Annotated in this window: 34 protein-coding genes and 1 other annotated feature; of the genes, 5 read left to right on the plus strand and 29 right to left on the minus strand. The window is 27.5% G+C overall.

The window, feature by feature from the left end:
• Positions 1–91 precede the first annotated feature (91 nt).
• From uvrC to KQI30_RS09770, 7 genes are all read right to left on the minus strand, one after another.
• On the minus strand, positions 92–1,981 hold the full coding sequence (uvrC, locus tag KQI30_RS09740) for an excinuclease ABC subunit UvrC (RefSeq protein WP_216463112.1): 1,890 nt from the start codon (positions 1,979–1,981) through the stop codon (positions 92–94).
• Between the two features lie 8 nt (positions 1,982–1,989).
• The gene (locus KQI30_RS09745) at positions 1,990–3,480 is read right to left on the minus strand and encodes a peptidoglycan D,D-transpeptidase FtsI family protein (RefSeq protein WP_216463113.1); all 1,491 of its coding nucleotides are present in this window, start codon (positions 3,478–3,480) and stop codon (positions 1,990–1,992) included.
• A 1-nt stretch (position 3,481) separates the two neighbouring features.
• The gene (locus tag KQI30_RS09750) at positions 3,482–4,783 is read right to left on the minus strand and encodes an FtsW/RodA/SpoVE family cell cycle protein (protein WP_216463114.1); all 1,302 of its coding nucleotides are present in this window, start codon (positions 4,781–4,783) and stop codon (positions 3,482–3,484) included.
• 1 nt (position 4,784) lies between these two features.
• Positions 4,785–5,219 (minus strand): FHA domain-containing protein, encoded by a 435-nt coding sequence (locus KQI30_RS17110; RefSeq protein ID WP_253287460.1) that lies wholly within the window; start codon positions 5,217–5,219, stop codon positions 4,785–4,787.
• A 39-nt stretch (positions 5,220–5,258) separates the two neighbouring features.
• Positions 5,259–8,081 carry an excinuclease ABC subunit UvrA gene (uvrA, locus tag KQI30_RS09760; RefSeq protein ID WP_216463115.1) on the minus strand — a complete coding sequence of 941 codons (2,823 nt, stop codon included), beginning with the start codon at positions 8,079–8,081 and terminating at the stop codon, positions 5,259–5,261.
• Between the two features lie 247 nt (positions 8,082–8,328).
• On the minus strand, positions 8,329–10,302 hold the full coding sequence (uvrB, locus tag KQI30_RS09765; protein ID WP_216463116.1) for an excinuclease ABC subunit UvrB: 1,974 nt from the start codon (positions 10,300–10,302) through the stop codon (positions 8,329–8,331).
• 367 nt (positions 10,303–10,669) lie between these two features.
• On the minus strand, positions 10,670–12,976 hold the full coding sequence (locus KQI30_RS09770) for a YfhO family protein (protein WP_216463117.1): 2,307 nt from the start codon (positions 12,974–12,976) through the stop codon (positions 10,670–10,672).
• Between the two features lie 198 nt (positions 12,977–13,174).
• Between KQI30_RS09770 and KQI30_RS09775 the strand changes: the two genes are divergently transcribed.
• The gene (locus tag KQI30_RS09775; RefSeq protein ID WP_216463118.1) at positions 13,175–14,521 is read left to right on the plus strand and encodes a DUF3329 domain-containing protein; all 1,347 of its coding nucleotides are present in this window, start codon (positions 13,175–13,177) and stop codon (positions 14,519–14,521) included.
• Between the two features lie 230 nt (positions 14,522–14,751).
• On the opposite strand, the gene KQI30_RS09780 is transcribed toward KQI30_RS09775, so the two are convergent.
• From KQI30_RS09780 to KQI30_RS09815, 8 genes are all read right to left on the minus strand, one after another.
• Positions 14,752–15,720 (minus strand): glycosyltransferase family 2 protein, encoded by a 969-nt coding sequence (locus tag KQI30_RS09780; RefSeq protein ID WP_216463119.1) that lies wholly within the window; start codon positions 15,718–15,720, stop codon positions 14,752–14,754.
• A gap of 141 nt (positions 15,721–15,861) precedes the next feature.
• A complete protein-coding gene (locus KQI30_RS09785) occupies positions 15,862–16,788 on the minus strand; it encodes a glycosyltransferase family 2 protein (protein WP_216463120.1) in 927 nt (308 codons plus the stop codon).
• Between the two features lie 33 nt (positions 16,789–16,821).
• Positions 16,822–18,780, minus strand: coding sequence for a DUF7657 domain-containing protein (locus tag KQI30_RS09790; RefSeq protein WP_216463121.1), 1,959 nt, complete (start codon positions 18,778–18,780; stop codon positions 16,822–16,824).
• Between the two features lie 182 nt (positions 18,781–18,962).
• The gene (locus KQI30_RS09795; RefSeq protein WP_216463122.1) at positions 18,963–22,211 is read right to left on the minus strand and encodes an AAA domain-containing protein; all 3,249 of its coding nucleotides are present in this window, start codon (positions 22,209–22,211) and stop codon (positions 18,963–18,965) included.
• Positions 22,212–22,382: 171 nt separating this feature from the next.
• The gene (locus KQI30_RS09800; protein WP_216463123.1) at positions 22,383–23,384 is read right to left on the minus strand and encodes a LacI family DNA-binding transcriptional regulator; all 1,002 of its coding nucleotides are present in this window, start codon (positions 23,382–23,384) and stop codon (positions 22,383–22,385) included.
• Between the two features lie 440 nt (positions 23,385–23,824).
• Positions 23,825–26,932 carry an isoleucine--tRNA ligase gene (ileS, locus tag KQI30_RS09805; RefSeq protein WP_216463124.1) on the minus strand — a complete coding sequence of 1,036 codons (3,108 nt, stop codon included), beginning with the start codon at positions 26,930–26,932 and terminating at the stop codon, positions 23,825–23,827.
• 45 nt (positions 26,933–26,977) lie between these two features.
• Positions 26,978–27,195: a binding site (T-box leader), on the minus strand.
• A gap of 103 nt (positions 27,196–27,298) precedes the next feature.
• Entirely contained in the window at positions 27,299–27,454 is a 156-nt protein-coding gene (locus KQI30_RS09810; RefSeq protein WP_044036168.1) for a zinc-ribbon domain-containing protein, read from the minus strand.
• 173 nt (positions 27,455–27,627) lie between these two features.
• Positions 27,628–28,644 carry a CPBP family intramembrane glutamic endopeptidase gene (locus KQI30_RS09815; RefSeq protein WP_216463125.1) on the minus strand — a complete coding sequence of 339 codons (1,017 nt, stop codon included), beginning with the start codon at positions 28,642–28,644 and terminating at the stop codon, positions 27,628–27,630.
• A 101-nt stretch (positions 28,645–28,745) separates the two neighbouring features.
• Here KQI30_RS09815 and KQI30_RS09820 point away from each other — a divergent pair, with 101 nt between their 5' ends.
• Complete coding sequence (locus KQI30_RS09820) at positions 28,746–29,381, plus strand: MBL fold metallo-hydrolase (RefSeq protein WP_216463126.1); 636 nt, start codon at positions 28,746–28,748, stop codon at positions 29,379–29,381.
• A gap of 4 nt (positions 29,382–29,385) precedes the next feature.
• On the opposite strand, the gene KQI30_RS09825 is transcribed toward KQI30_RS09820, so the two are convergent.
• The 3 genes from KQI30_RS09825 to KQI30_RS09835 all read right to left on the minus strand — a co-directional run bounded on the left by KQI30_RS09825 (position 29,386) and on the right by KQI30_RS09835 (position 33,003).
• Positions 29,386–29,751 (minus strand): ArsR/SmtB family transcription factor, encoded by a 366-nt coding sequence (locus KQI30_RS09825; protein WP_216463127.1) that lies wholly within the window; start codon positions 29,749–29,751, stop codon positions 29,386–29,388.
• Positions 29,752–30,372: 621 nt separating this feature from the next.
• A complete protein-coding gene (nrdG, locus tag KQI30_RS09830) occupies positions 30,373–30,870 on the minus strand; it encodes an anaerobic ribonucleoside-triphosphate reductase activating protein (protein ID WP_216463128.1) in 498 nt (165 codons plus the stop codon).
• Between the two features lie 15 nt (positions 30,871–30,885).
• Positions 30,886–33,003, minus strand: a complete 2,118-nt coding sequence (locus tag KQI30_RS09835) for an anaerobic ribonucleoside triphosphate reductase (RefSeq protein WP_216463129.1) — start codon at positions 33,001–33,003, stop codon at positions 30,886–30,888.
• A gap of 426 nt (positions 33,004–33,429) precedes the next feature.
• On the opposite strand from KQI30_RS09835, the gene KQI30_RS09840 reads away from it, so the two are divergent.
• On the plus strand, positions 33,430–34,680 hold the full coding sequence (locus KQI30_RS09840; protein WP_216463130.1) for a tetratricopeptide repeat protein: 1,251 nt from the start codon (positions 33,430–33,432) through the stop codon (positions 34,678–34,680).
• Positions 34,681–34,909: 229 nt separating this feature from the next.
• Here KQI30_RS09840 and KQI30_RS09845 read toward each other — a convergent pair whose 3' ends face one another.
• Entirely contained in the window at positions 34,910–35,410 is a 501-nt protein-coding gene (locus KQI30_RS09845) for a hypothetical protein (protein ID WP_216463131.1), read from the minus strand.
• Between the two features lie 190 nt (positions 35,411–35,600).
• Between KQI30_RS09845 and KQI30_RS09850 the strand changes: the two genes are divergently transcribed.
• Positions 35,601–36,959 (plus strand): YjiH family protein, encoded by a 1,359-nt coding sequence (locus tag KQI30_RS09850; RefSeq protein ID WP_216463132.1) that lies wholly within the window; start codon positions 35,601–35,603, stop codon positions 36,957–36,959.
• 87 nt (positions 36,960–37,046) lie between these two features.
• Here the strand turns inward: KQI30_RS09850 and KQI30_RS09855 are convergent, their stop codons facing one another.
• From KQI30_RS09855 to KQI30_RS09870, 4 genes are all read right to left on the minus strand, one after another.
• Positions 37,047–37,856, minus strand: a complete 810-nt coding sequence (locus KQI30_RS09855; RefSeq protein ID WP_216463144.1) for a VanZ family protein — start codon at positions 37,854–37,856, stop codon at positions 37,047–37,049.
• Between the two features lie 98 nt (positions 37,857–37,954).
• A complete protein-coding gene (locus KQI30_RS17575; RefSeq protein ID WP_216463133.1) occupies positions 37,955–40,144 on the minus strand; it encodes a YhgE/Pip family protein in 2,190 nt (729 codons plus the stop codon).
• Positions 40,145–40,158: 14 nt separating this feature from the next.
• Positions 40,159–42,315 (minus strand): YhgE/Pip domain-containing protein, encoded by a 2,157-nt coding sequence (locus KQI30_RS09865; RefSeq protein ID WP_216463134.1) that lies wholly within the window; start codon positions 42,313–42,315, stop codon positions 40,159–40,161.
• A 257-nt stretch (positions 42,316–42,572) separates the two neighbouring features.
• Complete coding sequence (locus tag KQI30_RS09870; RefSeq protein WP_216463135.1) at positions 42,573–44,351, minus strand: MutS family DNA mismatch repair protein; 1,779 nt, start codon at positions 44,349–44,351, stop codon at positions 42,573–42,575.
• Positions 44,352–44,495: 144 nt separating this feature from the next.
• Between KQI30_RS09870 and KQI30_RS09875 the strand changes: the two genes are divergently transcribed.
• Entirely contained in the window at positions 44,496–45,296 is an 801-nt protein-coding gene (locus KQI30_RS09875; protein WP_216463136.1) for a hypothetical protein, read from the plus strand.
• A gap of 162 nt (positions 45,297–45,458) precedes the next feature.
• On the opposite strand, the gene KQI30_RS09880 is transcribed toward KQI30_RS09875, so the two are convergent.
• The 6 genes from KQI30_RS09880 to KQI30_RS09905 form a co-directional block, all read right to left on the minus strand.
• Positions 45,459–46,157 carry a response regulator transcription factor gene (locus tag KQI30_RS09880; protein WP_216463137.1) on the minus strand — a complete coding sequence of 233 codons (699 nt, stop codon included), beginning with the start codon at positions 46,155–46,157 and terminating at the stop codon, positions 45,459–45,461.
• The gene (locus tag KQI30_RS09885; protein WP_216463138.1) at positions 46,154–47,707 is read right to left on the minus strand and encodes a sensor histidine kinase; all 1,554 of its coding nucleotides are present in this window, start codon (positions 47,705–47,707) and stop codon (positions 46,154–46,156) included. The genes KQI30_RS09880 and KQI30_RS09885 overlap by 4 nt, the downstream gene beginning before the upstream one ends.
• On the minus strand, positions 47,697–49,778 hold the full coding sequence (locus KQI30_RS09890) for a hypothetical protein (protein ID WP_216463139.1): 2,082 nt from the start codon (positions 49,776–49,778) through the stop codon (positions 47,697–47,699). The genes KQI30_RS09885 and KQI30_RS09890 overlap by 11 nt, the downstream gene beginning before the upstream one ends.
• A 383-nt stretch (positions 49,779–50,161) precedes the next feature.
• Positions 50,162–51,169 (minus strand): SurA N-terminal domain-containing protein, encoded by a 1,008-nt coding sequence (locus KQI30_RS09895; RefSeq protein WP_216463140.1) that lies wholly within the window; start codon positions 51,167–51,169, stop codon positions 50,162–50,164.
• Positions 51,170–51,486: 317 nt separating this feature from the next.
• Positions 51,487–53,052, minus strand: a complete 1,566-nt coding sequence (locus KQI30_RS09900) for a DEAD/DEAH box helicase (RefSeq protein WP_216463141.1) — start codon at positions 53,050–53,052, stop codon at positions 51,487–51,489.
• A 98-nt stretch (positions 53,053–53,150) separates the two neighbouring features.
• Entirely contained in the window at positions 53,151–55,505 is a 2,355-nt protein-coding gene (locus KQI30_RS09905) for an HAD-IC family P-type ATPase (protein ID WP_216463142.1), read from the minus strand.
• Positions 55,506–55,979: the final 474 nt, after the last annotated feature.

A 55,979-nucleotide genomic window follows, 5' to 3' on the forward strand; every position in this document is an offset into this window, starting at 1 on the left:
CCCTGTAAAATTTTGGAATCAGAATGAGCTTTATTAAAGTTACCCTTTTTTTAATAAGACAAACTAGAAAATTTCCAATTTTAAAGTTTTTTTATCTTGACATATTACCAGTCGTCTTTTTACCTATACCTAAATACTCCATTAGGCTTTCTGTACTTTTTTTATCCATCGATGGTGTGGATATAATTTCATCATAATTAGATTTTTTTATATTTTCTACTGATCCAAATTTAATAAGTAGATTTTTTCTTCTTTTTTCCCCTATATTAGGTACATTATCTAATACAGATCTTAAACTTCTTTTATCTCTTAAACTCCTATGATAAGTTATAGCAAATCTATGAACTTCATCACTTATTTTTCTTATTAACCCCATAACTGGAGATGTAGCCTTGAAAGAAATTTCTTCATTTTCATAAATCAAACCTCTTGCAGTATGTTTATTATCTTTAACCATCCCTGCCACTGGTATATCTAAATTAAATTCTTTTAAAACATCTTTTGCTACAGATACATGACCTTTTCCGCCATCCATCAGTATTAAATCCGGAAATACCGTAAACTTAGTTTTATCCAATTCTAACTCTAAAGAAGATAGTTTTTCTAACTCTTCTAATCCTCTCTTGAATCTTCTTCTAAGTACTTCTCTCATAGATTCATAATCATTAGCCCCAACAACTGTCTTTATTTTAAATCTTCTATAATCAGAATTTTTAGCTTTTCCTTTTTCAAAAACAACCATGGCACCAACAGAATCTACCCCTTGAATATTTGAAATATCATAAGCTTCTATTCTTTTCGGTATTTCTTCTAAATCTAAAACTTCTTCTAAAGTTCTAAGTGCCTCTTCGCCTCTCTCTTTATCTTTTATTATTTTATCTTTAAAATCCCTAAGAGTTACTACTGCATTATTCTCTACTAAATCTAAAGTTTTCTTTTTATCTCCTTTTTGAGGTATCTTTATCCAGACCTTAGATTCCCTTCTTGCTGTTAATAACTCTTCTAACAACTCTTGATCTTCAACACTATCTACATAAATAGTCTTAGGTATAAAAGCAGTATTACCATAAAACTCTTTTATAAATTCCGCAATTAAAACAGAGTTTTCTTCAGTAGCACCATCTTCAATTATAAAATGCTCTCTTCCATTAATTTTTCCTTGTCGCATAAAAAAGATTTGAATAAGAGCATCTTTTTCATCTTTTGCTAAAGAAATAAAATCTTCATCTTCAAATCTTCCTGTTATCATTTTTTGTTTAGATATAATTTTTTCAAAACTCATTATCTTATCTCTATACATAGCCGCTTTTTCAAACTCTAAATTTTCTGATGCTTTAATCATATCTTCCTTTAGTTCTTTTATAAGAGCTATATCTTTTCCAGATAATATATCTATTACATCGTCAATCATTGCTTTATATTCTTTTTTTGTAACTTTCCCTGCACAAGGTGCATTACACTTCTTTATATAATAATCGAGGCAAGGTCTTATCCCTACCTCGTTTTCTTTTATTCTAAGTCTACATTCCCTAATAGGAAATAGATTTTTTATAGTATCTACTGTTTCATAAACAGCACCAGAATCAGTATATGGTCCAAAATACTTAGATCCGTCTTTTATTATATTTCTAGTTACAAAAACTCTAGGATAATCTTCCTGCATAGTTACTTTTATCATAGGATAATGTTTGTCATCTTTAAGTCTTATATTATATCTAGGTCTATATTTTTTTATTAAATTACATTCTAAAATTAATGCTTCAAATTCTGAATCTGTAACAATATACTCAAATTCTTCTATATTAGAAACCATCTTTTTTACTTTTTCAGAATGATTTTTTGAATTTTGAAAGTATTGTCTAACTCTATTTTTTAGTATCTTAGCTTTACCTACATAAATAACTTCTCCTAAAGAATTCTTCATTAAATAAACGCCTGGTTTATTAGGCAGTATCTTTAATTGATGAGCTAAATCAAACATATTTCCTCCTACTTTTTAGTAGCAACCTTTAGTATATCTCCTGCTACTTTTGCTGCATTTATATTCTTACTTTGATTTTCCTCTAAAATTACAGATACAGCATACTTAGGTTTATCATAAGGTGCAAAGCCTATAAACCATGAATGAGCAATTCCTGCTTTTCCATTTTTCTCATGATCCGCTGTACCAGTTTTACCTGCTACTTTTATCCCTGAAACCTTAGCATTTTTACCTGTTCCTCTAGTACCTTCTACAACATTAAGCATATATTCTTGTAATGTTTTTATGTTAGAAAGTTCACCTACTTGACCTAATGATTCTATTGGCTCTTCTTTTACAACATTTCCTGATGCATCTTCTATTTTTGATAATGTATGAGGCTTCATCATTTCTCCATCATTTGCAATAGCTTGTGCTACAGCAGCCATGTGCAATGGTGTTGCCAAATCTTGTGCTTGCCCAATACCACCTTGAGCTAATTCTCCATCGCTAGTATAATCTGGAACCTTAGATACCGCCTTATTAGTATATAACCCTTGAACAGGTAAACCCTTGTTAAAATAGAATTTTTCTGCAGTTTCTTTTAGATTATCACTACCTACTTCCATAGCAACTTGACCAAACACAACATTTGATGAAACAGTAAGTGCTCCCTTTAAGTCTAATGTTCCATGAGCTATATGATTATAATTTGATAATGTATAATCATCAGCTTCTATTTCATTTCCATTACTATCTTTTTTATTAAAAGTTAATGTTCCATTATCCTTAAATGTTTTACTTTCTATTCCTGGTACATTTTCTAAAGCAGATAACGCTGTAATAACTTTAAATGTTGATCCCGGTGGATATAATTCACCAAAAGCTCTATTATATAATGGCTTATTATCATTATCTGTATTTAATTCTACCCAATTTTCTTCAAGATTATTAGCATTAAATGTTGGTCTTGAAACTGCTGCAAGAACAGCTCCTGTTTCAACATCTAAAACTACTGCAGCACCTTTAAAACCATTCATAGCATCATAAGCTGCTGTTTGTATGTCATAATCTAAAGTTAGAGTAACATCATCTCCTACTTTAGGTGTCTCTTTAAATCCATTTTTAATCAATTCCTTAAGAGTAGATGAATTACCTTTAGTCAAATATTCATTATAAATATTTTCTGCTGCTTCTGTTCCATACTTTGAATTATAATAGCCCAATACATGACAAAATAAATCTCCATCTACATAAGTTCTTTCTTGAGTATTATCATCAACTCTTTCCATAGTAGTTAATTGTCTACCATTTCTATCATAGAAATTTCCTCTTAATATTTCGTTTTCTCTTATATACTTTCTTCCATTATCAGCATTATCAATTATTTTAGGTGCTACAAAAACTTCAAAATATCCAATATATGTACATAACGCTGAAAATAATAGTAATACAACTACTAATATATGTTTTATATTGTTATTCAAATTTCTATTTTTTTTCTTTTTTCTAACCTTCATATTATTTTTCTCCTTCTGAAATCTTTTGAAGAATACCTAAAATTATAAATGCTGATAAAATTGAAGTACCTCCATAAGATACAAATGGTAATGTTATTCCGGTAAGTGGTATAGCTCCTGTTACCCCACCAACAATAACTAATGATTGAATAGCTATCATTGTACTTAAACCTACATCTAAAAGTTTAGCACCATTGTCTCTTATATTTATTGCTCCTCTCATAGAACGATAGAACATTAATAAATATATAAGTATAATTGCAAATCCAACTAATATTCCCATTTCTTCAGAAATAGCTGAAAAAATAAAATCTGATTCACACATTGGCACCTTATTAGGATATCCAAGCCCTAATCCTTTTCCTATAACTCCACCTTCTGCCATACCATAAAACCCTTGAACAAGTTGATAACTTTCTCCTGATACATAAGGCCATGGATTTCTCCATATTAATACCCTTCTTTTTACGTGAGCAAACATAAAGTAGGCAGCTACAGCACCTACAGATGCTAATGCAAAAGTAGCCAACATATATTTAAAATTACCTGTAGCCATATATAACATAGTAATAGATACACCAAAAATCATTAGTGCTGTTCCTAAATCTGTTTGTAATACCATAAATCCTAATGAAAACATAATTGTAAAGATAGGTTCTATACCAACTCTATAATACTTACCAAATGGGCCCAGTATCTTTTCCATAGCATCGCTTATAAAACCTAAATATTCATCTTTACTACTACTTTCTTTATTTAATGCTATAGCTAAATATATTACCAAAAATATTTTACCAAACTCTGACGGCTGAAATGAAAAACCGGCAATATACACCCAGTTCAATGCTCCATTAACAGCTGCTTTTCCTGTAATAGTATTATAAATTTTAGCCATTGACATAAATATAATAGTTAATATAAGAAATATATATCGATATTTCTTAAGTCTATCAAGTTCTGGCATCAATACAATGACAAAAACATATACTGTAACTCCGATTATAAACCATACAATTTGCTTAATTGCAAGACTTGTTCCCTTAGCAACATCTAATCTGTAAAGCATAGTTATCCCTATTGTAGCAAGAATACATGCTAATATATAGAGATATTTATCACCTTTAGGAAAATATCTTCTAAGCATAAAATGTATTGTTCCGATAAGAACCATAAGTATAGCTCCCATAACTAATGCTGCTGTATTAATCGGTGTTGTTATGAAAGATAGATTAATAAAGCATATAGCTATAAGTATGTATGTAAATCTAACTAACCTTTTTTCTTCCTTGTAAACTTTCCCCAAATTACTCTACCACCTTTACGGTAAAATCTCCTAATTTTATTATATCTCCAACGTCTAAAAATGCTCTGTTAACAATTGGATTGCCATTTAAATATGTTCCATTTGTACTACCTAAATCTTCTATTATGTACTCTGATTCATCTTTGTATATTCTTGCATGATGAGATGATATATAAGGGTCTTTTAAAACTATTGTATTTCCTTCTTTTCTTCCTATAGTTATTAAACCAGTTATCATTATAACCTGATTATTTTTTAATCTTTCATATGGACCTATATTTATAACTCTAAGTCCTAATCTTCTATTTCTCTTATCTGCAACCTTATCTGCTATTTTTATATCTTTATTTATTGCTTTTATTGCATAAAAAATTATAAAGTATATAACTACAATTATTACTATCCTAAAAATTAACGATAACTTTACTAATTCCAAGTTGTTCACCGTCCTACCTAATTTCTGAACTTTAATTCATTATAACATCTTTTTTAGGTATTGTCCTGTATAGGAATTTTTCACCTCAGCTATCTCTTCTGGAGTTCCTTTGCATAATATTTCTCCACCCTTGTCTCCGCCTTCTGGTCCTAGGTCGATTATATAATCCACTGACTTTATAACATCTAAATTATGTTCGATTACTACAACACTATTTCCTCCATCTACTAGACGTTGAAGAATTTTAATTAATCTATTTACATCATCAGTATGAAGTCCTGTTGTTGGTTCATCTAGAATATATAGTGTTCTTCCTGTTGCACGTCTAGATAATTCATAAGCTAACTTAACCCTTTGAGCCTCTCCACCAGAAAGTTGTGTTGATGGTTGACCTAATCTAACATATCCTAGACCGACATCTAATAATGTTTGCAACTTATTCTTTATTCTTGGAATATTTTCAAAGAACTCTACCCCTTCTTCTACTGTCATATTTAATACTTCATCAATATTTTTACCCTTATATTTTACTTCTAAAGTTTCTCTGTTATATCTTTTTCCCTTACAAACTTCGCATGGAACATATACATCTGATAAAAATTGCATTTCAATTTTTATTATTCCATCTCCACGACAAGCTTCACATCTTCCACCTTTAACATTAAATGAAAATCTTCCTGGTTTATATCCTTTCATCTTAGCTTCTGTAGTTTGTGCATAAAGTTCTCTTATATAATCAAAGACACCAGTATAAGTAGCCGGATTTGATCTTGGTGTACGTCCAATAGGACTTTGATCAATATTAATTATTTTATCAATGTTTTCAATACCTAAAATTTCTTTATGCTTTCCTGGGTTTTCCTTAGCTCTTGTAAGCTTTTTATGTATTCCCTTATATAAAATCTCATTAACTAATGTTGATTTTCCTGAGCCAGATACCCCAGTAACAGCAGTAAATACTCCCAATGGAATCTTTATGCTAATATTCTTTAAATTATTCTCCTTGGCATTCTTTACTTCAATAAAGTTACCATTTCCTTTTCTTCTTTCTTTCGGTACTTCTATCTTTTTTTCTCCTGTTAAATATTGACCTGTTATTGATTCTTTGCAGTTCTTCACCGCTTCTAAATCTCCAGCCACTATAATTTCACCGCCATGCTCTCCTGCTCTTGGCCCTATATCTACTATATAATCAGCTTCCCTTATAGTATCCTCATCATGCTCTACTACTACCAATGTATTGCCTATATCTCTAAGGTTTTTCATTGTAGCAATTAATTTGTCATTATCTCTTTGATGTAACCCAATACTAGGTTCATCTAATATGTATAAAACACCTACTAATGCAGATCCAATTTGCGTAGCAAGACGTATTCTTTGAGATTCTCCTCCTGATAAAGTTCTTGCTTCTCTACTTAATGTAAGATAATCTAATCCTACATCTATTAAGAACTTTAACCTAGCAGAAATCTCTTTTACTATTTGATCACTTATAATTTTATTTTTTTCTGATAAGTGTAATGTTTCTATAAATTCTAATTCCTCTTTTACAGATAAGGAACATAATTCATTTATATTTTTTCCATCAACCTTCACACTTAATGCTTCTGGTTTTAATCTTGCACCTTTACATTTAGGACATGGATTATCACTCATATAATTTTCAATTTCTTCTTTTATGAAATCTGATCCTGTTTCCATATATCTTCGTCTTAATTCATTTATAATTCCTTCAAAGATATAATTATACTTAACTTCTCTTCCATCTTTCTTGTAATTTACTACTAGTCTTTCACCTTTAGTTCCATACAATAATACATCTATTACTTCTCTAGGTAACTGATTTATAGGAGTATCTAGCGAAAAGTTGTACTTTTTGCATAAAGATTTAAGAATAGCAAAATTCCAAGAATCTTCTTTTAATCTTCCTTCTCCCCAAGGGGCTATAGCTCCTTGTAAAATAGATTTATCTTTCTCTGGTAAAATTAAATCTTCATCTATCTCCATAAGAGTACCAAGACCATCACATGTTTCGCATTTTCCAAAAGGAGAATTAAAGGAAAATAATCTTGGTGCTATTTCCTCAATACTTATATTACAATCTGGACAAGCAAATTTTTCAGAAAATAAAATTTCTTCTCCTCCTATAATATCTATTATTACTAATCCATCACCCATCTTTAAAGATGTTTCTATTGATTCAGCTAACCTTCCTTCTATTCCCTCCTTTACTACTAATCTATCTACTACTGCTTCTATACTATGCTTTTTAGTCTTTTCTAATTTTATCTCTTCATCTTCAAGATCATATACTTCTCCATCAACTCTAGCTCTTACAAAACCATTTTTCTTTATATTTTCTAATACTTTAACATGTTCGCCTTTTCTTCCTCTAATAAGTGGTGACAACACTTGAATCTTTGTTCTCTCTGGCAATGCCATAACTTTATCCACCATCATATCCACTGTTTGTTGGCTTATTTCTTTTCCACACTTAGGACAATGAGGAACTCCTATCCTAGCATATAATAATCTTAAATAGTCATATATCTCTGTGACAGTACCTACTGTAGAGCGCGGATTTCTCGATGTTGTTTTTTGATCTATTGATATAGCCGGTGATAATCCTTCTATATACTCTACATCTGGTTTATCCATTTGTCCTAAGAATTGACGTGCATAAGAAGATAGTGATTCTACATATCTTCTTTGACCTTCAGCATATAACGTATCAAAAGCAAGGGACGACTTTCCTGATCCAGACAAGCCTGTAAAGACAACTAACTTATCTCTAGGTATCTCTAAAGATACATTCTTTAAATTATGTACCTTCGCTCCTTTTATAACAATCTTATCTTTCATAATAACTTTCTCCTTTTTATATACTTAATAACTATTTTTTACGTATTAACTTATTTTTAACCTCGAACATTCGTTCTATTAAAATTTTAAGTTTATTTATTTTCCTTGTCAATAAAAAGAAGTTGCTTTATTACTCTCTATTTTAGACTTGCCTTTATTAAATTTTATATTTTTTAGCATTTCTTGTCAAACTTTTGTTTATATTAGGATTTTTATGTAAAAAATAATCTTAATTTATTTATATTTTTTAAATTTTCTCTTTAAGTAAGTTTATTTCATCTCTTAATTCTGCTGCTCTTTCAAACTGTAAATCCTTAGCAGCTAACTTCATTTCTTCTTCAAGTTCTTTTATTTTGCTTATAATTTCTTCTACTGATAATTCTTCTTTTTCAACTGCTTCATAAGTAGCTTCTTCCTCTGCCACCGTAGATATTTCTAAAACATCTCTAATATCTTTCTTTATAGTTGTAGGTATTATATTATTTTTATCATTATATTCTATTTGAATTTTTCTTCTTCTTTCTGTTTCTTTTAATGCATATTCCATAGATTTAGTAATTCTGTCAGCATACATTATTACTTTACTTTCAGAATTTCTTGCCGCTCTACCTATTGTTTGAATTAATGAAGTGTTAGATCTTAAGAATCCTTCTTTATCAGCATCTAAGATAGCAACAAGAGCAACTTCTGGAATATCTAATCCTTCTCTTAAAAGATTTATTCCTACTAATACATCTTGTTCACCACTTCTTAATTCTTTTATGATTTTCATTCTATCTATGGTTGATACGTCTGAATGCATATATGTTGTTTTTACACCCATACCCTTTAAATAATCTGTTAAATCTTCAGCCATTTTCTTAGTAAGGGTAGTTATCAATGTTCTGAATCCTTTATTTGTTGTCTTAATTATCTCACTATATAAATGATCAATTTGACCTTCTACCGGCACTACTTCTATTACGGGATCTAGTAATCCTGTAGGTCTTATTATTTGCTCTGCAACATTTTCGCTATGTTGAAGCTCATATTCTCCCGGTGTTGCTGATACAAATACTACTTCATTCATCTTATTTTCAAATTCATCAAACTTTAATGGTCTATTATCATAAGCTGAAGGTAATCTAAATCCATATTCAACTAATGAATCTTTTCTAGATCTATCTCCTCCATACATCGCTTTTACTTGCGGTAATGTTACATGACTTTCATCAATAAACATTAGAAAATCCTCTGGGAAATAGTCAATTAATGTTTTAGGCGGTTCTCCTGGATTCCTTCCATCTAATATTCTTGAATAATTTTCTATTCCAGAACAATATCCCATCTCTTTTATCATTTCAATATCAAAATTAGTTCTTTGCTTTATCCTTTGTGCCTCTAACAATTTTTCTTCACTATTAAATTCTTTTACTCTTTCATCTAATTCTATTTCAATTTGCTTTATTGCTTTCTCTGTTGTCTCTTGAGAAGCAGCAAAGTGAGATGCTGGGAAAATAGATATATGCTTTCTTGTTGATAATATTTTACCTGTTAAAACATCAAACTCTCTTATTCTATCTATCTCATCTCCAAAAAACTCAACTCTTATCCCTTTTGAATTTTCACTAGCAGGAAATATGTCTAATACATCTCCTCTGACTCTAAAAGTACCTCTCACAAAATCAATATCATTTCTTTCATATTGAATAGATACTAATTCTTTTATTACATCATTTCTCTCCTTTGTCATTCCTTCTCTTAATCTTACTGTTAACTTTTTATATTCTTCCGGATTACCTAACCCATAAATACAAGAAACTGATGCTACTACTATTACATCTTTTCTTTCTAATAATGCAGATGTTGCTGAGTGACGTAATTTATCTATTTCATCATTAATAGAAGCATCTTTCTCTATAAAAGTATCTGTTTGTGCTACATAAGCTTCTGGTTGATAATAATCATAATATGAAACAAAATACTCAACAGCATTATCAGGAAAGAACTCTTTAAATTCTGAACAAAGCTGTGCTGCCAAAGTTTTATTATGGGCTAAAACTAATGTAGGCTTTTGTACTTTTTCTATTATATTAGCCATAGTAAATGTTTTTCCTGACCCAGTTACCCCTAGTAATGTTTGAAATTTCTCACCGTTTTCTATACCTTTTGTTATAGAATCTATAGCCTCTGGCTGATCTCCTGTTGGAGAAAACTTGCTAACAATTTTAAATTTTTCCATATTTAATCACCTCTTATTCATTTAGATTAAATCATTCACTTACCATTATACTTTAAAATGAAAAAATTTATTACTTTTCCTTATCTTATTATTGAAAATGTATGCACCTAATCTAAATATTTTTTCTATAATATATTGTAGCTACTAAATGTTTAACCTTTGAATAACAGTTGAGAAACCTTACGATGTACAGAAATTCACAAGAGATAAATTTTAAAATATACTAATAAGAACAAATGAGTAATTTTTCTTAACTTTGAATTAAAGATACAAAAAGCTGCCGCATTAAATATTTTATATGCGACAGCTTGATTTTATATATTTAGTTATATTACATAAATATAATTTAACTTATACTTTCTATTTACTATGAATTATTTTTAACTTTTTTCTTGCCAAAAATCATATATATAACTAAAATCATTAGACTACAACTAGTAATTAATCCTCCAACTTTAAGCCCTTCTGGAGTATATTCAAATCTTATTACATTATCTCCAGCTTCAGCCTTTACTGCCATAAGTCCATTATTTACATTTTCAACATCCACTTTTTTACCATTAACAGTAGCTCTCCATCCTTTATCATATGGAACGCTAAAAAATACTAAATTCTCTTTTTGTAGTTTTATCTTTGAAGTAAATCCTTTATTATCTCTTTCAAAATGATAAGCTGATCCTTCTCTTCTATTCTTCACATCTACATTATATTTTTCAATACTGGTATCATTTAATTCACTTGATGATATCTCACTGAAACAATCTCTATACTTTTCTATTTGATCATCATCTAAAACAATTGCCTTTAATAATGCTAAATGTCTATTATTTATATCTACCTCATAAAACTTAGTCTTACTTGCATATGAATCATAAGTAAAACCTATAGGAATAAAATCTTCACTTTCATATATTTCATATTGCCCCTGCTCTCCTACCTTTTTCAAATTAGGAAGCGTAATATCTCCATAATTTATAAGTTTCGCTACATTAGGATAATCTTTTAACTTAAAAACATATTTTACTGATAACAGTGGTCTTAATCCGTATTTATCATAATTATATAATGTCTCTGAATCTCTATGCATTCCTATTGAATTATAAAATTCAAAAGCACTTCCATTTACAGTTGTAATAAAAGATTGGATAGACATCTTATTCCATAACACACTAGAATTTCTATAACATGCTAAGTTATCTATTCTATAATCATCTCCACTTGGAAGTTCCATGTAATCAGCTGAAGTAGTATATAACTTATTAAATTCTTTACTCTCTGGGTATGCTTGTTGACTTTTATAAATATAAAATTGACCCATAACTGCCGAAAATATAATTACTAATACCATAGTCGTATTAAAAAACATCTTTTTATTTCTTATTTGAATTATCATAATGGTAGCAATCATTGATACTATTGAAATTATTAAATTAAACTTGAAAGTTTGATTATCAAAAATAACTTGCCCATCTTTACGATTCAAAATAAATACCATAGAAATAAATGCTATCCATATAGCACCTGTTAAAATAATTCCTCGCGTATATTTGGTATCTTTATTATCTAATACCTTTACTGTTGCTAAAGCCATAATCAATATAGGCATGTAAAACCATCTTGAGTAGTAACCAGAATTAAATGCAGAAAATGAACTATTTAATATTGGTACAAACATGAATAAACCACTAATAGCTAATACAACCTTTATCCATCTCGTTTGCTTATTAGTTAAAAATGTGAATAACAACACACTACCAAATAAAGGCATAAACAATTCTGTTGATGTAAACCTTAAACCATAAATCATACCTCTTGAATGTGGTATCTCTGCTGGCATTAAAAATGCTCTTATTATATCTAAAAAGTCCCTCTTATTATATATAAATGCATTCTTTAATGTAAGAGAATTCTCTAATCTAGGGTTATCCAATGTAAATAGAACTGAAGGTAATATTAATACACAACTTATTCCAACACCTATACATCCCTCAAAAAAAACTTCTATTACCTTTTTTACATTTATCTTTTTTCTAAATTTTTCATCAACTAATCTACTCAAACCATATATAGCTAAAAATATGAATTCACCTAAGAAGAACACATAGTTAGTCAATAAACTTACAGTAACCATTATTGCAAAAAAGCCTTTCCTATTGTTTAAGACTAATTCTTCAAAGGATATCAACAATAACGGAAATAAAGCTACAATATCATGAAAATGAAAAATCATGTTTGCAATTTGAAATCCAGAAAAAGCATATAATATACCACCTATTATGGCATACTTTTCATCCTTGATAAATCTTTTCATAAATGCAAAAGCTGCTACAGATGCAACTACATACTTTATAATCATTAATGGTCCCACTAAATAAGGAAAAAAGCTACTTGGAAATAGTAATGTCAATATATAAAATGGACTTCCCACAGAATAAAAACTATATGCTCCAATAAAACTACTACCTATATCAACATTCCAATCCCAAAATATGTTTCCTTCCTTAATCATTCTATTAGCATCTACACCAAATGGAATTTGTTGTAGATTAAAATCATCACTAACATTTATTATACCGTGTCCCTTAATAATAAAAGGAATTATTATTAAAGATGCTATTATTATAGAAATATAAATAGATTTCTTGTATCCATTTTCTAATTTCTTTTCTTTCATTTTTCACCCTCATCTCTTATATAAATATAAACTATTTATTTTTTTCCTTGTTCATTATAAGTTATTTACAATTGTAATTCAACAAAACAAAATTTAACCTTTATAATCATCTATCTATAATGTCTAATTATTTTATAGACATTGTTGAGAAAAAACTGTAAACTATTTAAAGATATCAATAAAGAAAGGAATATTTTTATGTCTACAAAAAAGATTATTAATAATTTATCACTAATATTGATTGTTATTTTAACAATATTATGTATAACAATTTCGTATTGTTCCCCATATTTCCCTGATGACTATAATTATGCTTTTGTATTTAATTCAAATACGCGTATTGATAGCTTTTCAGATTTATTTAGATCAGTAGGTATATTCTATTTACATTGGGGCGGACGTTTTTTACCACAATTAATAGGTCAATTACTAATATGGTTCGGAAAGCCATGGTTTGCAGTATTAAATGGCCTTATATTATTTATTTTAAGCTATTTTATATATAAAAGTTGTTTTACTTTAAAAAACGAAAAAATTAACTTCAGTAAAATTCTTTTCATTTTTATAGTAATTATAGTTACAGTACCTATTCCTAATGAAACGTTATTTTGGCAAATGGGATCTATAAATTATATGTGGATGATGACACTTTCAGTTATATATATGTGTCCTTTTCTTCTTGAATTCTTATCTATTAGAAAAATAGAGGATAACTATAAAACTCATTCATATATAATAATCTTTGGCTTCCTTGCAGGATTAACTAACGAAAATATTGCACCTTTTATAGTTTTTGCAAACATAGTTTATATTGCTTATAAGTTTATAATAAAAGAACATATTTATAAGTGGAATATTCTTGGATTAATATCTTCTATAGTCGGATGTTGTTTACTAATGCTTTCTCCTGGTAACTCAGAAAGACAGGCTATAGAAACTCAAGCTTATGGAATACCAGATAGTTTATCTGTTAAATACAATAATTTCTTTCTACCTACATTAGAAGATGTTTTTTCAAATCACTATAAATTATTGTTAAAACTTTTAATAATAACTTTTATTGCTTATATAATCTTTAAAGGTGTAAAAAACAAACATTTTGTATTATCAGTACTTCTAACTTTAGCGGCTATATTTTCTAATTTAATTATGCTATTTCCTAGTACCTATAGCCAACGTTCTGCTTTTGGTGGATCAATTTTTATGATAATGGCAATGGCACTACTATTATCACAACTGAAATTTAATGTTAAACTTAATAATATAATTTATATAGTATCATTTTTAATTTTTACAATTATATCTGTAAAAATATTTGTTCCTACAACCAAGATTGCATTAGATTATAATTCACTTTATCAAAGTAGAGTAGATTACGTATTAGAAAAGAAATCTGAAAATATTTTAGATTTACATGTTAAATCAATAACTATGCCTGCAAACAAGTATTTATCTCTTTATGATATTACTAATGATAGTAATTCTATTTATAATCGCATGTTTTGTAGATATTACGAAATAAATTCAATTACAACATTTGATTAAAAATATGCTTTATCATAAGTAAATGCTAATGTTATAAAAAAGAGAGGGTTCAAAAATAATTGAATCCTCTCTTTTTGCACATAATAAGTCATATTTATCAATTAGCATTACCAATTTTATTTGAAAATATTATACCTAAAGAAAATAGGCTATTACAAATGGCTAACTAAAAAGTTAGTTTTGTAACAGCCCTTTATTATTATTTAATATAAAATTTGAGTTTTTAATAACTATCTTTGATACATGTTATTATTAAATTCATTAACAACCCTCTCATTGTTATATTCTTCCACGAAGTATAATGGTCTATTTTTAGTTTCATTGAATATTCTTCCTAAGTATTCACCAATTACCCCTAAGAATAATAATTGTATTCCTCCTAAGAATAAAATTACTGCCATTAATGAAGGATATCCAGCTACATCTCCTCCACAAATTAATGTCTTTGCAATAATAAATATCATATATATTAATGCTCCAAATGAAATAAATGAACCTACATATGTTGATACTTTTAATGGAAATGTAGTAAATGAAGTTATTCCTTCTATTGCAAGATCCATTAACTTAAAATAACTCCACTTTGTATTACCAGCCGCTCTTGGATCCCTGTCAAAAAGTATTTCCTTTTTCTTATATCCAATCCAACTAAACATTCCTTTAGTATATCTTTGAGTTTCTCTTAATTGTTTTAATGCTTGTACACATCTTCTATCTAAAAGTCTAAAGTCTCCTGTATCTTCTTGAATTGGAACCTTAGATACACTCTTTAATACTCTATAAAATGCATGTGACGTAAATTTTTTCAACCAAGTTTCACCGCTTCTTGAACGACGTTTAGCATATACGTCATCATAGCCTTCTTCCCAATATTTTATCATATCTGGGATAAGTTCAGGTGGATCTTGTAAATCAGCATCTAATATAATAACGGCATCACCTTTTGCATAATCTAATCCCGCAATCATTGCTATTTCTTTACCAAAATTTCTTGAAAGATTAACATACGAAATTCTCTTATCTATTTCTCTTATTGATTTAATAATAGATAAAGTATTATCTTTACTTCCATCATTAACAAATAATATTTCAAATTCATAATTTTCAATACTATTCATAATATTTTTTAATCTATCATATAACATATTTAAAACATCTTCTTCATTATATGCAGGAATTAACAACGTAATTTTTTTCATCTTTATCCTTCCTCTCAATACATTTATTCTATAGAAATTTAATGTATAACCCTTTCTAAACAGTCACATAAATATTATATACCTTAATACTTTTAAATCAATAAATAGTTAAGAATTATTTATTATAATATCATATTAATTTTATTTGTGTATATCTTTATATCTTGTTAAATATAATTCATAATTCATTCTATTATTTTTAACAATTGTGTCTAATATAAAACCACATACTAAAGCAAGCATAGACACTACTACTAAGCCTACTGCTAATATTGCTGATGGTACTTTTGTTACAAAATCAGTTTTCATAAACTCAACAACTACAGGTATCCCTACCATCATTCCCAAAACAAAACAAATAATAGAAACAACTCCAAAAAACGCCATAGGCTTATAATTTTTAAATAATGATCCTAATGCACTTAGAACTCTATATCCATCTTTAAATGTATTTAATTTAGATTCACTACCTTCTGGTCTATCTCTATAATCTATAGGAATCTCTTTTAATAAAAACTTTTTATCTAATGCATGAATACTCATTTCTGTCTCTATTTGAAACCCATCACTTAATACTGGCATTGTCTTTACAAAATATCTATTGAATGCTCTATATCCTGTCATTATATCTTTAATTTCATTCTTAAATAATAATCCAATTAATCCTTTAACTAAATTATTTCCAAAGTCATGAAAAGGTCTCTTATTTTCTTGAAAATATGTACCATTTGATAATCTATCCCCTATTACCATATCTGCTTTACCATCTATAATCGGTTGTATCATATCTCTAGCAGACTCTGCTGGATATGTATCATCTCCATCAACCATTATGTATATATCAGCATCTACATCTCTAAACATAGATCTAACAACATTTCCTTTTCCTTGTCTATACTCCTTAACTACAATTGCACCTTTTTCTTTAGCTATTTTTGAAGTATTATCTTTTGAGTTATTATCAAAAACATAAATATCTGCCTCTGGTAATTCTCTTTTAAAGTCATCTACAACTTTACCAATTGTAAGTTCTTCATTATAACAAGGTACTAATACAGCTATCTTCATACATACGCCTCCTCTAACAACTTCATTATTCCCCTAATATAGCACTTTATAGATTTTTATACCATCTACATCGCTATTATAAATTTTTTCAAATTCAATACTAGATCCTAAAAACTCTCTTTGCAAATTTCTTGTAGTAATTACATATTTGATATTAGCCTTAGGTAAATCATCTAAATTCATATTCACAGTAATAGAATCTAGCCCGTTCAAATTATAATTAGTCTCGCTATCAATCAAATCTACTCTAACATGAGCATATCTATTATAATAAAAAGCATCTTTATATTCATTATCTATTTTTTTCCACTTATCCATATCAGGGTAAAACTGAATTCCATTAAAAACCTTTGCCCCATTAGCATAGACATAACTTCCATTAATTTCTCCACCTTCTGTAACCCAAACTCCATTTGGATCTTCTTTTGAAATATCAATAATAGCTTTTGATAATGTTTTATTGTATATAGCCCCTACTCCATGTGCTAAAGGATTTACTGTCATACCTGACAACATAATTAACATCATCATCGAAATATAAAAAACTCTTTTTAGTTTACAAAATAAACTTACATTTATAACAAGATATATCAGAAATAAAATACCATACCATTTCATCGAAATATATTCAACAAAATATGATGAAAGTATTAATACCACATAAAATGTCAAATTAATTATAGCTATAACTAATCCTGATTTTTTAGAAAATAACTTTTCTCTAAATAATAACCCAATAGCCCATATTGAAAAAAGCATTGCTGTAAAATTAAACATCAAACTCATTCTCGCACTAGGAACATAACTTAAAAATGTTATTTTCGCAAACCATTTTGGAAATTTGAAAAAGCACCATACTAATTGACATGTTGAAAGTACAAATAATGTAACTCCTACTGTATCGACTTTTTTCTTTCTCATAGATACAAAAAGTATTATACTACTTCCAATAAAAAAATTAATAAATGAACTGATCTCACAGTTATTTAACCCACCTATAGTAAAATCTCTAAATGGTATATATGTATTCAACATAAAACTTGATAATTGAAATAACTCTATTTCTCCACCTAATGATACTCTTTTTCCTGGATATATAGTATTTAATGACAAAACAATAGCATCATATGACGTATAAATAAAATATACTAATACTGAAAATATAATTGCAACAATACATGTCATTAATACATAGTCTGCTTTATTAAGCTTACTATTTTTTCTAAACTTCAAATATATGAGTATCATAAAAACAATTATCAAATATGCAAATGGGACTTGAAGCGCAGGATATATTACTAATGCAAATCCAATTGCACTAGATATAAAAATTATAGAATTTATAATTCTATACTTAATACTACTATGATTTTGAAAATACTTATAAAACGATACTATTATTGCTATAGTAAAAAACACCAAATCTCCAACATGCTGCATAAACCACCATTGTACAGCTGGTGAATATGTTATCCAAAATGCGCTAACTAAAGATAAAACTTTATTCTTTCTCGTTAATATCATTGCTAACTCATAAGATAATAAAATTAATCCAATCATTTTAAATGCCCAATACCATGATAAACCATATTCTTTTCCTAAAATCAGAAACCCCCAATTAAAAGGTTTCCCTATAACTGTAATATCTGATACTGGAGCATTATATGACATAATCATATTTTGACCACTTGTAGTTACATTTTTATTTATTAACGGATAATATTCTTCACTCATTGATTGAGCAAAATAATATGTAGATTCTACTAACCACTCATCACTTCTTATAGGTCTATTCTTACCCATAATTACCGTTTCTTCTTTGGGGTTAATTTTCTCCTTTACTATATCATCCCACATCCCTATGGAACTTCCATGTATTTTTAACGCTACGCATAATCCAAATACTATAATAGCTATAATAAATCTCCATTTTATTATAATATTAACTATATTGGCTGCCAAGTTTAGTTTTTTAATTTTCTTTTGTTTCATATCTTCTCCTATTAATATTATTTATTAAAGTATACCTCAATATTCAAAAAACCACAATTTCCATTTGATATTTCTACCATAAACAATTGCCTTTATATTATACAACTTTTATCTTAATATAAAAATAAAAAAACTGAGACACAACTTAATTTTAGTGTTTCTCAGTTCCATATACAATACTTTTATTTTCTATAACTATAACATTTAAATAAATTGGCAATATCATCTTCTTGAAAACTATTTAACAACATTCTCCTAGCACAAACTACATTTAACTTATCTTCAGGTACAGAGTAAAAAAGCCTTATCTCCTTCTTTGCTCTAGTTAATATATATGAAAATCTAAAGAAGTCCTTATTCTTATTTAATGGTAGAAATCTTCTATTTTCTCCTATTACCATAGATAAATATATTACATCCTTTTCAATTAAATAGAAATCATCTATATCTCCAACAAAAATATCTAACCCTTCATCAATTTCCTTATTAAAGCACTGATTAATTCTAGAATTAATATAGTTTTTTTGTTCTTCTCCTCCTAAGGATACAATTCCTATGCTGTATCTTTTCTTTTTATATTTCTTCATTTGAACTCTAATATGTTTAATAATTTCATCGGCTTCCTTTATATTTATATTCTTCTTTTCTTCTCTTACACCGCCTACAAATATCTTCTTCATAAATAAATTTCTTCTATAATTTTCAGCAAACTTATATTTTATAGGCAATGATTGCTTTGAAAATTCTAAAAGACTTGAATTTATCATAACCTTATCTTCTTCATCTAAATAAACTTGTTTCAAAAGACTATCCCCTTCATATTGTTCTTTATAACCATCTCCACCTACAATAACTATTTCCCTACCTAAATTCAGTAGTCCTAATTCTTTCAATGTTAATGCTTCTCCACCTTCTGCTATAACAAGATCAAAATAAGTCTTACTTATATCCATTCCTTCTCTTACTTTTTTTAAGTTAACTAACCAAAGATAATTCTCTTCTATTGCCTTTCCCATCAAAGATTGTGCTTCTTCTATATACTTATAATATTTTTTACTTCTTCCTTTTCCAATCTTAATTAAGGCATCTATCCATTGTAGAGTATTTTCTTTTTTACCATTACAAAATGTCATTAAATACTTACTCTTATTATCTATATACATATCTATTAAGTTTTTGCCTTTAATTTTTTCCAACCGATTCACTAAATCTATGTATTTACCTTTTTCTTTTTTTACATAAAAAGCTTCCTCTATATCTAAATAATTTTCTTTATTTGATGACATAAGAATTTTACATAATGTTAATGGCATTACACTTTTCAATCTATTAATATAGTAACTATACTTCATAGCTACATTTTTTATACTAAATATATCTTTCAAGTCATCAAATCCAGATTCTACAAGTTTTTCATCTAAATTTTTCAACCCATCATACAACTTTGAAAACTTCTCGTTTCCATGTATCTTTAGCATTATTCCTTTAAAAATAGCACTTAATTCAATCTCATTTCTTTTATTATCAACAGCAATCTTCAGTTTTGTTAACTCTCTTGATAAATCTCCATTTAAAACATCAAGTTTACCAATAAACTTAACACTCTTCATTGAATTTAATATTTTATCTCCTTTACTTTGATAACTAGCTATCTCTTTACAACTATTAAATACTTCAATTATGTCATTAATAGTTTTCATTGTATATTTTTCATTTTTTTCGTATCCATACTTGTAAAAATACTGCTCCATATATTTATCTAGAACAAGAATATCTTTTTCTACCTCTATCAAATCATCTATTATTGTTTTAACAACCTTTAGTGATTTAGTTTTTCTATATAATTCATCTACAATATAATCTTCATTTTTTCTTAATATATACTTATCCTTTAAAAAGCTAATGTACTCCTTAGATTTTTTTAATTGAAGATAATAATTATCACTTGAACTTATAAATTTTTCCCTTACTAATTTCAACTTTTCATTGGTAGACAATATTAAATCTATTGAGGATTCTATATTATTTATTAAATTACTTTGAAATTCTATATCGCTAATATATTTATTCCAAAACTCTCTAGGAAAATTTTCTTTAAACTGATCCAATTCTTTTTCATATTCTACAGCTAATATTTCCGTATTTCTTATTTCATTAGAATTAAATTCTTTAATATTCCACTTATTAAGAATATCTATATACTGCTTTTGCTTATCCTTTAACTTCTTCATTGATTTAACTTTTAAAACTAATTCATACTTAGTACCTATCTCTTCAAAAATCGTAATATTTCCTAGATATAGCTCTATGTCATCAACATTATTATTTTTAAGTATATCTAAAAACTCCTTCATTTCTTCATTGGTAATAGGACACACTTTCTTATATGTTAAATCATCTTCTATCCAACCATTAGACTTATTCTTTATTCTATCTATAAATGATAATGGCACCTTCACATTCATTAATTCTTTAGCTTCCTTAGCATTTCTATAAAATTCATATTGATTACCATCAATACTACTATATTTAGAAATACTATCTCTTATTTCAGATAAATTATCATCACCGATAAATATTGATAAAGGCTTCATATTTTTAGGAATCTTCTTTTCTATATCCATTAACGCTAAAGAACTTTTTGACGTAACCAAAATTCGTTTTCCTTGTAACATATTATCTATTATCAATGATATTATTGCATAAGTCTTACCACTACCACTTATGCCTTCTAATACTCCTGAGCCATACTTATTTATATCTAATATAAACTTATTTTCTTCATTATTTAAACTATATGGAGTTATACATGAACCCTCTTTATCATTTTCATACTTATTCCACTTAAATGTATATCTTAAAGCCGAAGTAATTTTTCTTTCCTTTTTAATGCTATTATCAATAAACTTTAGCATTTTTTTACCTTCATCTAAAAGTAACTTGTTTTTACTTTTTCTTAATACAATCAATTCTTCATTTAAATTCATATATTTTTTATCTATACAGCTTTTATCTTTATACCCTAACTTCAAGAATAAATCATTAATCTCTATTGTTACTAATGAGCTTATTTTTACATCTATAGATTTACATTCCTTATTGTAATTTAACTCTACTTCATATGAAGTAATAGGATACTTTTTTTTATCATCTATTTTGAATGTACCTTGTACTAATACAACTTGATATAATGTCCCCTCCTTTTCCATAAAAGATAGAAACCTTTTCACCTTACTAAATTCTTTATCATCTTCATAAATAGATATATATTTACTCCCAATAGACTTATCACTATTCTTCATTTCATCAGGTATATAAAAAATATATTTATCTTCACAAATAAGATTTTTCTCATATCCATCTTCTATATTTTCCTTATGAATTAAATAACTTATTAACCTTTGCAATCTTAACATATTCCCTTTATCCATATCCATCACCTATTATTATATTGTTTAGATTCATTAATATGTTTATAATTTTACCATTTTTTGTAAATTTGTTCAAAGGTTTTATTACGTCATTTTATAACTAATAAAAAAGAAGTCTCACAGAAAATCTGTATATTTTACAAATTTCCTATGAGACTTCTATAAATATATCTATCTTTTACAAGAATCTCTTTCTATTAAATTATGTGGTAATACATATTGTGTTACATCTAATGGCTTTTTATTAATTATCTTTATTAACATTCTCATACCTACAGATCCCATATCATAAGATGGTTGATCTATTGTTGTTAATTTAGGATAATAAATTGAAGCTACATATGTATTATTGAAACTTACTACATCTACATCTTCAGGAACCTTAATTCCTTTTTCTCTCATCTTATTTATAGCACCCATAGCTAGTTCATCACTACCACAAACTATAGCATCAAATTTTACATTTCTTCTTGTTAATTCTTCTATAGCTTCTTCTCCATGTTTTGCCTTTAATCCAGTAAATACAACTTTAGAAGAATCAACTTTAATACCAGCATCCTCTAGTGCCTTCTTATATCCTAAATATCTCTTAGCTGATGCATTTTTAACTTCATAATGTGTTCCTATGTATGCTATTGACTTATTTCCTTTTTGTAAAAGATATGATGTAGCATCAACTGCTGCTCCTTCATTATCAATTGTTACACTTGGAAATATTTTTTCATCATCATTAGTCTCTACTAAAACTGTTGGTAAATCTAACTCTTTTGTTAATTGTAAGATTTCAGGAGCTAATGAATTAGACATGTATATAATTCCATCTACCATCTTTTCTTTTAAAACTCTTAAATAATCTCTTTCTCTTCCTGTATCTAAGTCTGTATTACATAAAATTATATTATAGTTATATATATTAGCTACATCTTCAGCACCTCTAACTATTTCTGGATAAAATGCTGATGACATATCTGGCATAACTATACCTACTGTCTTTGTTCTTTGTGTTTTTAAACTTCTAGCCACTATATTAGGTCTGTACCCTAGTTTCTTTATTGCTTCCATTACTCTTTTTTTAGTTTCTTCATTAACAACATCAACTTCATTTAAAACTCTCGAAACCGTAGCAATAGATACACCTGCTTCTCTTGCCACATCTTTTATTGATGCAACCATTTATAACCACTTCCATTCTTTATTATTAATAATTATATTCAATGAATTATTAATTTCATTCTTTATTAATTATATTTCATTTTCAAATCATAATCTTTACAATTCATTTTCATAAGTTTTCATAAAATATTTAGCATATAGCTACTATTAAAGGTTTTCATAAAATATTTTACATAAACTTTTCAATTTTGTCTATACATATTTTCGATATTGTTAATGTATCACATTTTTTCATACAATATTATGTGTATTATCATAAAAAACATTTCAATAATTCACAATTTCCATTTCACAATTCATAGTTTTCAATAACAAACTAATGACGCCGCACTTACAACCTAAGAAATTTTTATCTTAATTTCAAATTGTGAATTAACAAAAGGGCCTCACTCTGACAAAATCTAGTTATCATCGTGATAGCCCTTTTCTATATTGTTATATTACTTTATTACTTCTACAGCCATAGATAATTCTTCACCATTTATCTTGCTTACTGCATATTCTCTATTTTCATTATATACTACAACTTCTGATAAAGTTTCTCTCTTTATAACATCTTCAAATTTCTTAATTATAGTTTCTAACATTTCATTATTAGCTACATATAATTTTATTTTATCTGCTACTTCAAAGCCACTTTCTTTTCTCATATTTTGAACTTTTGAAAGAATTTCTCTTAAGTAACCCTCTTCCTTTAATTCTTCAGTTATATGAGTATCAAGAACTACACCAACTTCTCCTTCTCCAGCAAAGGCAAAGCCTTCTAGTCCTTTCATTGTAACAAGTAAACTTTCTTTTGTAAGATCTATAGAAGTTCCATTAGCATCTATAGTAACAGTTTTTCCACTATTAATATCTTGAGCTAACTTCATTTGATCCATCTCAGCTAAAGCTTTTCTTATAGCAGGTATAAGTTTTCCATATGCTTTTCCAAGTACAGGAAGGTTTGGTTTTATTTCAAAATTAACATGTTCTGAAAGATCTGCACCAAATACTATATTCTTTATATTTAATTCTTCCTTTATTATGTCTCCATAGTATTCAGGTAGTGAAGTAATTGAAACTAACATTTCACCAAGTGGTTGTCTGTTCTTGATATTAGCTCCGTTTCTAGCACTTCTACCAAGTTTAACTATTTTGTATGCTAAATCCATTTCTCTTTCTAAATCAGCATTAACAACAGATTCATCATATTCTGGCCATTTACATAAGTGAACACTTTCTATAGCATTACTATCTAAAGATACCACTAAGCTTTGATATATATTTTCTGTCATAAATGGTACAAATGGCGCTGCTACCTTTGATAATGTAACTAAAACTCTATATAAAGTTGTGTAAGCACCAATCTTATCATCATTAAGTTCTGTAGTCCAGAATCTTGCTCTATTTCTTCTTACATACCAGTTAGATAACTCATCTACAAAATCTTCTATAGCAAGAGCTGCATTTGTTATATTGTAGTTTTCTAATCCGTTTTCTACTATTTTTATTAATGTGTTAAGTTTTGATAATATCCATTTATCCATTACATGTTCTGACTTAAAGTCTGCATATTTAGTTGCATCAAAGTTATCTAAGTCAGCATATAACACATAGAATGAATATACATTCCATAAAGTACTTAAGAATTTTCTTTGAGTTTCTTCAACATCTTCTTTAGAGAATCTTGTTGGAAGCCATGGAGCACTTGCTGTGTAGAAATGCCATCTTGTAGCATCTGCACCTACTGTATCAAGAACATCTTGAGGAGCTACAACATTTCCTTTTGACTTACTCATTTTTAAGCCCTTCTTATCAAGAACGTGACCTAAAACTATACAATTTTCAAATGGATTTCTATCAAATATTGCTGTTGATATAGCAAGTAATGTATAGAACCATCCTCTAGTTTGGTCTACAGCTTCTGAAATAAATTGAGCTGGATAATTCTTTTCAAAAAGTTCTTTATTTTCAAATGGATAATGTAATTGAGCAAATGGCATTGAACCTGAGTCAAACCAGCAATCAATAACTTCTGCTGTTCTTGTCATTTCCTTACCACATTTTTCACATCTTAAATGAACATTATCTATAAATGGCTTATGAAGTTCTATATCGTCTGGAACATCGATTCCTTTTTCCTTAAGTTCTGCTATACTACCAATACATTCTCTGTGACCACATTCACATTGCCATATTGGTAGTGGTGTTCCCCAATATCTATCTCTTGAAATACCCCAGTCAATAACATTTTCTAAGAACTTTCCAAATCTACCTGTTCTAATATTGTCTGGATACCAATTTATTTTATTATTATTCTCTATAAGTTTATCTCTAAGAGAAGTCATTCTTACAAACCAACTTTCTCTTGGATAATATAAAAGTGGAGTATCACATCTCCAACAATGTGGATATGAGTGAGTATGTTTTTCAGCTTTAAATAACTTGTTATTTTCTTCTAAGTATTTAACAATACTTTCATCACACTTTTTAACAAACTTTCCTGCCCAAGGTGTAACTTCTTTAACAAATTTTCCTTCAGCATCAACAAGATTTAAGAATCCCATGTTATTAGCTTTTGCAACAATATTATCATCTTCACCATAAGCTGGAGCTATATGTACTATACCAGTACCATCTGTTAATGTTACATAATCTCCGTGGATAACTTCAAAAACTTTTCCTTCTGGTTTTACAAATGGCATTAATTGTTCGTACTTAGTTCCAAGTAATTCTGACCCCTTAAATTCCTTAACAACTTCGTAGTCTTCACCTAAAACCTTTGGTGCTAATTCTTTAGCTAAGATTAAGATTTCATCACCAACTTTAGCTTCGATGTAATCATAACTCTTATTTAAACATAATGCTATGTTAGAAGGTAAAGTCCATGGAGTAGTTGTCCAAGCAAGTATATATTTATTTTCTTCTCCAACTACCTTAAATTTAGCTACAGCTGTTAAATCTTTAACATCTTTATAACCTTGTGCCACTTCATGAGAAGATAATCCAGTTCCACATCTAGGACAATATGGCATTACCTTATGACCTTTATATAAAAGATCCTTATCCCACATTTGCTTTAATGCCCACCATACTGATTCTATATATGAATTATGATAAGTTACATATGGATTTTCCATATCAACCCAATAACCAATTTTATTAGTCATCTCTTCCCACATAGAAACATATGTGAAAACGCTATCTTTACATTCTTTTGTAAACTTTTCTACACCATAATCTTCAATTTGTTCTTTTCCTGATATCCCAAGTTTCTTTTCTATTTCAAGTTCAACTGGTAACCCATGAGTATCCCATCCAGCTTTTCTGATAACCTTATATCCTTTCATTACTTTATATCTAGGAATAAGATCCTTCATTACTCTTGTTAATACATGACCTACGTGTGGTTTTCCATTTGCAGTTGGAGGTCCATCATAAAAAGTAAAATATTCTCCTTTTGGATTTGCATCAAAACTTTTCTTAATAACGTCTTCTTCTTTCCAAAGCTTTATAACATCTTGTTCCATCTCTACAAAAGACTTATTATCCATCTTTTTGTACATAATTTTGTCTCCCTTCAATAAAATAATAATAAAAAAACTCCGCCCTAAAAGGACGAAGCTATTACACTCGTAACCACCTAATATGTGTCTAATTCATGCACAATCATGCACTATTCTGTAACGTAGAATTACGTGGTCACTTACTAAAATTTCAGTGCCATGCTCCAAGGTGATTTTCCTTTACTCTTCCCTATAAGGCTCACACCATCCCTTAATCGCTTTAGTAACCTAAGTAAAGTACTTATCCTTTTCAACGCTTTTTTCACTATTTGGTTAAAATTATACTTCAATATACTTTTCATGTCAATTATTTAAAATAGAAAAAGACCGTAAAGTTTCCTTACGGTCTAATCAAAGAAGATAAAATTATCTTCTGTTGTTTTGTTGCTTTCTAGCTTTTCTGCAAGCTGGGCATCTTACTGGATCGTTTTCGAATCCTTTTTCTTTGTAAAATGCTTGTTCTCCTTCAGTAAATACGAAATCAGCTCCGCAATCTTTGCATACTAAATTCTTATCAGCCATTTAAAATTCCTCCATCATTAAAGATTTAGACACGATTAACAAATTCTCTAAATAATGGAGAAAATTATTATCTATTTAAATCTTTACATCTTTTATTTTCACCGTGTTATCTAACACTGTTACCTAATTGTAGCATAGTATTTAAAATTTTTCAACTATTTTTAATATTTTTATTAAAACCTTATTTGATCTTTAACATTATAAAAATAAATTATTAAAGTGATAATAAACGGTATATAATCTACTATTTTTCTTGAAAAAGGTACCTTTTCTCCATCTAACTTTTTGTAGTCATTACTCTCCATCCATCTTTCTTCATTTCTTTCTTTGATAAGATTTACAAGAAGATATGTTAACCACCCAAATAACACTACAACACCAATTGCCAAGATACCTAATAATATATAATAAGCAACATTTTGGTTTTGTGATGATATCATCGCAGATGTATCTACATCTGCATTTGTTACATCTCCTGGTAGCAATGTTAATAAATATGTTAAAATAACTGATGTTCCATTATTAAAAAAGTGTAATAACATCGGTGCAATAATAGATTGTGTATAATACATAAGATATATTGCTATAAATCCTAAAAGTATAGGAAAGAATCCTTGTTCAAAATTCATATGGAATATACCAAAAAGTATCCCATTAAATAATGCTGCAGCAAATAAACTATATCTTTGCTTAAAGTTATTTGCTATTATCCCTCTCATTAAAAATTCTTCAAAAAATGCTGGTAATATTGCTACAACAAAGAACATAGCTAAAAATGGCATTTTACTTAATATATTCATTACTTCACCCATTGGTCCATCAACAGTAAAATGTGATGTTACCATACTTATAACTCCTATAAGCGGTCTTGTAACTACTGTTATTAGAAAAATATAGAATATATCAGCACCTTTTATTTTTCTAAAAGTTATGACATCTTTAAATTTTTCTCTAGTTATTAAGAAATATAATAATACAACACCACCTAGAATAACTACTTGATTTGTTCCTAATTGAATTGCATATATATAAGATTCATTTCTAGTAAAGTTTTGTATATGTATGATATCGATTAATAAAAATTTTAGTATATTTCCTGCAAACATTCCTACAATCATAAATATCATAAAAGCTATATTACCCTTAAAAACATTAGGTTTTCTTAAATTATCTATTATTGACTTCAACACATTCACTTCCATTCATTATATATTAGTTTATTATTTTTGTATAATTTATTATATATTGCTTAAACTAATGTTATATTCTAATATAAGGAGATTAGTTCTATATGATTATTGAGTATATTGATAAATCAACCTTTGTTATCAAAACATCCCTAGGTACAAAAATATTAACAAGCCCTACTAAAGAAATTTACAATGATATATTTAAAAACTCTTCAATTGATATAGTAACATTTAATAATACTTATTCAGAATATGATGACTATAAGTTTATAAATAGCACTTTTCCTCCTATATATCACTGTGGTGAATATTCTTTCCGCGATGTTAAAATTAAAGGATTTTCTTCTTTTCAAGATACCTATAAGGGACACTTAAGAGGTGACAATATAATTTTCTCTTACTATTTTGATAATATAAATATAACTCATCTTGGTCATTTAGGACATATACCTTCAAAAGAACAGTTATCTGCATTAGGAAATATCGATATACTATTGATTCCTATCGGTGACAACTTCACTATAAGTGGCAAAACAGCTTTTGAAATATTAAAATTAATAAATCCAAAAGTTTCCATTCCAATGTTATATAAATCTCCTTCATCACCTTACCTTGATAGTATAGACAAGTTTCTTATTTATATAGATTCTTGTAATAAAATTAATAATACTACTATAGAAATCAATGAATCATCTTTTCCTAATGAGAACGTAATTCTTTTAAAAAGCTTATTGTAAAAATTTATAGATTTAACTTATGTTTTATATGTGATAACCCTACACTAAATATACTATTAACATGTTCATCATCTAATGAGTAATAAACAGTTTTTCCTTCTTTTCTATATTTCACCAGACCTGTTGTTTTTAACAATCTCAATTGATGAGATACTGATGATTGACTCATTTCTACTATTTCACATATATCACAAACACATAATTCTTTTTGAAGTAACGCATAAATTATTTTTAATCGTGTTCCATCTCCAAAAACCTTAAATAGTTCCGCTAGTTTTTGAACAACAGCTTTATCTGGAATAGATTCTTTTATCTCTTCTACCGCTTGTTCATGCACCTCTTTACATTGACATAAATCCACATTATTCATTAATATACCTCCTCCTTACTTAGACTTTATCTTTTGTTATACTATTAATAAGTATACTATATTATCCATGTATTTCTCCATTATTTTTTGTGAAAAAATTGGAAAACTTCAATAATATTAAATTATAATTATTATTTTATCCATAATACCTCTATCTTAATTTACAATTCAAACAGTCGCATTTCAGACAATTCATAGTTTACATTTCACAATTAGCATTTCTCAATTTATAGTTTACAATTCATAGTTTAGCTAATTCTATTTTCATATATAAAATATTATAATACTGTAATGTCAATTACAATTTAAAATTTGTATTTAACATCTCATATTTATTATGTATTTAAATTCTATTTTATAACACAAACTTCAGTATTTAAATAAAAAAAATCTCTAAAAAAGGGGCTGTCACACAAAGTAGTTAGAGATTAGAGTGCGGCAGTTTTTTCATCAAAATAGAATATCAGGTAACAGGTATGAGGGCACAAGGCACAGGTGTATATCAGTGCACTGTGAACTGCCTTAACTGTACACTAAATTGTGCCTTGACCGGTGCCATAATAAAAGGAGGTGTCGCATTAACAGCTTTTCATTTGTTAATGCAACACCTCCTTATATATATTAAAAAATAATTTCAACTATTTCATTTGTTTTTAATGATTCTTTAACATCAATTATTCTTTGATTTGATGATCCTCTATACTTTACCTTTTCTGATTTAAGTTTTAAATCAAATCTTCCATCTACTAATACATCAACTTCTTTAAGTAAAGCTAATTTTTCCTCTGATTTTAAAACTTCTTCAAAAGAGTATCCAGTATAACACCATATATCCAAATCTAAAGCTCTAATTTTTCTGCACAAATTTATTAACTTAGCTGGTTGTTCCATAGGATCTCCACCACTTAAAGTTATTCCCTTTATAACACCTGCATTCTTTTCAATTCGTGCAAAAATTTCTTCTTCAGTCATATCTACACCAAAATCAAAGTCCTGTAACTCCTTATTATGACATCCCTCACATTTATGAAGACATCCTGATAAGAAAAGTACCGTTCTTAGACCTTTTCCATTGGCTAATGAGTTATCTATTATACCACCAACTCTTATCTTCTCCATATACCCTCCTAAATTTTAGAGTACATCACAATAAGTTCTTTCTCCATTAGTATGTGATATTCTATCGCTTCTCTCAGCAACTTTACCACTACCAAATCTTTCATCTAAACTTAAGTATCCTGTTACTCTAGAAATTCCTTGAATATCTTCACTACCACAATTAGTACATTTATGATCTTCAGATTCTAGATATGTTCCACATGATTTACAATATTTAATGTGGAAATTAATTCCTAAATAACTTATATTAGTATTTCCATATGCATAAGTTATTATATTTTCTATTGTTTCTTCATCTGGATATCCATCTAATTCTATATAACTTATATGACCACCATTACATAACTTGTGATATGGTGCTTCAATATTTATTTTATCAACTATAGATATTTTATATCCTACTGGAACATGATAACTATTTGTATAATAATCTTTATCTGTTACCCCTTTGATTTTTCCAAATACTTGTTGATCTTTTAAAATAAACTTTCCAGATAACCCTTCCGCTGGTGTTGCATAACAACTCCAATTAAGTCTATCTATTTCTTTGTTCTTATCACAAAATTCTCTTATATATGTTACAATCTTTATTCCTAATTCTCTTGCTTCTTCAGTTTCACCATGATGAGATCCTATAAGAGCTGTTAAAGTCTCTGCTAATCCAATGAATCCAATTGCCCATGATCCTTGTTTTAATATAGGCTCTATTGAATCATCAGGTGATAATCCTTCTGAACCTTTCATTAAACCTTGACCAGCTACAAATGGCAAATCTTTTATTCTTAGCATTTTTAATACATTATATCTGTGTAATAAACTTTCTCTTGCTAATTCTAATCTATCTTGTAATAATTCAAAGAATTTATTAATATCACCATCAGCTAATATTCCTAATCTAGGAAGATTTATAGTAGTTGGTGCTATATTTCCTCTTCCTTTTGTACCTGGCTCACCATTTATATTACTCATTAAATAAGTTCTACATCCCATAGTTGCTGGCATATATCCATTGTCATAGTATTCCTTGTTGAAATCAGCATCTATGTTCATAAATGTAGGATTCATTCTCTTTGATGCTACCCTACAAGCTATTTTAAATAAATAGTAATATGGGTCCCCTTCTTTCTTATTTACACCATCTTTAACTCTAAAAATTATATTTGGAAATATAGGTTGCTCACCATTTCCTAATCCTTTATCATATTCTTCTAAGAATACTTCACAAACTAAAGCTGCTTCTTCTGTATAAGGTATTCCTAAGTTAATAGATGAAAACGGTACTTGTGATCCTGCTCTAGAATGCATTGTATTTAAGTTATATACAATCCCTTGCATAGCTTGTTCAACAGATCTTCTTAATTTCTTTTCAACAATTTGATCTATTCTTGATTCAGGAACTTCCATTTCCTCTAATTCTTTTCTGATTTGTTCTCTAGTATATCCAACAAATTCAGCCATATCATTATCAAAATCAGGATGTGATTGTCCCCCAAACATATCATTTTGAGTTGATTGAAGAAGAATACAAGATAACTCTGCTGCTGATTCTATTCTCTTCGGTGGTCTTATATATCCATATCCTGTATTAAATCCATTTTCCAATACCTCTTTTGTAGGTATATGTAAACAGTTTACAGTTAAATTGTAACTATCTAAATCATGGTAATATAAATCTCCATTTTCATGAGCTTTTGCTAATTTCTTTGGCATTATCGCTAAATTATGCCACTTATTTGATTCTGATGCTATTCTAAGTAACTTTGATGAAAAATTATTACCTACATTAGCATTATCTCTATCAGTCTCTACTCCAATAGCACTAATAGCTCTCATCAAATCAGATTTAATTTCTCTTACTTTTGTTCTCTCTTGTCTATAGCTATTATATAAACTTGCAATATCTTTATACCCTATTTCTTTTAGAGAGGCCTCTACAAGATTTTGTATTTCTTCTACTGTTACTGACTCTACTCTCATTTCTTCTATTTTTTCAATAACTTTATGAGTAATATCTAATAAAGCTGTTTCTTTTAATTTTATATTCCCTTCAATAGCTGAACCTTTAATAGCTTTTGAAATTTTATCAGCATCAAATTGTACTTTTCTCCCATCCCTTTTCACAACATATAGCATATACGATCCTCCCCAAACACAATATATAGTTTTAAGCCGTATATTATTATATCTCTTTATCTTTACTTTTGCAAAATGAAAAGCCATATAAAAAAATTTTTACATGGCTTTATAATAGATTACCTTTGTCTTATTTAATATTTTATTCATTTTCTCTTTATTTTCTTACACTATATGTGTTGAATTCTTCTCTATATCCTTAATTAGAAATCTTATTACATCTTTCTTTCTACAAAAGACTTTTTTCTATTCTTTATTAAATTTGTTTATATTTCGACTTTATTTTTTTCTTTATTTTTCTTTATTTGAATTTTTATTCTACTTTTTTATTACATTTAGTGGTACGGTTTCCTCTATTAAATGTAATATTAAGATATCTATTTATCATATTCTATTATTAAGACATTTATTTATGAGGAGGTTACTATGGGCAACACATTAGCATTATGTATGATAAATACTGTAGAGTCTTCTAATATTAAAATAACACTAAGGCGTCTCTCAACTTATGTTAAAGAAATATACTTAATTTGTTCAAATACCTTTCCATTACTATATGATTTAATAGATACATATAAAAATATAAATATAATTACTTGTACTAATAACTGTGATGTAAAGACTAGCAAAAACTATATTTTAAATCAAAGTAAATGTGACTACATACTATTTATGAATTCCAATGAAACTATAAGTGAAGAGCAATGTAGTAAATTATATTCTCTTACTGACACTTTATATGATGGATTTGCCGTTAAAATTGAGGAATACATAGATAATATATGTAATAATTACTATGAAATTAGACTATTTAAAATAGATAAGAATATATTTTTTCAAGGCTGTATAAATGATACTATTTCTTTTTCATTAAATAATAATAATTTTAACACTATACAAAGTACATTAGTATTAGAACGAAAACTTTCACCAGAAGATTTTATACTAAGTAATAAAAATAAATTTTCTCTTATAAATTCAACTAAAAAGAATAAGAAAGATGGCTATTATTACTTTTGTGTTGGTGAAATATTTATGGATCTTAAAGATTATAAAAGTGCTGAAACATATTTCAAAAAATCTATTTTCTATTCTAGACATGAATTTAATGTAGAATTTGTTTATAGTGTTTATTTAGCTGTAAGTATGTCTATATGCTTACTAGAACAAAATAAATTTAAAGATTGTCTAGAAAACATCCAATATTGGCTTAATATTTTCCCAAATCATAAAGATTTATTTTTTATAGAAGGAATGTGTTTCCTTAAATTATTTCATTATAGCGAGGCATTAAATTCTTTTAAAAAATATAAATCTAGCAACTGCTCTTTCTATGGCACAAAATATTTTTATACAGAAAAAAATATTGATTCTATAATAGATGAATTAAATTCACTATCTTTAGATTCTAATATAAAATTTACTACTATAATAATTACCGATAACTCTATCGATACTAATACAATTTTATCAATAAACGAAATTTCTTCTAATATATTGATTATTTGTGATGATACAACTAACAACTTTAATATAGAAAACTTATCAATCAATAATATTGCTATTTATAATAAAAAAGAAAAGACTTCCATTAATCTCAATTTTATATTAGATAGTGATTACATATTTATTTTGAATAACGGAGAAATCTTCCCTATAGATACTCAAAAAATTTAATATCTACCTTGTAATAAATATAATGATACTATTGAGGTATCGCATTAACAAATGAAAAGTTGTTAGAGCGACACCTCCTTTAATAGTTATATATCAAATATAAATGTCTTTAGGAAACTAAAGCTTCCTATATACCTGTGACCTGCACTTCTATTTTGCTAAAAAACTGCCGCACAATGATCTAACTACTTGACAAGAGTCAGATCATTGTGCGACATACCATTAATGATTATGAAGGTAATAACCCTTCATTTATTATAGATTTTAAATTTTCCACTGCTGTTTCATAAGGTAATCCATCTTTATAAAGTTCTCTAAATAATACCTTAGGCATTTCTCCTGATTTTATTGATAAGTTAAATGCCATATTATCTAATGTAGCATAAAAATCAGAATTTCCTTTAACATTTATTTTTCCTGCATAGTTTACCATATCCATAGCTTCTTTATATTCACCTAACTTGAATAATGTTATAACATTATTTATAAGATAGTAGCTATATGTTTCTAAATAATTATTAAAATATTCCGTAGGTATATCTGCCATAACTTTAAAATTACTTTTTGCAAATCTACCTAGTATAGTTATCATATTATTTAATTGATTTTTACTTTCATCATACTTTTCTTGATTCATATATTGATCAACTATTAACTTTAATTCTTCTTGAACATCTTGAAGTTTTAATAAATTATATTCATCTAATAATTCTTCATATTGAAATTTCATATTATAATCACCTCTCTAAATACAAAATTATAGTATACCATATAAATATTTTCAAAGTTTTTATCCAAAATAATAGTATGTAATTTTTTTTCTGTACTTTTTGCAATAATTTCGTATAATTATTAATGATTGTGAATATATATTTATATTTTATGACGAAATTACTTACTTATGATAAAGGAGCCGTACTATGATTAACACAAAAGACAAAAATTTTTCCTTTATGGGAATACTAAAATTCTTAATTCCTTCATTAATAGGAATTTTTATATTTATGATTCCACTACCTCTCAATGGTAGCATCACTGTTGTTGTAGCATTTTTATCTAAGAGTTTGCAATCACTTCTTAATAATTATCTTACAGCTATTATGACTACTATGATAGTTATTTCTGCAGTTGGTTCTATATATACTAAAATATTTAAGCCAAAATTTATACTTAATAATAACTTTTTAAATAACTTATTTAATATATCTCCTATATGGTTTATTTCAAGAATAATTGGAGCTATATTAGCAATACTAACTTACTTCCAAATTGGTACAAAAGTTATTTATAGTGCAGATACTGGTGGAACATTATTATTCGATTTATTACCTACATTATTTAGTGTATTTTTATTTGCAGGGTTATTATTACCACTTATATTAGATTTTGGACTACTAGAATTCTTTGGTACATTACTTTCTAAGATAATGCGTCCACTATTTAAACTACCTGGTCGTTCTTCAGTAGATTGTATAGCTTCATGGGTAGGCGATGGTACTGTAGGAATACTTCTTACTAATAAACAATACGAGCAAGGCTATTATACTAAAAAAGAAGCTTCTATAATAGGAACAAACTTTTCTGTTGTTTCTATAACTTTTTCATTAGTAGTTCTGGCACAAGTAGGTCTTAGCGATACGTTTCTACCTTTTTACTTAACTATAACTATAGCGGGAGTAGTAGCAGCAATAATTATGCCTAGAATACCGCCTCTTTCTATGAAAAAAGATGAATATATATCTGATAATATGAAAAAGGAAGAGTCTCCAGTACCTCCTGGAACTTCAACTTTCAAATGGTCACTTTTACAAGCAATAAATAAAGCTAACAATTCTTCAGATATATCTTCTATTATAATCAGTGGATTTAAAAATGTATTTGATTTATGGATAGGTGTTACTCCTATAATAATGGCCTTTGGAACTATAGCGCTTATTATAGCTAACTATACTCCTTTATTTCAGTGGCTAAGTATACCATTCATTCCATTGTTAAATATACTTAATGTGCCTGAAGCTACTGCAGCGGCACCAACTCTTATTGTTGGATTTGCAGATATGTTTTTACCTTCAATATTAGCTGCTAATATAACAAGTGATATGACTCGCTTTATTATAGCAAGTGTATCAGTAACTCAACTTGTATATATGTCTGAAGTTGGTGGACTTTTATTAGGTTCTAAAATTCCTATTAAATTATTAGATTTAATTTTTATATTTATACTAAGAACATTGATAACACTACCTATAATTGTGTTAGCTGCAAACTTAATATTTTAAATAAAGGGTTGTTACAAAAACGATTAATCTTCGTGAGTAACAACCCTTTTAATATAAATTAAATATTAAGAGTAAGTAGTATACAACTTACTTAATGAATATATCTTTCTCTAAATTTTTAGGAGTATATACTAAATGTAGATACTCATCTCTGTATTCATTATCAATCCCTTTATATTCTATATGATCTAACTGAATTCTAAATTTTTTTAAATATTCTTCTGCAATAATTTTACCTTCTTCTTCATTTGGAATTCTAGATACATCAATATCAGTATTTTCTTCTAAATAACTTATATACCAAGTATTATCTTCGTATATAAAAATACTCATATCCTCTACATCTCCCTCATATATACCATAATCATCCTCTAAAAATTTAATATCTAATCCCATAATTTCATTTAATCTTGTAGCTACCTCTTCCTTTGTCTCTAATTTAACATTTTTATATACTATACCTTTTGTTTCTTGTGAAGGTATCTCGCTAATAAGCTGCACTGATTCTGGAATCTGATGTCCATAATACACTTGTCCAAATTCCCTATTACTATCAATAACTTTAATTAGTTGAAATGGAGCCAATGTAACTATTATTAATAATATTGACATAATACATTTTAATCTATAATTATTTAAAGTTATTTTTCTATTCTTTTTCTTAAAATTATATATTCCCACACAAAAAACATATAATGCAAATCCTATAACTCCTCCTAAAGTATTACTTATAACATCATCTATATCTGTTCCTCTAAGTGTAAACATTTGAATAAATTCAGTCAAAACTGTAGTTATAAACGAAACAATTAACACTGAAGTAAAGGTTTTAAACTTATTTTCAAAAACTATTGGTAGTAAAAATCCTAATGGTACAAATATGATCTTTTTATTAATTTATAAAAAAAACTCAAACAATAATAAAAACACCTCAGTAAATAAGCAAAATACTTACTCACTGAGGTGCAAATTTTATTTAATTATTTATTTTAATCTTATAATCCTGTTTCTTCGAACTTTTCGCTCATACCTTCACTTATTACCATCATTGGTTTTTTAAGTACAGATAAACATAAGAATATTGCAATAAATATACCCATTACCTTTAAATTATTCATTACTCCATCCCAATATGGACCTGCTATAGCTTCTCTATACATATTTATTGCATAAGTGAAAGGCCAAAACGGCTTCAATACTGCAAAAATATGCGGATTTGTTTCTACAGGATATATTCCACCTGTTCCAGCAATAGCAAATACCATAATTACTACCGCTGCAGCTTTTCCTATATTTCCGAAAACTGAAACAAGTCCATATATAACCATAGTAAATGTAATAGCTACTAATAAAGCAGTGCCTATAAATAACATAAAGTTTTCTGGTTTTATTCCTAAAATTATTACGTCACCTAAAGAAACTATCAATGCTTGAATTATTCCTATTGTTAATATTAATAACATTTTACCAAAGTGTTCTTGCATTGGAGTAACATTATGTTCTTCTGCAAAATGTTCTTCTGTTTTTATATTTAGGATTGCACAAGCAAGTAATATTCCTACCCAAATTGCTATAGAGGTATAGAATGGTGCTAACCCAACACCAAATATACTTGCATTATATACTTCCTCTTCATCCACTTCTATAGGTGATGATAATATACTTGATATAACATCAGGATTTTTATTCATAACATCTAATAAACTATTTATATTATCTTCTGTAAGAACTGAAGACTTATCAACAAGCTTATTTAATTCTTCTTGGAAACTACCAATTTTATCACTTAACTCACTAGTCTTTGACTTAGTAGCTGATGATGTATCTATAGCAAATGTTGATAATGCATCTAACTTAGGTACTATCCCTTCAATATTTGATAAAAGTGCATTAACTTTATCTAAAGTTCCTGATAAGTTATTTGCTGTAGAATTAATTGCAGGTATAACAGTATTATATAAATTATTTGAACTATCTAAAATACTGTTACTAACAGCATTATTTATTTGTACTAACCTATCTATATTGTTTAAAATTGTCTCTTTATTTCCACTATCTGAATTAATAATATCTTTTAAGTTTTCTAATTCGCTATTAGAAATTAAACTGTTTTTTACACCATTAAGCTTTTCTATAAGTGCAGTAGTACTTCCTGGTTTAATATTATTAATAGCTTCTAAAAACTTTATATTTGCATCTATCTTAGAAATTATAGAGTTATTTAATTTTTCTATTTCATCAATAACAGATATTAATGCATCTCTATCAATTTCAGTAGAACTAACTAAAGCTTTTAATTTATTTAGCTTATCTGTAATACTACCATCAAGAGTCTTAATGTTACTCATATCATTATTTAAAGTTGTTACTATTGAATTTAAAGTGTTTTGGGTAGAAAATGTTATAATCCTACTACTTTCTGCTACCTCTTTTAAACTATAAACACTACTACTTATTAATGGTAAGTTATTTTGTAAGTCTTTTAAATATGCTTCAAAGCTAGTTGAATTTACATTAGCTTGATCTATATTTCCTTTTATTCTTTCTATATCGCCTTTAGCTTCATCTAAAGTATTCTTGATTTGTAATATTTCAGATTTATTTTCTTCTATATTATATCCTAAATCATTTAATATCTCTAAACTTGTTTTATTAACTGTACCTACAAATGTTGATTTTATCTTTGCTATCAATGTAGTTTCTGCAGCACTTGTAATTTTGTTTGCTATTGCATTTAACTTTTCATTAGACTTATATATTATTGTAGGCTTTTCAGGATCAGTACTAATTAATGTAATTAATCCTTCAGTAAAATCCTTTGGTATTTCTATCATTGCATAATACTTACCAGATTCTAATCCATCTTCAGCGTCTTCCTTTTCTAAGAACTTCCAGTCAATATTGTCGTTATGCTTTAGTTCTTTCACTACATTCTTACCAGCATTAATTTGTTTACCATTTAGAACTGTTCCATCATCTTCATTTACTATTGCCACAGGAACATTTCCCGTATTAGCATACGGATCCCATGCTGCATATATATTAACCCATGCATATAATGATGGCACTACACATAAACCAATAATTACAGCTAAGGCAACTTTATTTCTTATAATGCTACTTATATCTCTTTTATATATTCCAAATATATTTTTAAATGTATTTCTATTTTTAACCTTCTTCACTGAAAAGTCACCTCCTACTCTGCAAGACCTGATTCTTTGAATCTAGCTTTTAATCTATTCATTGTATCATTAGTTTTCAACTTTAAGAAATATCCAAGTACAATAAATATCAATGATACTATAAATAAAAATGCAAAGTCTTTTATAACATTCGAAGTAACTACTCCAGCTATAGCTTCTCTAAATCCCCCTACAGCATATGTAAACGGTAAAAAAGGTTGTACTATTCTAAAGAATACTGGATTAACTTGTATTGGATATGATGCTCCACTACCAGCTAATTGAATTACTAAAAATACTATAGATATTCCTTTACCTAAATTGTCAAATAAAGCTACTAAAGTATATATTATTATTGAAAAAGTTAACGCAGTTACAACTGAAAATGCTATAAGAAGCAGCGGCTCTACAGCATGTACCTTTAATAGATATAAATCACCTAGTACTGCTATAAGACCTTGTACTCCTCCAATAAAGCAGAATGTCAACATTTTTCCAAAATATTTTTCTTTTATAGTTAAATTTTCACTACCTTCAAATTCTGGTGGTTCTGTCTTAAACATTGCTGATACAATAACTCCACCTACCCATAATGCTAATACTGTATATAATGGTGCCATAGCTGATCCATAGTTTGGTACTTGGAAGATTGCTTCTTCTTTCACTTTAAACGGATCTGATATAAAATCACCCATCACTTCAGGATTATTTTGTAAAATAGCAATAATTTGAGATATATCATTATCTTTTACTGATTTTAACTTATCACTTACTTCTTTTATAACTCCAGAAAACTCTTCTAACTTATTTTTTAATTTTCCTGCCATTTCATTAGTTAAATCTGTAGATTCTGTTGCTGTAGTTAGCATACTTTGTAATTCTGTAGTTATTCCTTCAGTTTTAGAAATTAACTTAACAGCATCATCAGTACTGTTTTTCAAACTGCTTGCCATATTATTTAATTGACCTTTTACTGTATTAGTATACTGATTTGAAATAGACTCTAAATTCGATTTAATCTTACTAATATTTTTCTTAATATCCTCTATAGCAGCGGTATCCATTTTACCATTGTTAATAGCACTTTGAATTGCTGATATATCAGTTTGCATTCCTTTAATTACTTCATTTACTCTATTTAACGTAGAAATCATGTTAGTTATAACTTCACTATTTTTATCCACATTTATTTTCTCTAAGAAATCTTTTATATCTTTAATATTATTTGATATAGATTGAAGATCACTTTGTATTGATGTAACAATAGCTAATCCTTCATTACGTATACCTGAAGTATCTAACTTTTCCAAATCGCCAATTAAAGATATAATGTGCTCTGTTGATCCTTGTGATGCTTTAATTCTAAATTGTATGTTATCTATAGATGTATTTATTGATTCTATAGAAGTTTGTAATGTTTCTCCAGTATTTGCTGTATTATTCTTTAAATTTTCTATACTCTTCGCTAACTTTGGTATAGATGTTTGTAATGTTGATAAATATCCAGTTAAGTCTCCAGAACTGCTTGATACTTTATCTAATACTCCTGTTATTAAATCCATATTATTATCTATATTAATAATATTATTCTTTAAATCTATAATTGCTTTTTCATCCGCTTTTAAAGATTGTCCATTTTCCTCTAAATATGAAAATATTATTTCATTTACTGAAGCTACAAAATTTGTTGTTATTTCATTTACTAATGTTTTTTTAGCTGTATCTGTTATTTTTACTGCTACTGCATTAGTCTTCGTGTCTACTTTATATATTATAGTAGCTTTCTTAGGATTATCAGTTGTAAGACTTGCTAAATTTTCAGAAAAATCTTCTGGAATTTCAATATATGAATAATAAGTTCCGTCTAATACCCCATTTTCTGCTTTCTTACTATTTACAAATTTCCAACCTATTTTTTTATTTTCTTTCAAACTTTCTATTACTGAATCACCAAAATTAAAATCTTTATCATTGAATTTAGTCCCTTTATCATTATTTACTACCGCTACTGCGATATCACTAGTATTTTCATAAGGATCCCAACAAGCTTTAATATTTACCCAAGCATATAGAGATGGAATTATACATACTGCCACCACTATTAAAATTGCTACTGGACTTTTTATTATACTAATAAGATCCCTCTTAAATACTTTCAAAGCATTTTTCATATTTATCCTCCCATTGTCCACTGCTCTATATTATACTGACTGGTTAGTATAATAACTTATTATATTATAATACTAAAATAATCTAATTAAAATACTATTTTCTGTTTATTTATATTTTGTTAAAATGTAATCGTTACCCGTTCCTTAAATAGATTTTATTGTAAATATATTTGTTAAATTTATTTTCTATTTTTATTGATACAATAAAAAAGGAACTAAGACACAATAGATAGACATTATGTCTTAATCCCTATATTTTATATTTCTAATCCAACCATCTTCATAAGAAATTGTGCATTTGTTGTTGTAGCCTTACCTTTTTTTATTTTATAATCAAAAACTATATTATCATTTTCATATCCTTCACTAAAATGATAGTTTTCAATTCTACTATTTTCATCTAAATGACATAATTCAAAATCATGAGTAGCTATTCCTCCAATAATCCAAGGTCTATCTAAAGTCTTAACCACCGTTTCTGCTCCCACTATTCTATCTAAAGAATTTGTTCCTCTAAATATTTCATCCATGAGGAAAATCATCGGCTTCTCTTCTTTACTAAAAGCTATAATTTCCTTTATTTTTAACAATTCAGCATAAAATGTAGAAATTCCTTCTCCTAAATTATCTCCAATCCTCATTGATGTGAAAATATCCATCATAGAACAATTCATTGATTCTCCACAAATTGGAGCACCGGCATATGCTAAAACCATATTTATACCTATAGTTCTAAGTATAGTGGTTTTTCCTGCCATATTTGAACCTGTTATAATGAAAATTTTATTACTTATATTAATATCATTACATACACGTTTTTCTCTATTGATTAGTGGGTGTCCTAAACTTTTACCTTCTACAATACCTTGTTCTTCTTTAAATATAGGAAACTTATTACACTCATCTGTATGAATTAATACACTTAAGCTTGCAAGCATTTCAATCTCACCTATATATTCAAGAATCTTATCTATACCCACGCCATAATTTCTTCTCCATTTTTCTAGATTATATATAAATCTATAATCTAAAAGTAATATTAAATTTAATGGAAAATAAATTAATGTATTATTTCTTATCGCAATCTTTCTTGATACTTTTTCTAAAGCTTCTATAGACTTCTTCCCACCATTTTCATCTATAGCTATCTTTTTTGATAATTCCTTTAAGTATGGTGCATGAAAATCTTCTTTTTCTATAACCTGTATAATATTTTTATATGTAGTTAAATCATCACTATAAATACCTACTTCATCTAAGTCCTTTGAAAACTTCATAGCCCCATAAATATTAAATAATATTTGCACCACAAATAATCCTACTGCAATATAAGATACTAATTGCATTTTAAGGAATAAATTGGTTATAAGAATTGCTATAAGGACAACTGGGATATATCTTACTATAGAAATGAACCCAACCTTCTCCGCAAAATTTTTTCTAGAAGAAAAATCTATTAATTCATCTGGTTTTTTTGTTATACCTGATGATTTTATTCCAGATGCCTCTAACTTTTGAACAAAATCTAATTTTTCACCTAAATCTTTTACCGCTTGTTGTCTTTTTACTATCTCTCCTATAGAATCATGAGGTCCTAATAAAACATTCGCTAACTTTTCTCTTCCTTTGAACGTATTTGTAGTATTTATAAGTTGAAAAAGTGAATTCCTTCCTACTATATCTAGATCCATACCATAGAAATGGTCTTCTTTACAATACTCTTCACCTTTATCAGTAAATGACTTCCAACTCCCAGAAGCCCTATCTTCATATTTTTTATTAACTTCTATTAATCTTTCTATCCACTTTAACTCTTTTATAGCTATACTATGTTTATAAACAAAATATACAAATGTTAATACTAATATAACTAGTATTACTCCTCTTAAAAGAGTATATCTATCAAAAAATATTGTGCATAATATAATAGCTATAGCAACCATAGTTAATCCTCTAAAGTTGGATAATGAATTACTTTTTTTCTTTGCATTATTTCTTTCTAGTTCTAACTTATCAGCTTTTTCCTTAAATCTCAATTTTTTATTACCCCCAAATATATTTCTATATATAATTATACCCTAAAAACTATAAATATCCTCCTATTTTATTATAAAAGTAATAATATAATAAATATTTAACATAATTCTAGGGGATACTGGTAATAGTAAGGAGGGTTATTTTTGAAAATTAAATTCACTTTAATATTTTTAGTAAGTATACTTTTTTCTTTTGCTTTTATAAATAATTATTCACTTGCATCAGAAAATACTACTATTGAAACTATAGAAGATTTAAAAAAATATAATATTATTTCAGAATATAATGAAGATGTTACCGGTGATAATATCAATGACAAAATTTTATTATTAGCTATAAATATTGAAAATACTGATGACATCAAATCTTCTGTTAAAATTTGCGTTATAGATGGTGCAACATCAAAATACGTAATAAAATGTCCAGGGTATTTTGACAGTGGATATAACCCTAAAATATCTTTTGGAGATATAAATAAGGATGGTATAAAAGAAATATTAATTTCCATAAACAGTGGAGGTAGTTGTAGTTTCTCTTTTCAAAACATACTATCATTTAAAAATTTAGTACCTTCTGAAGTTATTGATAGTAAAAAATTTAATCGTGGTCTTAATTATATAGTTACTCTTAAAGATAACTATTATTATGAAGTTAAAAATTTAGAATTAAATAAGCTCTATGGTCTTAAACTTAAAAATCCTTCAAAATATCCTAATGCCTACGATGCTAAAGGTACTATAACCTCATCAGTGATAGGTTCATATATACCTGGATATTATAAAGCAGAATTAGTAGATGTAGATAAAGATGGTATTGTAGAATTAGTAACATATCAAAAAATAATAGGTTTTTCTAATGATAACACCATAGCAATAGCAGAAGGAATTTTTAAATACGAAAATGGATCTTTACAACTAAAAGACTTAAAAATAATAAGCGTTTAACAGGGCACAGGAATATTTTACTTTGTATATCTTTTAAATACAATTTATTCTTATGATGTATTTTAACTATAAATTAATTGTTTATTTCAATAATAAAAATAAAGGAGTTGAAGCAGAATAATTTAACTAACTGCTTCAACGCCTTTATTCATAAAGCTTGTATCACTTGTCAATCTTATATCCAACGCCCCATACCACTTTTAAATATCTTGGTTCTTTAGGGTTTATTTCTATTTTTTCTCTTATTCTACGTATATGAACTGCTACTGTATTTTCTGAATTGTAAAAAGGTTCTTCCCATACTCTTTCATAGATTTCTTCTATAGGAAAAACACGTCCTGTATTCTCCATTAAAAGTGCTAGAATTTTGAACTCCATTGGTGTAAGTTTAACTTCTTCACCATTTATATGTACCTCTTTTGTTTCATTATTTAAAACCAGTCCTCTTACCTCTATTTCATTAGAATCTTTAGTTTCTTTTTCATAAGTTCCAAGAGTAACATATCTTCTCATTTGCGCTTTTACTCTAGCTACTAATTCCAAAGGGTTAAATGGCTTTCTAATATAATCATCAGCTCCAACATTTAATCCTAATATCATATCAACATCTTCAGATTTAGCAGTTACCATTATTATAGGTATATTTCTACTTTCTCTTATCTTCATAGTTGCATTTATACCATCTAAATTAGGCATCATTACATCCATTATTATCAAATGTATATCTTCATTCTCTAAAATTTGAAGAGCTTTCATTCCATCTTCTGCTAAGTAAATATTGTATCCTTCGCTTTTTAAATATATTCCTATAGAATCTCGTATGTCTTTTTCATCATCTACTACTAAAATATTTTTACTCATCTTTTCCCCTTTTCAAATTCTAAGGTTATTTTGAACAAGTCACCATCTATATCTACCTTTACTTCACCTTCTTGTGAATCCATTAAAGATTTTACAATGGAAAGACCAAGTCCAGCACCTTCTGTATTTCTTGATTTATCTCCACGAGTAAATCTTTGTAATGCTTCTTCTCCTGTTATATCTAAAGGATATTTAGAAACATTTTTTACTGATAATACTATTTTATCAAACTCTTCTCTCATTTCCAAATATACTCTAGTACCTTCCATTGCATATTTCATTATATTTGTAAAAATATTTTGTATAATTCTATGACATCCTTTTTCATCACCTAAAATTATAGCTTCTTTAATAATATTTGTTCTTAAAGTTAAATTATTTTCTTTTAACTTCCCACTATAATTATCAATTTCTTTAATAATTAAATTGCTTAAATCTATTTCTTTTAACTCTAACTTATACTCAGCAGTATTTAATGTATCAATTAATGCTTTAAGTCTCAAGGAATTTTTGTTTATTCTGTTTGTATAGTCATCTCTTTCTTCATCTGTAACATCTTTATTTCTTAGTATATCTACATAATTTATTATAGATGTTAGTGGAGTTCTTATATCATGTGAAATATTAGTTATAAGCTGACTCTTGAAATTTTCTTCCTTTACATTTTCCTTATAAGCTTTATCTAAAGATAGCTTTAATCCATCTAAATTATTAAAAGTTTCTGCTAAATATAAACTTTTTATTTTCTTATTATACTTTGTACCTAATAGTAAGGAATTGCTCTTATTATATAAAAACCAAGTTTCCCTAAGCAATTTTATTCCTATAGGAGCTAATACAAGAAATAAAATTAGTATATCAAAAAACGAAATTCCAAAAATAATATAATATACATTACCATATATAACCATCGAAATTAGCACCATTGATACTCTAAGTGCTAAATATACCGTTGATCCTTTTATAATAAAATTCATCAATTTATTTTTCTTAAAAACTGTTTTTGTAGAATTAAAAATCTTATATAAAGCAAAATCCTCAATTATTAACTTTTCATTTTTAAATGACTTTATTAAATCTTTAAGTATAAATGTTGATATATATAATGCAATAGTAGACATAAGACTTATTAAAAAGCTATTTATAAAATATTCATTCCCTATACCAGCTAAAAAGGATAATATAGAATTACTTAAAGCATATCTTCTAACATTTACGTATATATAAGATATAAACATACTTAATAAGCCAAGAAGCAATACTATTTTTGCATCATATGGAATATTAAACTTAACATTACTTATAATTGTTTTTCTTTTCATTAATATAAAGGATAATAATGAAATTACTGCTAAAACTATTAAAATTACAATTCCTTTCAGTATTCCATTATTTATAGGATATATATTTACTGTACCTCCATAAGAATCATAAAATACACCACTTTCCACACTTGAAATATATGCTATATAACCACAAAAACAATTTAATAAAAGAGAACTAGATATTAAAAACATTATAGTTTCAAAATTTACTTTATTATTTTTCATTATCTTCTCCTCCTTTATTCAAAACTTTCAACATTATAGTAATCTTCACCAAATCCCCATCAACTAATATATCAACATCACCATTTTGTGCCTCTATTAAAGCCTTTGATAATAGTAGTTGATTGCTGCCATCATCACTAATAGCTTCTAAAATATTAACTTTATCATCTAAAACAACCTCTTCTCTAGAAATATACTTAATTTCTAGAATTCCATTTTTATCTCCAGCTATAGTATCTATATAAATTCTAGTATTTTTAAAAGCTTCCTTGACTATAATATTCATCAGATTATCTAATGCTTTGAAAAATTTCTCCCCATCTAATCTGCTATAAAATACTTCTTTATTATGTCTTATAAGTTTTAATTGATTCTTCTCTATCTCATCTTCATATTCACCAATAACCTGATCCAAAAGATTAGCTACATTAACATCAAATAAATTCAATTTTAATGTATTTGTATTAGCTTTTGATATCTCAAATAATCTATCTACAGATTCTTTAAGTTCATTAGATTCTATCCATAACTTATCTAAATTTTCTTTAATATCTTTTTTATCAAAAATATCTTTAGAGTACCCAACCATATTTTCTACCGGTTCTATTAGCTGCTCTGCCATATTTTCAACTACTTGTTCTTTAAAATCTTTATTACTACTTGTTGAAGTAACTTTTTCTTTTATACTTTCTTTTATTGAATTTATATTTTTTATTATTATATCAATAGGAATCATCCCTACTTCATCCATTTTCTCATAGATCTTTTTATTGCTTCTACTAGTGCAATTGTTAATATAAGTAAATCCATCTATTAATTTTGCTATTATAGGAATTATTACAACAAAACATATAACAATATATACAACTATAGCTAACATATAATTACTATTATTAAGAACATTGAATATTATTATAAAACATGCTATACCAACTGCTACTAACATATAATATCCTTTTAACTTAGCATTATCCTTTAAATTTAAATATAATGATTTTTCTAATTCCTTTTTTCTAAATTCCTTTGATAAAACAATATTTAATCCCCACCAAATAAGCATAGTAACAATAACTATAAGAGCTCCTTGTGCCAATATCTTTATTACACCAGAAATATAGCTATAAGTACTAATATTAATTCCTTTCTTATTACATATATGTGACAATATAGAATATGCTAATCCTCTATTACTTTGAATATAGTTATTTAACATAGCCACCAGTGAAGATGCAATAACTATTTTTATTTCAATAAATAAATTTATATTTGTAACTTCAGCAAATTCAATTTTATTAGATTTAATGAGATATCTTATTAATAAAAATCCAATAAATAATATTGCTAGTAAAGATATCAACATTACTGTAATAATTCTATTAAATTCATTATAGGAACTAGATATCTTATACATATTTGCCTTTACTACTTCTGGTTTTGCCCATGTATATATTACACCTTTACCCTTTAGTCCCTTTTTCACATGATCAATCATACTATCTTTATTCTGACTAATGGACTGCTCTTCTGACTTTAAAACTTTGACCATTTTTACGTCTTTTTTAGTATCGTTTTTATATTCCTCAACTAAATCTTTATTATACTCTCCATCATATTCATCATAATAATTATATCTTTCTTGTATTTCACTCCAATTTTCTGGTTCTTCTTTCTCTCGTATTATATCTCCATTAAGATATGAAATACTTTTATCATTAATAAGAGTTTTTAGTAACTCTTCTCCATCAAGATTTTTTGCATCTTTTACATTGGAAACTACATTAACTTTTCCTTCGCCATCAGTAAATCTAATATAATAATTTATAGTATTTGTATCTATTAAATTATCAACTTTCTTATCAATATCATCAAAAGAATTTTTCTCTGTAATATGATCGGCTATAGCATTATCTGCTATACTTGCACCTGCATTATAAGAAATAAGCACTGAAGTATCACCATTTACACCTATCCCAGTAACATCAAGAGTATCAATATAATTTATAGATAGCCCTATAGTAAAAACTAATATAATACTCCATATTCCCATCAGTAATCTAATAAAATTTTTCATACGTTATCACCTTAACTCCACTATACAAAATAAAATCATGCTTATTATAAATACTAATCCCATTATACTATAATATTGTTTTCTAATAGTAACCTCCATAAAAAGTCCCCCCTTATCATTCTCTATACTTATATAATACAGAATAAATCTTACGATAAAAGTGATAAAGTTCTTAAGACTTTCTTAAGATAATTCTTAAGTTCTTCTAAATCATTAAACTTTTCATTATCTATACCATTTCTTTTTCGCTAATAGTAATATCTTTTATTCTATCTATTAATTCTATAAAATAAAGGGCATTACACAATATCTACTTGTAAAATACTGCGTAACACCCATATATTTTAATCTGTTTTATAGTATATTAATGCACTATAAAATTATTAATTATTTAAATTATCTTTATATTTGTCTGTTTCTATTTTGTCTTTATATATCTTTTTCAACTTAGCTTCTACACCATTAGTAAGAACATCTTGTCTTAATTGATATTTAAGTCCAGTTTCTCTATCAATAATTTGAATTAAGAAATATCCAAATTTTAGATTTCCATCATCATCTTTAGTAGACTCTATTATATCTGATTTTTCACCAACATTTAAGTTTTTCACAGCTTCAACAAAATTAGCATCTATATTAGACATCTCATCTGAATCTGTATCAATAAATCCAAAGAACCCACCATTACTTGCTCCTGAATCTGTTGAATAAGTTGATGCTATTTCATCAATTGATTTTCCTTCGTCTAATTCTTTCTTAGCAGCTTCAATTTTTTCTTTATCTGTATTTACGATATAAAGAACAGCTTTTTGATTTTCCATAGCATCGTAATCTTCTTTATTATCTTCTTTATACTTTTCCATTGCTGACTCATTAGAGTTTACTTCTAATAAATGTTCTCCAACAAGTTTAGAATAATACATTTCTCCCAATACATTTTTCATTTCATCTAAAGTAAGATTAAATTGAGCTTTTGCTTTTTCTTCAAAATCATCATCAGTAGCTCCTAAAGCACTTTTATAATAATCCATTTGATCATCAATATAAGTTTCTTTATCCTTATCATTAACTTTTATATCATTATCTTTTATATACATTTGTACTAATTCATTATATACTAATTCATCTAATTTACTTTGCTTTGCAGATTCATAATATGATTTTGCTGTATCATCTTTAAGATAATCTTCTCCATAATTCTCTATTAATGTTGCTTCATAATCTTTTAAAGCATCGTCAATTTGTGATCTTTTTATGACAGTATCTCCAACTGTTGCAACTACTTGTTTTCCTTTTGCCTTATCAGTCTTTTCTAGCATACTACATGATGTTAATCCCATAGTTGCAATTATTAGCCCAATAGCAATAACTGTATTTCTTATTCTTTTCAATTTTATTTCCTCCACCTTCTTTGTCTTATATGATATACATTGTTCCATAATACCTTATAATACAGAAAATTTTACGTATCATTATAAAACATTAATCTTTTCCATAAATAAAATCAGTATAACTCTTGTAGATTATACCGTGCTTTTATGTCATTTTCATGTCAATTAATCTCTCCTAAAATACATGAAAACTTTTTCATCATTTAATAATTATATCATATATTTAATAAGATACAACAAAATTAAAAAAAGGGATTCGCCAACGAACTTAATCGTTATTGCGACATCCCAATTTTTATCATAACTAAATTAATAAACTATCTACCTTTAGCTACTTCTATTCTAACTCTACGTCCATTAACTCTCTTGCCATTACATTTATCCATTATAGATGTTAACACTCTTTCTGAAACATCTACAAAGCTAAACTTATCAAATAAATCTATTTCGCCTACATCTTCCTTATAAACATTAGCTTGGTTTAATAAATTTAAAATTGTTTTCGGATTTACTCTATCTATCTTTCCTACTGATAAGAATAATCTTACTTGTTTTGATTTAGATGAACTTATTGAGTTCTTTGTATAATCAAAAGAAACTTCTTTATTATAAATCATACTCATTAATGCAGCTGAAACTTCTATAAGATTATATTCTTCGTCTAATTCAGTTACCATAGGAACGAACTTTTTGTAATCTTCTCCCTTTAAAGTTTCTTGCACTCTCTCACATATGTTTTTATATTTAGCATAGAATATATCATCAATTGTTGGAATTTCTTTTCTTTTTATTTTACCTTTAGTAGTTCTTTCTATTTGCTTTAATGTCATATACTCTCTAGCAGTAACTAAAGTATATGCAATACCTTCTCTATTAGCTCTTCCTGTTCTACCAATTCTATGAACATAACTTTCAGTATCTTGTGGTAAATCATAATTTATAACATGTGATACATTTTCTACATCAATACCTCTTGCCGCAACATCTGTAGCTATTAAGAATTCTAAACTTCCCTCTTTAAATTTTCTTAAAGTATTCATTCTATGGTTTTGTGTCATATCCCCGTGCATTCCTTCGACACTATAACCTCTACTTTGCATTGATTCTACTAACTCATCAACACCTCTTTTAGTTTTACAGAATATAATTGCAGCTGTTGGCTCATCTACATCTATAACTCTACATAATGTTTCAAATCTATCTTTATTCTTTACTTCAAAATAGAATTGGCTTACTGTTGATCCTGTAATAGTATTTTTTACGATTGATATATGTTGAGATTCTGGTTTCATATATCTCTTAGCTAACTTCTTAATTTCAGCTGGCATTGTTGCTGAAAATAGTAATGTTTGTCTTTCCTTGTTTGCGCCTTTTAATATAGCTTCGATATCATCAATAAATCCCATGTTTAACATTTCATCAGCTTCATCAAGGATTAAAAAGTTTAATTTTGAAAGATCTATAACTTTTTTATTTATTAAATCTAGAACTCTTCCTGGAGTACCTACGATTATATCAACACCTCTTTTTACAGCTTTTATTTGTCTATCTATTGGTTGCCCACCGTATACTGGTAATATTCTTGTTTTTGAATGTTTTGATATTCTTGCTAATTCATCATTTACTTGTATTGCTAATTCTCTTGTTGGAGCTAATACAAGACACTTTATGTGGTTACCCTTAGGTATATTACTAATAACTGGTGCACCAAAAGCTAATGTCTTACCAGTTCCTGTTTGTGCTTGACCGATAACATCATGACCTTCTAATAAAACAGGAATAACTTTTTCTTGGATTTTTGAAGGTTCTTCAAAGCCCATTTCATCTATAGACTTTAAAACATTTTCGTTCAACCCTAATTCTTTAAATTTTATGTTTTCCATTAAATTTCCTCGTCTTTCAATTAATATATATAATAATTTTATTTTCTACACGCTACCCTCTATAATAATACATTTCTTTAATATTTGCTAGTAAAACTTTATTTTTTATCTAATCTATCTAACAATTTAGAGAATATAACTTGTAATATTGGCATAACAACTGCTGCTAAAATTATTATCGCCACTGAAATAACTATGAAAATAAATGGAACCATTTTTAAGTTAAATATTTTTTGTGTTATTGGTAATATAAATGCACCTACAAATGCAATTAGCATAGATAAAAATAATATTGCTTTAAATCCATTAAATGGTCTTGATACATCTATTAATATTATAAGACCTATTCCACCAGCTATCATTACTGCAATAGTCCTACTTTCCATTACTCCTAATCCGCTAAAGATAGCAAATAAATATGTTCCAACAGTAAATAATGCAAATATCAATGCATTTGGTAATGATATATTTAATATTCTTCTCAAAAACCCCTTTTTTACTACCTCTTTATTAGGAGAAATCGCTAAAAAGAATGATGGAATTCCTATAGTTATTGAACCTATTAGTGTTAATTGTATTGGCTCAAATGGATATGGTAGTACTATAATACAAAAAATTATAGACATAATAAGAGAAAAAAATGCTTTTGATAGATACAAATTTGAAACTCTCTCTAAATTGTTAATCATTTTTCTTCCTTCCTCAACTACTTTAGGCAATGCACTAAAATTAGAATTCAGAAGAACTAATTGCGCTACTGATCTTGTAGCATCGCTACCTGATGCCATAGCTATTCCACAATCAGCTTCCTTTAAAGCTAAAACATCATTAACACCATCACCAGTCATAGCTACAGTATTATTATTATATTGAAGTGCTTTTACTAAATTCTTTTTTTGATGTGGTGTTACTCTACCAAAAACACTATATTCTTTAACAATAGCTGCTAATTCTTCTATATCATTAGGTAATTTTCTTGCATCAATATATTTATCAGAATTTTTAACCCCAACTCTTTTAGCTACAGCAGCTACAGTAACTGGATTATCACCAGAAATCACTTTTATTTCAACACCTTGATGCTCAAAATATTTTAGCGTACTTGGTGCTTCCTCTCTTATAATGTCTTCTAACGTAATTAAAGCCATTGCTTCTATATTATTCGGTAGCTTTTCTGTTATATTTTCTTCTTTAAAATGTGCTAAAACTAATACTCTTCTTCCTTTTTTAGCTTCCTCTTCCACCTTATCCTTAATATAATGATATCTTTCTTTTAATACCATCTCAGGCGCTCCAATAATCCAAGATCCCATTCCTTTTAAACTAGCACCACTCCACTTTCTTGATGATGAAAATGGAATAACCTTTTTCACTTCAATATTACTATTTTTAGGATACTTATTCATAAGCGCTACTTGAGTAGGATTATTACTTGGAAATGCATGTGCTAATGTTGACATAACGTTATCTATATTAAAATTAGATAACATTCTAATATCTGTAACTTCTAAAATCCCTTCTGTAAGAGTTCCTGTCTTATCTAAACATAATACATTAACTCTTGCTAAAACCTCTGTTGCTGGCAATTCTTGAACAACTGTTTTATATTTAGATAAAGTTATTACTCCAACCATAAAAGTAACGCTAGTCAATAGTACTAATCCTTCTGGAACCATACCTATTATTCCTGCAACAGCTGCAATTGCAGCTTCATCCCACTTCTTTCCACTAAATATTATTTGTGTACCCATTAAAAGTGTTCCTACAGGTATAATTAACCATATAATTACTTTTATTATCTTATTTATAGCATCTTGCATTTCAGAATTTATAGTTTTAAATTTCTTTGCCTCACTTGCAAGCTTGGCAACATATGTATTAGAGCCAACATTGGTAACTTTAAAATAACCTTTTCCCGCTACGACAAAACTACCTGATAAAATTTTGTCACCTTTCTTCTTCAATATTGGTTCTGACTCTCCTGTTAATAATGATTCATCAACTTCAAATTCATCTTCTCCAATAACAACTCCATCAGCTACAATCTGATCTCCACTTTCTAATAAAATAATATCATCTTTAACTACATCCTCTATGTTTAACTTTACGCTAATGCCATTTCTCATTACAGTAGCCCCTATACAACTTAACACTGATAATTTTTCTAATGTTATCTTCGATCTTACCTCTTGAAATATTCCTATTACAGTATTGGTAAAAATCACCATAGAAAAAAGAGCATTTTTAGGTGAACCTGCAATACATACTACTATTGCTAATATAAGATTTAACCCATTAAATAATGTAAATACATTTGCTTTAACTATTTGAGCTATTGTTCTTGATGGCGTCTTCGGTAAAATATTTACTTGTCCTTTATCTATTCTTTCTTGAACTTCTTTATCATTTAACCCTAAAATTTCTAACGGATCCTCTACTCTTAAATTTTTCATGCCCCCACCTTCCTCATATAGTTAGTATAACAAAATTTGTTACACATATTAACTATATTCTTCTAACTTAATTAAACCTTAAGTTTATTTACATTTTCTTACATTTTAAGTTGTTTTATTTGTATTTTTTTCAATATAAAGTAAAAAAGAGAAATTTTTTTACATAAGTCTATTTACAAATTTAATCCAATAATGTATTATAAATGTACAGCATAAATTTGAATTGTAGTTTTCAATTGACATATTCCCCGAAAAACTGCACCACATCTCCCCGGTGTAGTTTTTCTTTCTTTTTTGGCAAAAATAATATACAACTTGTATATGAAATAAAAAAGGAGGTATCACATTAACAAATTAAAATGGTACCTATAACATGGACACATAAAAAAAGAGTGTCTAGTTTATAGGTACTTTTTTATGTATAATTAAAATTATCTTGGAGGAAATAGTGGATATGAGTAAAATTAAATTTTC

This window comes from Clostridium bornimense (assembly GCF_018917145.1).
In the GTDB taxonomy this organism is placed as follows: Bacteria; Bacillota; Clostridia; order Clostridiales; family Clostridiaceae; genus Clostridium_AN; species Clostridium_AN bornimense_A.

Bases quoted from the DNA above. Each gene is read 5' to 3' on its own strand.
- uvrC (WP_216463112.1), bottom strand. From the start codon at position 1,981: ATGTTTGATTTAGCTCATCAATTAAAGATACTGCCTAATAAACCAGGC.
- KQI30_RS09745 (WP_216463113.1), bottom strand. From the start codon at position 3,480: ATGAAGGTTAGAAAAAAGAAAAAAAATAGAAATTTGAATAACAATATA.
- uvrA (WP_216463115.1), bottom strand. From the start codon at position 8,081: ATGAAAGATAAGATTGTTATAAAAGGAGCGAAGGTACATAATTTAAAG.
- uvrB (WP_216463116.1), bottom strand. From the start codon at position 10,302: ATGGAAAAATTTAAAATTGTTAGCAAGTTTTCTCCAACAGGAGATCAG.
- KQI30_RS09770 (WP_216463117.1), bottom strand. From the start codon at position 12,976: ATGAAAGAAAAGAAATTAGAAAATGGATACAAGAAATCTATTTATATT.
- KQI30_RS09775 (WP_216463118.1), top strand. From the start codon at position 13,175: ATGTCTACAAAAAAGATTATTAATAATTTATCACTAATATTGATTGTT.
- KQI30_RS09780 (WP_216463119.1), bottom strand. From the start codon at position 15,720: ATGAAAAAAATTACGTTGTTAATTCCTGCATATAATGAAGAAGATGTT.
- KQI30_RS09785 (WP_216463120.1), bottom strand. From the start codon at position 16,788: ATGAAGATAGCTGTATTAGTACCTTGTTATAATGAAGAACTTACAATT.
- KQI30_RS09790 (WP_216463121.1), bottom strand. From the start codon at position 18,780: ATGAAACAAAAGAAAATTAAAAAACTAAACTTGGCAGCCAATATAGTT.
- KQI30_RS09795 (WP_216463122.1), bottom strand. From the start codon at position 22,211: ATGGATAAAGGGAATATGTTAAGATTGCAAAGGTTAATAAGTTATTTA.
- KQI30_RS09800 (WP_216463123.1), bottom strand. From the start codon at position 23,384: ATGGTTGCATCAATAAAAGATGTGGCAAGAGAAGCAGGTGTATCTATT.
- ileS (WP_216463124.1), bottom strand. From the start codon at position 26,932: ATGTACAAAAAGATGGATAATAAGTCTTTTGTAGAGATGGAACAAGAT.
- KQI30_RS09810 (WP_044036168.1), bottom strand. From the start codon at position 27,454: ATGGCTGATAAGAATTTAGTATGCAAAGATTGCGGAGCTGATTTCGTA.
- KQI30_RS09820 (WP_216463126.1), top strand. From the start codon at position 28,746: ATGATTATTGAGTATATTGATAAATCAACCTTTGTTATCAAAACATCC.
- KQI30_RS09825 (WP_216463127.1), bottom strand. From the start codon at position 29,751: ATGAATAATGTGGATTTATGTCAATGTAAAGAGGTGCATGAACAAGCG.
- nrdG (WP_216463128.1), bottom strand. From the start codon at position 30,870: ATGGAGAAGATAAGAGTTGGTGGTATAATAGATAACTCATTAGCCAAT.
- KQI30_RS09835 (WP_216463129.1), bottom strand. From the start codon at position 33,003: ATGCTATATGTTGTGAAAAGGGATGGGAGAAAAGTACAATTTGATGCT.
- KQI30_RS09840 (WP_216463130.1), top strand. From the start codon at position 33,430: ATGGGCAACACATTAGCATTATGTATGATAAATACTGTAGAGTCTTCT.
- KQI30_RS09845 (WP_216463131.1), bottom strand. From the start codon at position 35,410: ATGAAATTTCAATATGAAGAATTATTAGATGAATATAATTTATTAAAA.
- KQI30_RS09850 (WP_216463132.1), top strand. From the start codon at position 35,601: ATGATTAACACAAAAGACAAAAATTTTTCCTTTATGGGAATACTAAAA.
- KQI30_RS09865 (WP_216463134.1), bottom strand. From the start codon at position 42,315: ATGAAAAATGCTTTGAAAGTATTTAAGAGGGATCTTATTAGTATAATA.
- KQI30_RS09880 (WP_216463137.1), bottom strand. From the start codon at position 46,157: ATGAGTAAAAATATTTTAGTAGTAGATGATGAAAAAGACATACGAGAT.
- KQI30_RS09885 (WP_216463138.1), bottom strand. From the start codon at position 47,707: ATGAAAAATAATAAAGTAAATTTTGAAACTATAATGTTTTTAATATCT.
- KQI30_RS09890 (WP_216463139.1), bottom strand. From the start codon at position 49,778: ATGAAAAATTTTATTAGATTACTGATGGGAATATGGAGTATTATATTA.
- KQI30_RS09900 (WP_216463141.1), bottom strand. From the start codon at position 53,052: ATGGAAAACATAAAATTTAAAGAATTAGGGTTGAACGAAAATGTTTTA.
- KQI30_RS09905 (WP_216463142.1), bottom strand. From the start codon at position 55,505: ATGAAAAATTTAAGAGTAGAGGATCCGTTAGAAATTTTAGGGTTAAAT.